Here is a 57,209-nt window from a genome sequence, read left to right as displayed (position 1 = left end):
TTCTCGATCATCACGATCGCGTCGTCGACGACGAAGCCGGTCGCGATGGTCAGCGCCATCAGCGATAAATTGTCCAGCGAGAAGCCGCACAGGTACATCACGGCGAGCGTGCCGATCAGCGACAGCGGCACCGACAGGCTCGGAATGATCGTCGCGTAGATGTTGGCGAGGAACAGGTACATCACCAGCACGACCAGTACGACCGACATCGCCAGTTCGAACTGCACGTCGCGCACCGACGCGCGGATCGTCGTGGTGCGGTCGGTGACGACCTCGACGTCGAGCGCGGCGGGCAGCGACTGCTGCAAGCGCGGCAGCAGCGCCTTGATGCTGTCGACCACCTGGATCACGTTCGCACCCGGCTGGCGCTGCACGTTCAGGATGATCGCGGGCGTGTCGTTAACCCATGCGCCGAGCTTCGTGTTCTCCGGACCCGGCACGATGCTCGCGACGTCGGTCAGCATCACCGGGCGGCCGCTCTTGTATGCGACGACCGCGCTCTTGTACTCGTCGGCGTCGGTCAGCTGGTCGTTCGAGTTGATCGTGTAGTTGCGGGTCGGGCCGTCGAAATTGCCCTTCGGCGTGTTGACGTTCAGGTTCGAGATGGTGGTGCGCAGGTCGTCGAGATTCAGCCCGTACGCGGCGAGCGCGCGCGGGTTCGCCTGAATGCGGATCGCCGGGCGCTGGCCGCCCGACAGGCTCACGAGACCCACCCCCGCGACCTGCGAGATCTTCTGCGCGAGACGCGTGTCGGCGAGGTCCTGCACCTGCGTGAGCGGCAGCGTTTTAGACGTGATCGCGAGTGTAATGATCGGCGCGTCGGCCGGGTTGACCTTCGCGTAGATCGGCGGCGCGGGCAGGTCGGACGGCAGCAGGTTGCCCGCCGCGTTGATCGCCGCCTGGACTTCCTGCTCGGCGATATCGAGCGGCAGGTCGAGGCTGAACTGCAGCGTGATGATCGATGAGCCGGCCGAGCTTTGCGACGACATCTGGTTCAGCGACGGCATCTGCCCGAACTGCCGCTCGAGCGGCGCCGTCACCGACGAGGTCATCACGTCCGGGCTCGCACCCGGATAGAAGGTCTGCACCTGGATCGTCGGATAGTCGACCTCGGGCAGCGCGGACAGCGGCAGAAAGCGCAGCGCGACGAGGCCGACCAGCATGATCGCCGCCATCAGCAGCGCGGTGCCGACGGGACGCAGAATAAAAGCGCGGGATGGATTCATGCGGTAAGTGCCGTGGCTTTACTTTATTGCGATGCTTGCGACGCGCGCCGGCCGCGACGCTCGTGCGCGCCCGAGGCGGCCGCGGCGCCCGGGGGAGCGCTCGCGCCGTGCGCGCCGGACGCGCCACGCGGCCGTTCGGCCGGAATCGTGATCTTCGCGCCTTCGCGCAGCCGGTCCGAACCGTCGGTCACGACGCGCTCGCCGACCGCGAGACCCGACTGGATGCTGGTGCGCTCGCCATCGACCGGGCCGACCTTGACCTGGCGCACGGTGACCGTGTTGTCGGGCTTCACGACGTACACGAAGGCACCCATCGAGCCGTTGAGCACCGCCGAGGTCGGCACGATCACCGCGTCCTTGATCGTATCGACGAGCAGGCGCGTATTGACGAACTGGTTCGGGAACAGGCCGTTGTCCTTGTTCTCGAAGATCGCGCGCAGCTTGATCGTGCCGGTGGTCGTGTCGATCTGGTTGTCCATCGTCTTCAGCGAGCCGACTTCGAGCGGATGCGTGTTGCTGCGGTCGTACGCGGTGGCCGACAGCGACTCGCCGTTGCGCGTGTGCTGGATGATCTGCTGCAGATTGTCTTCGGAGGTCGAGAACACTACGCTGATCGGATCGAGCTGCGTAATTACGACGATGCCGTTGGCGAGGCCCGAGGTCACGTAGTTGCCCGGGTCGACCTGACGCAGACCGACGCGCCCCGACACCGGCGCGGTGATGCGCGCGTACACGAGGTCGAGCTTGAAGCTGTCGACGTTCGCCTGGTCGGCCTTCACCGTGCCTTCGTATTGCCGCACCAGCGACGCCTGCGTGTCGACCTGCTGACTCGCGATCGAGTCTTGCGCGAGCAGCGTCTGATAGCGCTTCAGATCGAGACGCGCGGTGGCGAGCAGCGCCTGGTCGCGCACCAGCGTGCCCTCGGCGTTGCGCAGCGAAATCTCATACGGGCGCGGGTCGATCTGGGCCAGCACGTCGCCCTTCTTGACCATCTGGCCTTCCTTGAAATAGACGTCCTGCAGCACGCCGCTCAGTTGCGGCAGCACCGTGACGGTGGCGAGCGGCGTGACCGTGCCAAGCGCGGTCAGCACGACCGGCATCTCGCCGTGCGTCGCGGCAGCGACGTGCACCGGCTGCGGCATGTTGGCCATCGCGTTCGGACCGCCCCGGCCGAGGCGGCCGCTGCGCGCGCCGCTCTCGGCACCCGGCGCGCTCGCGCCGCTGCCGGGCCCGGCCCACGGATGCCAGCGCCACAGTACGACGCCGAGCACGACCAGCGCCGCGACGATCAGCGCGACGGTGCGGCCGCGGTGGCGTTTCACCGCGCCGGGCGCGCTCGATTGCGCGCCGCTCGCGGACGGCTGGGAAGCGGCAGGGCGTTGGGTTTCCGGGTGCTTTTGTTGTTCGTCCATCGGTTCGGTCAGGTGGCTGGCTTTGTGATGTGAGCCGCCGATACGGTCGCCGCCGTTAGAAAGACGGCGGGCCGGCATATGGGCGGCATGTCAGGCGGTCGTGGCGGCGCGCGCCGCGCAATATTTAGCGCGATGCTATCCGAGGCGCGGGACAGAGATGTTAACGCAATGCGGAATCATCACGGATCGGCGAGGCCTTTTTGACGGCGCTCACGGCTCGCGGCGCGGTCCCGCGACGGGATGCGTGATCGTACGTTGCGGCGTCTGCAACAGTCCAGCCGCGTATTTTTCGGTTAATTACGAAGGTTACAGGATGTTGGCGAATTGTAGGGCAAGGGTGGGCGGGATGCCTTCGTCACTTGACAGACCGCAGGCGGCCGGCGCCGCGTTCGGTCTGCGCGGGGCGCCGCGTTGGCGCCCGTTGCCGCCGCCGGGTCACTCGTCGAGGCGGCGCCCCGGCGTGCCGCCGATCTCCAGCACGATCTTGTCGATGCATTCGAGCAGCGCGGGTGCGGCGTCCGAGATTAGCCATTCGCGCGGACACTGGTCGGCCGCGCCGCCGCAATTGACCGCGTAGCGCTCGCCCGACGGCCCGACGAAGCCGAGCGCGATCGCGTTCAATCCGTTGTACCACTCGCCGGTGGCGATGGCGAAACCGCGTTCGAGCGTGTCCTGGATCGCACTGACGAGACGGCTGCCGATATAGCCCCAATCGTCGCCCTCGGCCGTCTGCAGGCCGATGAGCAGACGGTCGCGGTCCGCTTGCGTAAGCGCGGCGAGGTACGCCCGGCCGACGGCAGTCCGCGTCAGGCTCATGCGTGAGCCGATTTCGAGTCGCGATACAAGCACCGCCGAACGCGGCCGGATCGCGTCGATGACGACCATGTCGTAGCGGTCGCGCACCGCGAGATGCACCGACAACGCGGTGCGTTCCGCGAGTTCGATCAGGAACGGCCGCGCTCGGGAGCGGATGTCGAAGTTGCGCAGAAAGCCGTTGCTCAGTTCGAGCACCGACGAGGTCAGCACGAAGCGCTCGCTGTCGGGCAGTCGCACGAGAAAACCGGTGCCCACGAGCGTCGCGGTGATGCGCGACACGGTGGGCTTCGGGATGCCGGTCAACTCGGCAAGTTCGCGATTGCTGAGCGGCGCGTGCGCGGCGGCGACGGCGCGCAATACGGTCAAGCCGCGCGCGAGCGCGGTGACTTCGTCGCCCGGGCCGTCTCGGTCTTTGCTGACGGGGGCTTTAGCGGTGACGGTTTGATTCGGTGCGGATCGGTTCATGCGTTTTTGTGGAACAGTATTTCAGGCTGCTCGTTCGTTAACCAGTTGACGACGGCCCGCGCGGCGCGGGGGCCTTTCCAAACCGGAGCATCCGTTTCATATATTTTTGGGAAAATCATTGTATCGGAAGAAATTGCCGATCGATGAGCGACTATATCTTTTTGCTTGACTTAGTCAGCATAACCATAAAAAATGGAACCTCATTTCGAAAGTCGCCTTTGCCCGCTGCATATGATGCACGCGAGCGGAAAATCCCGGAGTCCAGGATCGATTGCCTGTCCAAAGCGCTTGCGCCTTTCGAAATACCTTCTCTCAGGTTCTAGCACGGCCCTCGGAATGGCTAGAACTTTTAAGGCGTCACGGCAACGTGACGCCTTTTTTTTGTGTCGCTATTGGGACACAACAAAGTCTGCAGCAACGGGAATAACCGAGTTCAGAGACAACAAACTCTGCAGCAACGGGAAAAGTCGTTGTGCGCCGCGCAATTTCATTGGCAATTTTGAGCGGTCTCGAGATACTTGGTTTGACAGCAGTTACATTTGTCGGGTGCGCAAGCTTTTGATCGCCCTATGCCAAGGCTCCCTCGCGTCACGCCGCTTGTCGCAATCTGAATCCGCGCCTCCTTGCTGACGAGCGCGGCACCTATTCTTATTCCAGTTGTCGTGCCGGTACTGGACCGTGCCCGGGCTCGCGGGCGCTGGTTCGCTCTCGATGCATACAAGAGTTCCGACAATCTCGGGTTGCTGGAAGCGCGCGCTTACGCCGGTCGTATCGAGCGCGCGATTAACGAGGAGCGGCAAAAGGGAGAGTTCTATGCGCTGCTCCCACCAGACATGTCCCGTGGCTTTCGTTACCCGAAGTGGGCCCCAGCCTGATTGTCCGAAGGCGGCGCTGCGTCCATTGGTCGACGCAAATCCGAGCCGCTGGGTCATTCGCTCACTCATGGTGAGCAAACGCGACGTCCTTCATGGTAAGGCAGCTCGAGAGATCATTCTCGACGTTATTGTTCCATTCATTCTGTTGGGTCGAGAGCAGCCTGCTATGCAGGCTTGCCTGCACGCGAACTGACCTTCCCGTGCGAGGCAGTTTTCTCCCTGGGTCGTATCGTTATTTGGATTTGCCCCTACGTCTCCGGACACCGCCTCACACCTGAGTTGATGAATCGGTCCTACGTCTGAGCTCGCGTTGCGAGCGGTACTTCAGCGCGCTAGAGGGTGCTGCTCGTTGCAATGCTCCAACGCGACGGCGAGATTGTGCTCTGCACCAGGTTCATGATTCGACGCTTTTATGCCGTGCTGCTGGAACGCCCGTCTGCCGTGGATGCTGCAGACTCTGTGGACGGGAAATTTGACGCTTAGCGTGACTCGCCAAGGATTCCAGCGGACTTTATTTATTCCGGAGCGCCGATTATGGCGGTGGGCGTTACCTCGCAGCCGTTATTTCCCGCAAACTTTGATGTTCGCCAATAGTCGCAAAAATCGGCACCAAATGCAGGCATTAAATCGCTCCAGCTAAAAAGGCGATACGCAATAATCGCCGATAATCACCGGTCTCATTTTACATTTCGTTTTTATTTGCAAACGCACTAGCTGCGAAAGCGCGCATACCGGTTACGCGATTCAATGAATCATGCTCCGCGAATTGAGCTATGTAAATACTTTCAATTTAAAAAGTAAATTATATTGCTCGCCTGCTTCTGGTCGTCTTTCATGCGCTCGTCATCAACACCGAGGCAAGGGTTGCGCCATGAGGGGCTCGGCCTCGAAGTTTTTTACCAACCGCTTTAGCATTATTTATCCGATCCAAGTTATTACGCTGATGCTGAGCGTTGCATTAATGTCTGTGAACTCCCATTGGTTATTGCAAATGGGGAATCCCTTTAACCCTGTCGTTCAACATTCCGTCGTGGTCACGAACTGAATTGCGCAGCGAGGCGTCGCCTGTCGCGGAGCACGGATAGCACGAGTGCCGACATGCCGCATATCGCGATCAGCGCGGTCAACGCGTTCTTCCCGGCGTGCACGAGCACCCAGCCGCCGACGGCCGGAAAGCCGAACGCACCGAGCGAGTAAGCGACGATGAACCATGTCAGCGCGGCGTGACGATGGATGGCATTGGAATCGTTGACGGCTTGTTCCTGGATCACGGGATAGGCGAGGCCATAGCCAGTTCCGAACAGCACGGCGCTGGTCGGGTGAAAGAGCGTGTGATACGGAACGGCGAACATTGCTGCAATGCCGAGCAGCATCAACATCAGCACGAGTTTCGTCGTGATTTCACGCCGCGAACTGATCACGAGCCGTCCGAGCAGCCAGCGCGCGAGAACGACCGTCACGGTATAGAAGCTGAAGAACGTGCCGGCGTGCGAGCCAGTGCCCTGAACGAGCGACATCTGGAACGTCAATAAGCCGGAGAAAACACAGGCGCACAAGCCAATCATCGCGATCGAATAAACCGCGCGCGTGCGGAGAATGGCGCCCGAATTCAGTGCCCATGGCTTTTGCGTGTGCGTTGCGGGATTCGGCGACAGCCGTGCGAATGCTTCCAGCATCAGCGATCCAGCCATGCACAGCCCCGCGACGACTAGCAGCACGCTTGCAACGCTCCAGTGCAGCGAGCGGATCGCGAACGCGGCTAGCGCCGGCCATGCGCCGATGCCCAGCATTTGTATCGTGCCGAACCGCATGAACCACGAGCCACGATCGGCATTCGTGGTTCGTTCGGCAAGCGCCATTGGAGCGGCGAGACTAAAAGAACCCCAGCCGAAACCGACAAGGAACCCGGGGACGAAACCGATCGCATTCTCTGGCGCGATGACCGTGAAAGCCGCAACGCCCGCGCCCAGGCATAGCGCCGCAATCGCGGTCAAGCGCGCCGCGCCGACGCGCGGCGCGAACCAGTCGACTAGCGGAAAGCTCACGAACGTGCCGATCACCGCTTGCGCCAACGCAATGCCGGTGTTCAGGTCGGTTCCGCCGGCGGTCCGGAAATGCATCGAGAGCAGAAACGTCGCGCCATAACCGCTGGCGGCGAGCAGCGTGCCGAGTAGAACGAAAAGAGCATGGAATGGTTGCATGCTTCGAACTCTGTTGATCGACAAGGGCAGACATATTAATCCGCCAGCCGGCGCTCAGAGGTTCCAGAACGATTAACCCATACCAAGGTATTAGCTCGCCATCCAGAAATCAGTAAGCCCTGGACATTCCGATTCAGGCCGCTCGACGCGAATTTCCAATACCAAAGTACTAGAGCCTCTTCATGACGCCCCATGTAAGCTTCAGGCTTGACGTGACAGGGATGACCGCATCGCGGCCGGCAATCCGGCGGCTATTCCCTGCAACGGTCGAGTCAGCTATTGAAGTCCAACTGATATCGAGGGTGTCTGCGATGGCCCATTCGCAGACCGTATCGTAGTAGAAGACTATCTTGATGCTAAACACTGAGACCGCGTGGTCCGCTACGACCGCAGCCAACAGAACCGCGGGCATCGTCTATGTCGTAGACGACGACGATTCGGTACGCGAAGCGCTAACGGGTCTGCTGCGCTCGATCGACCTGGAAGTCGACGCGTTCCGCTCCGCTGAAGAGTTCCTCGCGGCGCCCAAGGGCCCGGGACCAGCGTGCCTCGTGCTGGACGTGCGCTTGCGTGGCCAAAGCGGACTGGCGTTGCAGAAGTCGCTATTGACGCAGCAGCGCGCTCCGATGCCCGTTGTCTTCATGACGGGATATGGCGATATCGCCATGACGGTCGAGGCGATGAAAGCAGGGGCCCTGGACTTTCTCACCAAGCCGTTCCGCGATCAGGACATGATCGACGCGGTGGTCGCGGCATTGCAGCGCGACGCACGACGCCTCGAAGCGGATAGCTCGCTGTTCGAGGCTCGCGAACGGTGGGGCGCGCTGACGCCTCGCGAGCGGGAGGTGCTGGTCAACGTCGCGTCCGGTCTGATGAACAAGCAGATCGCTTCCAGAATGCGCATCGCGGAGGTGACGGTCAAGATTCATCGGGGCCAGGCAATGCGCAAAATGAATGTGCGCTCCGTTGCCGATCTCGTGCGTAAAACGGTTGCGCTCGGCGTAGGTCCATCCGGGCAGTAAAGGCGGGTGCGAACGAAGCCCGCAATGTGGCGATCAGCCAACTTCACCGTCTTCAATTCGACCTCAATGCGGCTTTAATCAGCCCGCCTTTCGCGCACCCATTGCATTGCGATGACTTTCGTCGCATGGGATAATCGCGCCACTTTCTGGTCGGCACCAAACTACGCACCTGAACGCAGGTTTCGGCGAACGTTTGAGAATCTCGCGCCTGCTCGCAAAATCAAAACAATGATGGGACTGGCAATTGATTCCGGCATCGTCCTCGATGCGCTGTCCGCGATGGCCTGGACCGCGCTGCCCGACGGTCGGGTCGACTTCGTGAACCGGAAGTGGTCCGAATACACAGGACGGGTGCTCGACACATCATCCGACTTGCAGTGGCGCGACGTGATTTGCGTCGACGACTTGCCGATGCTGCTCGACCGGCAAACCGCCATTCTGGCGTCCGGAGAGCCGGGTGAAATAGCGGCGCGTCTACGGCGCTTCGACGGCCAGTACCGTCGGTTCGTGCTTCAGATCAGTCCGCTGCGTGATGGCGAAGGGCGCATCGTTCGGTGGTGCGGAGTCTGCAATGACGTCGAGGACTTGCGGCGAGCGGAGGAGGCACTGAAGCGAAAGGAGCTCGACCTGCAGTTGATCGTCGAGAGCATTCCCGTGCCCGTCACGGTGATGTCGCCGACAGGCGAAGTCGAAGCCCAGAATCGGCTCACGCTGGAATACTTCGGAAAGTCGTTCGAGGAACTCAAAGCCTGGCGGAGCGGCGGATTCATTCATCCGGAAGACCTCGAGGCGGTGATCGCCGCGCAGGAAGCATCGCTCTCGAACGGCACCGCGCACAATGTAGAGAGCCGTTACCGGCGTGCCGACGGAACCTACCGCTGGTTCAACGTGCGCGGATTTCCTTTGCTCGGCCGGGACGGCAGCATTTTGCGCTGGTTCTTCCTGTCGATCGATATCGAGGACAGCAAGCGTGCGGAAATCACGCTCGCCGCGAGCGAGCGCCACCTCAACGAGACGATCAACGCACTGCCCGCGCTGATCTGGTCAGCGCGCCTGAACGGCACCGGCGAGTTTTACAACCAGCACTACCTCGATTATCTCGGCAGAACGCTGTCGCAGGTGCGAGATTACGGATGGATGGACTCGGTGCATCCGGACGACCGGGCTGGGCTGATGTCGGTGTGGAGCTCCGTGATGGCCAGTCAGTTGCCCGGCGCGGCGGAGGCGCGAATGCAGCGCTACGACGGCCAGTACCGATGGTTTCTGTTTCGCACCAGCCCATTGCGGGACCAGCACGGCAAGGTCGTCAAATGGTACGGCGTCAACATCGACATCGACGATCGCAAGCGCGCGGAGGAGGAGCTGCGGCGCAGCGAAGCATTTCTCGCCGAAGGTCAGGCGCTGGCGAGAATGGGCAACTTCTCGTGGCACGTCGATACGGGCGAGATTGCCTGGTCGGATCAGCTTTATCACATCTTCGAGTTCGAGCCGGGCACTACGGTGACGCTCGATCGTATCGTCGCGCGCTATCACCCGGAGGACGTCGGTCTCGCGTTTCAATTGATCGAACAGGTGCAACGCGGCGATAGCGATGTCGAGAGCCAGTATCGCCTGCTGATGCCGGATCAGTCGGTCAAGCATGTGCATTTGCTGGGGCATCGCGCGACTGACCGTCCGGGTGGTCGCGAATACATCGGCACGGCCCTCGACATCAGCCAGCGCCGCCGCTCGGAAGAGGCGCTCGACAAGGCGCGCTCGGAGCTTTTGAATGTCGCGAGGATCACGAGCCTCGGCGCGTTGACGGCTTCGATCGCCCACGAAGTCAACCAGCCGCTGTCGGGAATCGTGACCAACGCCAGCACCTGTCTTCGCATGCTGGCGGCAGTGCCCGCCAACATCGAAGGGGCGCAGGAGACCGCGCGGCGCACGATCCGCGACGGCAACCGCGCGGCCGATGTCATTGCGCGCTTGCGTGCGCTCTTCAGCAAGCGCAGCGTGACGCTGGAGGCGGTCGATCTCAACCATACGGCGCGCGAGGTCGTTGCCCTGATGCAGACCGATCTGGACCGGGCCCGGGTCATCGTGCGCGCGGAGTTCGCGGACGGGCTGCCGTTGGTCGGCTGTGATCGGGTGCAGGTCCAACAGGTGATCATGAATTTGCTGCGCAATGCCGCGGATGCGATGAGCAGCGTCGACGATCGGCCGCGGCGCATATCGGTCAAGACCGAGGCCGAGTCCGACGGGATGGTTCGTTTGACCGTGCTTGACTCGGGGGTCGGCTTCGATCCGCAACACGCGGAACGGCTTTTCGATGCCTTTTATACGACCAAGAATGACGGCATGGGCATTGGTCTCGCGATCAGCCGGTCGATCATCGAAAGCCAGAGCGGGCGTCTGTGGGCGGCTTTGCCGGATGACGGGCCCGGCGCGAGCTTCGCATTCTGTCTACCCATTTACGGCGGGTAAAGGCGGATAACGGGCATATACATACCTCTGTATGATGGAAGCGCATCGGGGAATCCGGCATTGTCCGGTGTTCGGACCAGTATTCATTCGGAGCCTTTATACGAATCGGCGACCGATATTAGCGAGGTATGCGATGAAGAGACCTGGTGAAACCCAGGGCCGCGTGTCCACGAGCACCCCGCAGGCGGTCCCTGTCGTGTTCGTCGTGGATGACGACGTCTCCGTGCGCGAATCTCTGGAATTGCTGATTCGCAGCGCGGGATGGCAGCCGCAGGTATTCGGATCAGCCCGGCAATTTCTCGCGCACCCGCGTGTTTGCGGACCAAGCTGCCTGCTGCTCGACGTTTCTCTGCCGGATCTGCATGGTCTGGATCTGCAGCGGCAAATCGTGGCCGACCGCGCCGACATGCCGATTATTTTCATCACCGGCTACCCCGATGTGCCCGTTACCGTGCGGGCCATGAAAGCCGGCGCGATCGAATTCTTCACCAAGCCGTTCAACGGTGAAGCCTTGCTCGAGGCCGTTCGCGACGGCATTGAACATAGCCGTCACGCGATCCAAGCGGAGAGCGAACATGCCTCGCTGCGGGCCCGCTATGCCGCGCTGACTCGCCGCGAGCGGGAAGTGATGGCGTTGGTGGTTGCCGGGTTGCTCAACAAGCAGGTGGCGGCCGAACTCGGTATCAGCGAGATCACGGTCAAGGGTCACCGTGGCCGCCTGATGGAGAAAATGGCGGCGAACTCGCTGCCGGAACTCGTGATCATGGCCGCCCAGGTGGGCGGGCAGTTCAGCTCGCGTGTCGGCTCGCCGAAGAGTTTTTCAATCGATTGATACCAAGGTATCGTGGATCGTCCGCCCGGCTTCATGCATGCTTCGAGCCGAGTAGCGGATTCAACGGGACTTGATTGCGGGTAATCATGCTGGTAACGGTGGTCGACGATGACGAAGCGGTGCGGGAATCGCTTCCAGATCTGGTGAGAATGTTCGGTTATGCGGTCAGCGAGTTCCCGTCCGCGGAAGCTTTCCTCGCATCCGAGGTGGTCGATCAGACCGACTGTCTGGTCCTCGACGTCAACATGGCGGGGAAGGGCGGGCTCGGGCTTTTCTGCGAGTTGAAAAGTCTCGGCAAGAAGATTCCCGTCGTCTTCATCACTGCCCACAAGGACGAAGCCATTCGCGAGCGTCTGCTCATGCAGGGCGCGTCTGATTGTCTGTTCAAGCCCTTTAGCGATACCGCACTTCTCGCGGCACTCCAGCTTGCGCTAGGTGAAAACTGAAAGTAGCCCGGTACTTCGGCGCAATACCGAGGCCGTAGCTCCGCGTGCGGATATACCTGCGTATAGCGCGCTAAACCGATCGCCGTATAGTCCGATCCGTTGATCGGATGGTGCCATGTCACGTGTGCCCATAAGCTTGATCGAGTCGACTTTAAACTACTCGAGAGGAGATGGAGCGTGGCAAAACTGATTGACGAACGTCGCCGGCAAATCCTGCGAACCGGCCTTGCAGGCGTTGCGATAGCGGGATCGGGAGTTGCCGGATTGGCTCGCGCGCAGCCGGTGTCCGCGAGCACGAAGGCCGCCTCCTTCGGTGAGATTCGCCGGGTTCACGGAAATGGCTTGAGCATCGGCTACGCCGATGTGGGCCCGAAAGAAGGTCCGGTCGTCATCCTGCTGCACGGCTGGCCCTACGATATCTACAGCTTCGCCGAGGTCACGCCGATACTCGTGGCGGCCGGACATCGGGTGCTCGTGCCGTATTTGCGCGGCTATGGTCCGACGCAATTTCTATCGGCGGACACCCCGCGCAATGGCCAGCAAGCCGTTGTCGCCGTCGATATCGTCGCGTTCATGGACGCGCTGAACGTCAGGCAGGCGGTGATCGGCGGATTCGATTGGGGCGCGCGCACCGCCAACATCGTCGCCGCGCTGTGGCCCGAGCGCTGCAAGGCGCTCGTCTCCGTCAGCGGTTATCTGATCGGCAGCCAGGCGGCCAACGAGAAGCCATTGCCGCCGCAGGCCGAGCTGGCCTGGTGGTATCAGTTCTATTTCTCCACGGCGCGCGGCCAGGCAGGCTATGCGCAGAACAGTCACGATTTCAACAAGCTGATCTGGCGTCTCGCGTCGCCGAAGTGGCGCTTCGATGACGCAACCTACGAACGCACGGCGGCCTCGTTCGACAACCCCGATCATGTGGCGGTGGTGATCGACAACTATCGCTGGCGTCTGGGGCTCGCGCATGGCGAGGCCAAGTACGACGACATCGAGAAGAAGCTTGCGCAATCGCCGGCGATCGCGGTGCCGACCATCACACTCGAAGGCGACGCCAACGGCGCGCCGCATCCGCAGCCGGCCGCGTACGCCGCGAAGTTCACCGGCAAGTACCAGCACCGCGACATCAGCGGTGGCATTGGCCACAATCTGCCGCAAGAGGCGCCCAAGGCGTTCGCGGACGCGCTGCTGCGAGTCCAGCGTCTTTAACGGAAGAGTGCGCGAAATGATGCTCGCTCACTTCAGGGCGCCGCTTGCCGCAGCGGTGCTCGTGCTTGCGGCAGCGGCGAATCAGGGCGCCGCGGCCGCGGATGCAACGGGCGCCGAGTCGCCCATCTACGGCGTGACGATTCCCAAGGGCTACCGGCAATGGCAGATGGTCGCTCCGGCGGAGGAAGCCGCGCCGCTAGACGAACTGCGCGTGGTGCTGGGCAATCCGCTTGCGATCAAGGCAATCGAGAGCGCCACGCAGCCGTTTCCGGACGGAACCGTTCTGGTCAAGCTGGCGTACAGAAAGAAGCAGTCGGACGACTTTGCGCCGGCGACCGTGCCGGGCGAACCGACCACGCTGCAGGTCATGGTGAAAGACTCGCGCCGCTATGCATCGACGGGCGGTTGGGGCTTTGGACGTTTCATCAACGGTGTGCCCGCGGATGCCGCGCAGCATCAGACGTGCTTTGCGTGCCATGCCGCGCTCGTCAAGGATCGCGACTACGTTTTCACGCGATACGCGCGTTGACCTGAACGCCTTTGCGGCAGCTCGCTCGTGATCGTTCGGCTTCGCATGGAGTCATGGGCGCGCCGTCGAGTCCGCCGTTCCCGCTCGGTGAGCCCATAGAAATGCGCCGGCATAGCCGGCGCGATCTCCCACGATGAAACCGGCAGGATCAGGGCGCTGCGTAGAGCGTCAGCTTGCTCGACACCGACTGCACGCCCGGCACTTTCGACGCGACATCCTGAGCGAGCTGGTCCTGCGATTCGTCGAGAATGGTGCCCGCCAGCGTGACCTTGCCCGTGCGCGTATTCGCGAATACGGCGATGTCCGTGTCGTTCAGTTGTTTGGAGCTGAACAGAGCCTCGCGGACCTTCTTCGCCAGTGCGTGATTGGCGGCGCGATCGGCGCGCATCTCCGCGCGAAGCTGCTCTTTGGTCGGAGCGGCGTTGTCGGCGGGGGGCGTCGCGGCTTGTACGAGTGCGGCCGACGACAGCAAAACGGCGAGAGCACCCGTGAGTGCCTTGTGGCGTAACGTCATGGAATCACCTGTTGACGAGGGATTGAGGAGGAGTCTTGAATGTGGGTCTTGCCCGCTCGAAAGCATAGTCTGCTGTCCGTCTCTTCTCTATCAGACATTCGGTGCCGAACCCTATACGGATGTCAACACAGCGTTATACCTTTGGATATGGCTGCGAGCCTGCGCACATGCAATTGCGCGTCAATCACCACTGCGTATTTATCGAACTGGAGAAACTCATAATGTCCCGTTACAAATAACGAAGTACCAGACAACATGCGGATACAAAGTGCGCGCTAAATGATGCCTGCGTGCATGACCGATCAATCCGACAAAGCGGCATAACCATCGTTCGGATTGGCGAAGACCAACGACGACTCCCGGGAGAATCCATGAAAGAACTTTGGCGCCTGAGTGCAAGCGAACTTGCGACGCGGATCAGGAACGGTGACGTATCGGCAAAAGAGGCCGCGCAATCCGCATTGGAGCGTCTCGAATCGGCGAATCCGGTGCTGAACGCGATCGTTGCATACCGGCCAGAAGCGGTGATTCAGCAGGCCGAGGCGGTGGACCGCGCGCGCTCTCGTGGCGACGAGCTGGGGCCGCTCGCCGGCGTTCCGGTGACGGTGAAGATCAACATCGACCAGCGCGGCTTTGCGACGACGAACGGAGCGCGCAGTCACGAGAACCTCGTCGCGCAAGTGAACAGCCCGCTCGTCGACAACCTGGAAAAGGCGGGCGCAGTGTTGCTGGGCCGCAGTAACTCGCCGACCTTTGCGTTGCGCTGGTTCACATCGAACCAGGTGCACGGCAAAACCTTCAATCCCCGAGACCGCTCGCGCACACCGGGTGGCTCGTCGGGCGGCGGCGCTGCCGCCGTTGCGGCGGGCATTGGACAACTCGCGATCGGCACCGATATCGGCGGTTCGATCCGCTATCCCGCGTATGCCTGCGGTGTTCATGGAATTCGCCCGAGCCTGGGACGCGTGCCAGCGTATAACGCGACGTGGCCGGAACGCCCGATCGGTCCTCAACTGATGTCGGCGGCGGGCCCGATGGGCCGAACGATCGCGGACCTGCAACTGGGTCTGCTGGCGCTGTCCGCACCGGACGTTCGCGACCCCTGGTATGTGCCGATGCCGCTGGTCGGCGCCGACGCGCCGAAGCGCGCGGCGTTGTGCCTGCGTCCCGGCGGTTTGCGGATCGCTCCGGAAGTCGAAACGGCGCTGCGCGAAGCCGCGCGCAAGCTCGTCGATGCCGGTTGGACGGTCGATGAAATCGACGACACGCCGCCGATTCGCGACGCGGCGCAGGTGCAGGAGCGGCTGTGGCTTGGAGATGGATTCGATGCGCTGGCAAATTCGGTCGAGAGCGATGGCGACCCGGGCGCGGCCGCGGTGGTCGCGGCGGCGCGGCTGAAGGTAGTCGACCTGCCGGTCGATGTCATCAAGGATTCGCTCGTCAAACGTACCACCTTGATGCGGCAGTGGCGGACGTTCTTCGATCGCTATCCGGTTCTGATCCTGCCCGTATCGGCGGAGCTGCCGTTTCCTGACGATCTGGATCGCGAGGGGATCGAAGGGTTCGAGCGCGTGTGGGAGTCGCAACTCACGATGCGAGCGCTACCCGCGATGGGCTTGCCGGGTCTCACGGTCACGACTGATCTGGTGAACGGAGTTCCGGTAGGCGTTCAGATCGTTGCCGCGCATTTCAGGGAGGACCTGTGCCTGCAGGCCGGTCTTGCAATCGAAGAGCGCAGTGCGCCGGTGTCGGTAGTCGATCCGGTAGCGGACTGACCATCCATACACGAAGCCGCGAAACAGAATCGAGCAATGAATGGAAGAAAGGACCATGCGTGAAATCAATGGAGGCTATATCAATGGCGAGTTCGCGCGCTTGCATGGCGCCGAGACCATCGAGTCTCTAAACCCCGCCACTGAGCAGCCGATTGCGACGGCCCGGCTCGCCGATCGCGACGACGCCCGAAATGCAATCGCCGCGGCATGTGCCGTTCAGCCATTCTTGCGCGATACGTCGAAAGCCGAGCGCATCGGCATGCTGCACAGCCTGCAGTCAGCGATCCTCGCTCGTAGCGACGACATTCGTGAGGCCACCATCGAGGAATACGGCGGCCCGTTGGCGCGGGCGCAGTGGGTCAGTCAATACGCGTCCGATTGCCTGTCGAGAACGGCCGACCTGTTGAAGGATTTTCCGTTCGAACGACAGATAGGCGACGCAAGCGTGCGTCTCGAACCAGTGGGCGTCTCCGCGCTGATCGTTCCATGGAACAGCATCGCGGGGACGATCTGCAGCAAGCTGGCGTCCGCGCTCGCGGCGGGCTGCGCAACCGTGATCAAGCCGAGCGAGCTGGCTCCTCTGCAGACGCAGGTGGTGACGGAAGCCTTGCACGCAGCGAAGCTCCCTGCCGGCGTCGTGAACGTTGTGCTGGGACGCGGCAGTGACGTCGGCGACGAACTGAGCATCAACCCGCGCGTCAGGAAAATCTCGTTCACGGGTTCGACTTCAACGGGCAAGCACATCGCCCGCGCCGCTGTCGATACGATGAAGCGGGTGAGCCTGTCATTGTCGGGAAAATCGGCGTCGATCGTGTTACCCGATGCCGATCTCGACAGTGCAATTCCTCTCGCGCTGAACGCGGCCTTCATGAACAACGGCCAGGCTTGCGTGAACGGTACGCGTCTGCTGGTTCCGCGGATCAGGTTGAAAGAGGTGCTGTCTCTGGTCGAACGTACGGTTTCGGCCATGCGGGTTGGCGATCCACGCGACCCGGCGACGGCAATTGGGCCGCTGTCGACGCGCAGTCAGTACGAGCGCATCCAGCGGTACATTCATGTCGGCCTTGCGCAAGGGGCTACGCTGGTAGCCGGCGGCGAAGGCCGCCCAGACGGTTTGACCCAAGGCTTCTTCGTCAAGCCGACGGTTTTCGCTGACGTGCATCCTGAGATGGATATCGCGAAAGAGGAAATCTTCGGCCCGGTACTTTGCGTTCTCGCGTACGACTCAGAAGAAGAAGCCATCAGCATAGCCAACGACTCGAGCTACGGCCTGCAGGCCTATGTCTTTTCCGGACGGCAAGAACATGGCGTCGCGATTGCGTCGGCGCTGGAGGCGGGCAGTGTGATGGTCAATCGTATCGTCCCGGAAACGATGGCGCCTTTTGGCGGCGTAAAGCAGTCCGGGATCGGCCGCGAATTCGGCGTGTATGGCCTCGAGGCATTCCTCGAGCCGAAGTCGATCGTGTCTCCGAAGCACTGATCACGCGCACGCAACAGCTATATCACCACAGAACCTGATCCATTGAGGAGGTCTTGATGAGTCGTATCGATATCTATGAAAAACTGAGCCAGCTCGGCATCAGTCTGCCGACTGCCGGCGCGCCGGCGGCCGCTTACGTAATGTGTCGTCAGGCGGGAAGCAGCGTCTATCTGTCCGGTCACATTGCGAAGCGCGATGGCAAGGTCTGGGTGGGGAAACTCGGCGAAACATTGGCGACGGAGGAAGGCAAACAGGCCGCCCGATTGACCGCGATCGATGTACTGGCCTCGCTGCACACCTTTCTGGGCGATCTGAATCGGGTACAGGGGATCATCAAGCTCATGTGCCTCGTCAATTCGGCGCCCGACTACACCGAGCAGCATCTGGTGACCAACGGCGCGTCCGAACTGCTGGCTGAAATCTTTGGAGAAGAGGGCAAGCATGCGCGTTCCGCTTTCGGCGTCGCTCAGATTCCGCTGGGTGCGTGCCTTGAACTGGAAATGACGGTACAAGTGGCCTAGGTTCGCGCGGCAGGCGCGCGCCTCAGCGCGCCAGCAGCGAAACCGTCGCGATGCCGAGAATCGTCATGATCAGCGACGTGCTCACGTGAATCGCCACTTCGCCAGCCGCCCAGCCGAGCCGGCCGTCCTGCAGGCGCTGCACGACTTCCGCGGAGAACGTCGAGAACGTCGACAGCCCGCCCATCAGACCGGTGATGACGAACAGCCGCCATTCCGGCGAGAGCTGGGGCACCCGCGCGAAGCCCGCGACCGCCACGCCGATGATGTAGCCGGCGATCACGTTGGCGGCGAGCGTGCCAAGCGGCAGGTCAGTAAAGAGTGGGTTCAGTCGAAAGCCGAGGAACCAGCGAAACAGCGAGCCGAGTGCGCCGCCAATCGCGACAGCGAGAAAAGACCAATACATGGAAGAGGATCGAACCGGGAATGTCGACAAACCGGTTGATGCGGGCGAGATGATGCCGCGTCCGCATAGCCGGGCGTAGCAGGCATCATCAGCCCCATGGGCGGTTAATGGAGAATGCCATCTCCAGCCGCGAAGTCTAACATCGGCGCGCGGATTTTGGGGACAGGCGTGTGGCCCGTGCCTTTCCCCGCGAGCGCCGCCTTTTCACTCCGGCGTCGCCGAAATCTTGTGAATCGACAGATCGGCGCCGTTGTATTCCTCTTCCTGATCGAGCCGCAGACCGACCGTCATGCGGATCGCGCCATACACGACCGTGCCGCCGATCCCCGACACGACGATCCCGCCGAGCGTGCCGATAATCTGCGAGGCGAACGACACACCGCCCAGCCCGCCGAGCGCGTGGGTGCCGAAGATGCCGGCCGCGATGCCGCCCCATGCGCCGCACAGGCCGTGCAGCGGCCACACGCCGAGCACGTCGTCGATGCGCCAGCGGTTCTGCACGCAGGTGAACATATAGACGAACAGCACGCCGGCGATGCCGCCCGTGATCAGCGCGCCGAGCGGATGCATGATGTCCGAGCCCGCGCACACCGCGACGAGCCCCGCGAGCGGGCCGTTGTACGTGAAGCCCGGGTCGTTGCGGCCCGCGAACCACGCGCTCAGCGTGCCGCCGACCATCGCCATCAGCGAGTTGACCGCGACGAGGCCGCTGATCTTGTCGAGCGTCTGCGAGCTCATCACGTTAAAGCCGAACCAGCCGACCGTCAGCACCCATGCGCCGAGCGCGAGAAACGGAATGTTCGACGGCGGATGCGCGGCGATGCCGCCGTCGCGGTGATAGCGGCCGTGGCGCGCGCCGAGCAGCAGCACGGCCGGCAGCGCGACCCAGCCGCCGAACGCGTGCACCACCACCGAACCCGCGAAGTCATGGAACGGCGCGCCGAACGCCTGCGTGAGCCAGTCCTGAATGCCGAAACGGTTGTTCCACGCGATGCCTTCGAAGAACGGATAGACGAAGCCGACCAGTACGAACGTCGCGAACAGCTGCGGATTGAACTTCGAGCGCTCGGCGATGCCGCCGGACACGATCGCGGGGATCGCGGCGGCGAACGTCAGCAGGAAGAAAAAGCGCACGAGCGCATAGCCGTTGTGCTGGGCGAGCGTCGCGGCGCCGTCGAAAAACTGCACGCCGTATGCGATCGTGTAGCCGATGAAGAAGTACGCGATCGTCGACACCGCGAAGTCCACCAGAATCTTGACCAGTGCATTGACCTGGTTCTTCTTGCGCACGGTGCCGAGCTCCAGGAACGCGAATCCTGCGTGCATCGCCAGCACGATGGCGGCGCCGATTAGAAGAAACTCGGTATCGGCGCCGTATTTCAGACTTTCCATCGATATGTCCCGCTTGTGCCAAAAAAGTGCGCTATGTGAGCAAGAAGCGGGCCAAAGTTGTGCCGGCCGCGTCGACCCGGTGCAATCGGACACCGGGATGGGAATCCGATGGTTTCGAACGATGCGCCGCCTGAACTCGTCATGCACCTCAAAAGAGAGGCGAAGCACAACAAAAGTGCATAAATCGCCGAGGCTGCGAAGGATGACCCACACAAGGGCGAAATATTCGATTTAAATTACATCTTTGTTCGGCATCCTGACGCAACAAGATGCTGGCGGGGCGCGCCGATGCCCAACCCTGGCGCGCAGCGGACCAACGGGGAACCGCGCCTATCGACGGGTTCGTGCCCCTCTTTCTTTTCCCGCGCAAACGCCCACATAATGTGCCGACTCCATAAAAGATCCGTCGGCCAACCCTCCCATGGGCACGCATGAGACTGACCACTAAAGGCCTGCTGCTGATCGCGATCCCGGCCGTCTTCGAACTCGCGCTGCTCACTGGCGTGGTGAAGGCGCAGGCCGATGCGACGATGGCCGAGCAGCGGGCGATGCATAGCGAGGAGGTGCTGCGCCAGAGCACGGCGATTCTCGATCCGGTGCTGTCCGAATCGGTCGCGCTGCGCGGCGCGGTACTTGCCAACGACGCGCGCTTCACGACCCCGGTCGCGGTATGGATGGACGTCGACCGGCGCATCGACGAGCTCGTCGATCTCGTCGGCGACAATCCCGCGCAGGTCGAGCGCGTGGTCGAGGTGCGCCAGGCGGTGCAGGCGTACCGCCAGTGGTCCGATCGCATCCAGGACATGCTGCACGCCGGGCGGCGCGCCGAGATTCTCGCGCGCTTCGACGATCTCGCCCAGGCCGACGTGCTCGATCGTTTCCGTTTGCAGGTGAGCGCGTTCCAGGCCGAGGAGCGCCGTCTCGATATGTCGCGCTCGAATGCCGTCGCCGCCGTGCGCGAGCGGGAGCAGACGCTGATCGTCGCGGCCGCGTTGGGCTCGCTGCTGTTCGTCGCGCTCGCCATCTGGATGTTCACGCGCGGCGTGCGCGGCCGGCTCGCGCTGCTGTCCGACAACGCGGGGCGGCTTGCCTGCAACGAGCCGCTCGCGCCGCTCGGCGCGGGTCGCGATGAGATCGCGCGGCTCGATCTGACCTTGCACGAGACGAGCCGCCGTCTGCTCGAAGCCGAGCGCATCGAGGCGCGTTTTCACGCGGACCTCGAGCGCCGCGCCGCCGAGCTCGCGCGCATCAACGAGACGCTGCGCCAGCAGACTCAGGAAAACGAAATGTTCATCTACAGCGTGTCGCACGATCTGCGCGCGCCGCTCGTGAACCTGCAGGGATTTTCGAAGGAGCTGATTCGCGCCTGCGACGAATTGCGCGACACGGTGCGCGGCTCGTCCCTCGCGCTCGGCACGCGCGAGCGGATCGAGCGGATCGTCGACGAGGACATCGGCGAGGCGCTGCACTATCTGCAGACCGCAGTGCTGCGCGCGTCGCACATCATCGACGCGCTGCTGCGGCTGTCGCGTGTCGGACGTGTCGAGTACCGCCGCCAGAAGGTCGATGTGGGCGACATCGTGCAACGCGTCGTCGATGCGATGCAGGGCTCGATCCGCGCGCGGCGCGCGCGTGTGACGGTCGGCGAATTGCCCGCGGTATGGGGCGATCCGACCGCGCTCGAACAGATCTTCGCGAACCTGATCGGCAACGCGGTCAATTATCTGGACCCGGCGCGCGAGGGCCGCGTCGAAATCGGCACGACGCCCGCACCGCCGGGCGTGCATTCGCTGCGAATCTTCTATGTGCGTGACAACGGCCTCGGCATTCCGTCGATCGCGCTGCCGCGGCTGTTCACCGCGTTCCAGCGCCTGCACGGCAACCCGACGGCCGGCGAGGGCGAGGGCATCGGCCTCGCGCTCGTGCGGCGGATGGTCGAGCGGCATGGCGGGCGAGTGTGGGCGGAATCGAAGGAGGGGGCGGGCACGACCTTCTATCTGTCGCTGCCAGAGGCGGCGGGTGCCGCGCGCGCGGAACCGGCCGCGGCTGGCGCGCCAGCACTCGCCGCGGCAAGTCTGGCGGCGGCTCCGGCTCCGGCTCCGGCTCCGGCGGCGCGCGGGGTGCGCGAGAGCATGCTGGGCGCCACTGGGTCGGGCTTCAGCGCCGGCAGCGGGTTGCCTGCGCCTTCGATCGACGCGGTGCGAGGCATCACTACGCGGTAGGGGCGCTCGATCGCGCGATGCGGATGGCGTCCCGCCGTCGCTTAACCGGCGAAAATCCGCCGCGGCTTCAGCAGTCTTCGGCCGCGCACCGACCAGTAGCAACTGCATGCCAGCAGCACGGCGATGCCGGCGGACGACTCGGCCGGCGTTGTCCGAACGCCGGCAATCCCCTCGACGGCAAACAGGCCGTTCGTCACAGCCAGCAGCGCCGCCCACAGCGCGCACGCGGCCTGCATCAGCAAACGCGTTCCCTTCATATGCCGGGCGCGGGTGTCGTGCGACCAGGTGGGCGGTCGGCGCCCGCAGAAGAAGACGATCATCATCAGCATGACGACGAGGGTGACGATCCAGTCGATTAGTTTCATCGAAACAGCACTCCCTAAAAGCAGCCGCGACTATAGGGAGGTGTTTCGTCTACAACCGTCGGAAGTTTCTGAAATGTGGGAGGCCGCTGAACGATATCGAGGCGAGCGCCGCTGCATGTCGACGCCCTTTGCGGGATGCATCAATCCTCGCGGGGTTCAGAATCGAATCCCGCCTTTGCCAAGCCTTCAGTGAAGACGGCAAGGTTTTCGTCGCGCTGGATCGGCATCCAGTCGGTCAAGTTGCCGAGGCGCAAGTCGGGAATCAGTTCGCGTAAGCGAACCGCGGCTTGTCGAGCTTCCGCTGGTTTCCCGAGCCAGGCCTGGCTCGCGGCGAGCGTTGCGTAGGCCATGCCGAAACCCGGCAAATCCCGGATGGCTTTCTCGGCCCACGCAGCGGCTTCGACGAAGTTGCCCATGAACAAATGCGCGGCCGACAAGCCGAACTGCATTCGGTAGCGTTCTGGATCCAGCGGGCTCAACTGCATCGCATGGGCAAATTGCCCGATCGCCTGTTCAGTCTCGCCATGCCATAAGCGGAGAAATGCGCTGAGAAACCACCCGGCGGCAAGATTGGGATTCAACTCGAGCGCCCGATCCAGCAAGGCGATACCTTCGGGCAGGTTGCCGGCCAGATGCGATAGCGCATGACCGCTGCGCGCGAGAGCTACGGCGTCGTACTTGCCCAACTCCACGGCACGACGCGCCCACCGGGCGCCTTCGGCCATTTCCGTTGGGCGATCGTGCATCCAGCCATTGATCTTGCGCCAGCAGTGACACCAGGCCGCCATCGCATACGCCGATGCAAGCTCAGGGTCGCACGCAAACGCGCGCTGAAATAACGGCAACGCTTCATCGATCGCTTCGCGGCTGCCTTGATGAAGCTGCGCCATGCCGCGCAGGTAGTAGTCGTAGGCACGCAGACTTTCGGTTGGTTTGAACCGCGCGCGAGCGATCTCCGCCTGTTCGACCTGCGGCGCAATCGCACCGACCACGCTGTCGGCGATCTGGTCCTGGAACTCGAAAATATTGTCGAGCACGCCCTCGAAGCGGCCAGCCCAATGGGTCGCGCCGGTGCCCGCGTCGACGAGCTGGCCGGTGATGCGAACGCGCCCCTGTGCCTGCCGCCAACTGCCTTCGAGCACGTAGCGCACGCCGAGCTCACGGCCGATCTGCTTCACGTCCACGTTGCGATGCTTGTAAGTGAAGCTCGAATTGCGCGCGACGACGAACAACCAGCGGTATCGCGACAGCGCGGTGATGACGTCCTCGATCACGCCGTCGGCCAGATAGTCCTGCTCCGGGTCGCCGCTGAGATTGACGAACGGCAGGATGGCGATGGAAGGCTTGCTGGCCTGCGCCGCATCCGGCGATGACGTTTCGGTCGCCGTCGCTGTCTTCTCGCTGGCCTGATCAGATGCCGGATGTTCGGTGACGTCGGCGACAAACCGGAATCCCTTGCGCGCCACGGTTTTGATCACGCGCTGCTGCTGACCGTCATCGCCGACCGCGCTGCGTGCGGCGTTGACGTGGCTGGCCATGGTGGATTCGGAAATCACGCGTCCGTCCCACACCGCATTGATCAACTCATCACGGCCCACGACCCGGTTGCGGTGGCTCGCCAGATAAACCAGCAGATCGAACACTTTCGGTGTCGTCGCAACCGCTTGTGAAGCGCGGCGCAAGTCGCGACGCTCCAGGTCCAGCGTGCAGTCAGCGAAAACCCATTGCATTGGGGACTCCAGAGCGAGAAAGCCGCCAGCTACGCGCTACCCGGCGCGCTGATGAAGCGGATCAAGGAATTTTGGACGGAAATACAAGGCGCAGGCAAAGCGGCGCCGGCGGCTGGAAATGATACTGCACCCATCGGATCAACCAGCAAGCGCTTCGTCAACCGAACCGGAGGAGTGGAACATGAAAGTGGTCGTCATGGGTGGCAGCGGACTGATCGGCTCGAACGTGGTGCGGCGGCTTCGCCGCGATGGTCACGACGTGGTGGCCGCATCCCCGTCGACCGGAGTGGACTTGATGACCGGCGAGGGCTTGGCGAAAGCGCTCGAAGGCGCGCAGGTCGTCGTCGATGTCGCCAACGCACCGTCCTTCGAGGACGAGGCCGTGATGACTTTCTTCCAGACGGCGGGCCGCAACCTGTTGGCCGCCGAACACGCGGCGGGCGTCGAGCACCATCTCGCTCTGTCGGTCGTAGGCACGGAACGCCTGCAGCAAAGCGGGTATTTTCGCGCCAAGGCCGCGCAGGAGACGCTGATCCAGGCGTCGACCGTTCCGTACACGCTGCTGCGTGCGACGCAGTTCTTCGAATTCGTCGGCGGCATCATCGAGGCCAGCTCCCAGCGAGGCGAGGTGCGTCTTTCGCCCGCTCTGATCCAGCCGGTCGCCGCCGACGACGTCTCCGCAGTCCTCGCCGATCTCGCAGCGGGGGTGCCGCTGAACGACACGACTGAAGTCGCCGGTCCGGACCGCTTCCCACTCGACGAGCTCGCCCGCAAGTTCCTCGCCGCGCACAAGGATCCACGCACGGTGATCGCCGATATCCACGCCCGCTATTTCGGCAGCGGACTGGACGACCGCACGTTGGTCGCCGGCAGCGGTCATCGCGTCGGCCCGACACGCTTCCACACTTGGCTCAGCCGCTCCGTCGCGAAAGACTGAACCGCATTCCCGCAACGATTTTTCCTTTCTTCAACCGCCCAAAGGACATGCCATGACCCAGCGCATCGACTACCAGCAGCAATCCCCGGAACTGTTCAAGAAGTTCGTCGAGTTCAGCCTCGTGCTCAAGAAGTCGGCCATCGAGGAAACCATCCGCCATCTCGTCGACATCCGCGCGTCGCAGCTCAACGGCTGCTCGTTCTGCGTCGACATGCACGTGAAGGAAGCGACGATCCATGACGAGCGTCCGTTGCGCCTTCATCACGTGGCCGTGTGGCGCGAGTCCAACCTGTTCACGCCGCGCGAGCGTGCCGCGCTCGCCTGGACCGAGGCGCTGACCCATATTTCGCCGCTCGGTGTGAGCGATGAAATCTACGATCGCGTGCGGACCCAGTTCTCGGAGAAGGAGTTGTCCGACCTGACCTTCCAGGTGATGTCGATCAACGCGTGGAATCGGGTCAACATCGGCTTCCGCATCCCGCCGGGCATCTACGACAAGGCTTTTGGCGTGGACAAGTCCGGTCTGGCCTGATCGATCAGCATAGGAGCACCGTCATGCATATTTCCAGATGGGTGATCGCATCGCTGCTGCTGGCAGCGGGCGCCGCACACGCGCACGAGCCGCCGCAGGCGCAAGTTTCGCCGCTGACGACCAAGGCGCTGGCAGACTATCCGGGCAAGGAAGTCACGGTGCTCTCGGTCGAGTATCCGCCCGGCAGTGCGGACCCGGTGCATCGGCATGATGCGCACGGCTTCATCTACGTGCTGGAAGGCTCGATCGTGATGGGCGTGCGCGGCGGCAAGACCGTCACGCTGAAGCCGGGCCAGACCTTTTACGAAGATCCGAACGACGTGCACACGGTCGGGCGCAATGCCAGCAAGACCAGGCCGGCTAAATTCCTGGTTTTTCTGCTGAAGGATGCCGGTGCGCCGATTCTGACGCCGGCGAATTGACTGGCCCGTTGATATTCGCGCAACCGCGATTCAGGCGAGCAGCGGCTCGGCGAATACCGAACCGCTGCTTTTCTTCGCCTACGCAGCGAAGTCGGTGGATGACGACAGGTCCTTCCAGGCTTCCGTTTCCTGCGTTACATAAGCGTTTTTCGCGGCGATCGCGGCCAGCGTGTCCGTCCCGAGCGGCAGGCGCAACGGCGGGGACGCCGCGTCGACCAGCGCGATCATCGCGGCGGCAAGCCTGGTCGGGTCGCCGGGCTGGTTGTGATTCAGTTGCATGGCCTTGCGGCGAACCGCACCCGAGGTTTCGTCGTAATCGTCGATCACATCCGGCGCAACGACCAGCGACGAAGCATCGAGAAAGTCCGTGCGGAAATACCCCGGCTCGACGACTGTCGCGTGAATGCCGAGCGGTTTCAACTCGGCATGCAGCGCTTCGGTGATGCCTTCGACGGCAAACTTCGTCGACGAATAGACGCCAAAGCCCGCCGCGGCACGATAGCCGCCGATCGACGAAATATTGATCACGTGGCCCGAGCGGTTCGCGCGCATCGCCGGCAATACGGCGCGGGTGACGTTGAGCAAGCCGAAGACGTTGGTGTCGTACATGCGACGCACGTCCTTGTCGGCGGATTCTTCCACCGCGCCGAGCAGACCGAACCCGGCGTTGTTGACCAGCACGTCGATGCGGCCGAATTTTTCGACTGCGGCCTGTACCGCCGCCTTTGCCTGCGCTTCGTTGGTCACGTCCAGCTCCACCGGCAGCAACGCAGCCGACTCGCCAAGCCGCTCGGTGATCGCCGCGACTTTGCGTCCGGCGGCCACCACCGCGTTGCCGTCTGCAAGCGCGGCTTCGGCAATCAATGCGCCGATGCCTCGCGACGCGCCGGTGATGAACCATATCCGCTTGAAACCGCCCTGTTGAATGTTTGCCATGATGTGTCTCCTACGTGTGAGTGATGAAGTGATGCCATCGTAGGCTCAGCGATTGACACAAACTAGCCGTACTTCGCTGGAGACATAATCAACTTATATTTGCGAATCGACGGCTCCGGCAGGATTGGCAGGCGGAACCACGGTCTGCCTCGCCGCGGTGACTCGAAGCGGCCGCGCGGCGCAACGGCGGTATCATGAGCACGTCTTAGCATCTGCGAGCCGCTCGGCGCGGCTTCTTTCTGATCATGATTTCATCTGTTTCCTCATCCTTATTGCGCCGCGCGGCGGTCGTCATCTTCGTGTTCGGCGCGCTGGCCGCGTGCCAGAAAAACGATGCGTCGGCCGGCCAGGTCGCGGGCAAGCTCAACGACGCCGCGCAGCTTGCCGGTCAGAAGCTCGATCAGGCAGCGAGCTACGTCGGCCAACAGGTCGCGGCGACCAAGGACGCCGCACAGCAGAACCTCGACTCGGCCTCTGCGCCGTCGATCAGGATCGACCCGGCCGCGCTCGCGTCGAGCGCGCAGGCCAACCTGCAGAACGCGGCGAGCGCGGCCAACGCTCAGCTCGGCAGGGCCGCGTCGATCACGGGCCAAGGCCTCGAAACGGCGGGGCGCAAGCTGCAGGCGTGGTCGGCGCAGAATGCGACCTCGTCGGCTTCGGCGAGCGCATCGACCGAGTCTGCCGACGCGCAGAAGCAGATGGACAAATGACCCGCGCTCGGTTCGATCCGGCTTTCGCCGTTTGACTTTAGAGGTATATGTAATTACGATGGTTACACATTGTCGTTGCGGGACGGATCTGCTGTGAACACGAGTAGCCGGTTTGCCTTTGCCGTGCATGTGCTCGCACTGCTGTCGTTACAGGGCGGCGTGCCGTTGTCGTCGGAGATAATTGCGGGCAGCGTGAACACGAATCCCGCGCTGATCCGCCGGCTGCTGGCCATGCTCTCGGAGGCCGGCCTCACCACGTCGCAGATGGGCGCCGGTGGCGGCGCGTTGCTCGCGCGGCAGCCGGAACAGATCACGCTGCTCGACGTCTATCGCGCCGTCGAGGACGCGCAGTTGTTCGCGTTGCATCGCGAGGAGCCGAATCCCGAGTGCATGGTGGGGCGCAATATCCAGAGCGTGCTGAGCGGAATCATCGACGAAGCGCAGCAGGCGATGGAAGCGGCGCTCGCCGCACGCACGCTCGCCGATGCGACCGCCGACGTGGTCCGCTCGGAGAAGCATCGCGAGCGCAAGCGCCGGACTTGACGGTGCCTAAGCAATGAACGGGGTGAGAGCCCCGCTTTTTTTCTCGCTATATGTAACTGTGACAGTTACATATACAACAACCTGAGGAGTACGCTGATATGAGCAAGCAATTGAAGATCGCCTTGTTTGGCGCGACCGGCACGATCGGATCGCGGATTGCCGCGGAAGCCGCGCGTCGGGGGCATCAGGTGACGGCGCTGGTGCGCGATCCGGCGCGCGTGCCGGCCGGCGTCGCGAATCTGCATGCGGCGCAGGCCGATCTGCTCGACCCCGCGAGCGTCGGCGCGGCGGTGCGCGGTCAGGACGTCGTGGCAAGCGCGTATGCGCCGCCGCAAGGCGATCTCGCCACGCTGACGCAGGCCACGCGCGCGCTGGTCGAAGGGGTGCGCGCGGCGGGGCTGAAACGCGTCGTCGTGGTAGGCGGCGCGGGCTCGCTCGAAGTCGCGCCGGGCAAGCAGCTGGTCGATACCGACAGTTTTCCGCCCGCGTACAAGGGCATCGCGCTCGCGCACCGCGACGCGTTCGACTACTACCGCGGCGTGACCGATCTCGACTGGACGTTCTTCGCGCCGGCCGCGCTGATCGCGCCGGGCGAGCGCACCGGCAAGTTCCGCACGGGCGCGAACACGCTGATCGCGGACGCGGACGGCAACAGCCGCATTTCGGCCGAAGACTACGCGATCGCGTTCGTCGACGAACTGGAGCAGGGCCGCTTCGTCCGCCAGATCGCGACGGTCGCGTACTGACGACCGGCGCATCGAATCCGCCCGCCGCGCAAGCGTACTAACATTCGGTTACGCATGTTCGGGCGCGCCGGGCGTAACTGCGGCTACACTGGCGTCTGCCGTTTTCTCACGGATTGCCATGCAGTCATGCCCGTCGCGGCGTGAGTCCGAGGCTGCGCCGTCTGGCGGCGGGCAGCAGCCGGCGATTCTCACCGCCACTCATCTCTCCTCCGATCACACCGCTCGCGACACTGCCAGCGGCGACGTCCGTCCGCGCGCGAGCGCATATGCGCTGCTGGGTTGGTTTACCGCGCTGCTGTGCGCCACGCTGATTCTGTGCCTCGGCGCGCTGCCGCGCATCGCGCAGGCCGCCGGCCCCGCGGTCGGCGGCGGCACGCCGGTGATCCCGGCACTACAGAGCCTGATCAACAGCGCGACGGTGAACGCGACGCCCGCGTCCGAGGCCTCGGGTGCGTCGGCGCCCGAGGCGGCGTCGGCGTCGGCCCCGTCGCCCGCGAGCCAGGCGGAGCTCGCGCGCTCGCTCGACAGTGTGATCGCCACGCTCGACAACGACCGCCAGCGCAGCGCGCTCGTCGCCCAGCTGAAAAAATTGCGCGACGTATCGGAAAGCGCCGCTCACACCGTCGGCCCGCCCGCGCCGGCGGCCGTGCAACCGAGCCCGGGCCTGCTCGGCGCGATCGCATCGGGTATCGCGTCGTTCGAATCCGACGTGCACCAGGGCCGCACGCCGGTGCGCTACTGGAGCGGGCGCGTGACCGCGGCCGGCAACGAGCTGTACACGATCGTCTCCGGCCAGGGACGGGAGGGTGTCGGCACGATCCTGCTGGCGATGCTGGGGATGCTGGCCGGCTGGGGTGCCTGTGCCGGCGCGCTGATCTATCTGCAGCATCGGGTGCACAGACGCTTCGGCATCGAACTGGTGCTGCGGCCCAATCCCACCACGCGCGAGTTGCTGATCTTCGCGTTGCGCCGCGTCGGTCCGTGGATCATCGCGTTCATCGCGGCGCTGCTGTTCATGCGCGCGATGCCCGATGCGCTCGGCCGCACGCTCGGCATGGTGGTCGCGTATGCGATCGTCGCGGGCGCGGTGTTTTCCGCGATCTGCCTGATCATGTTTTCGCTGTTCGGCTCGGGCCACCGGCGCGTCGCGGTGCGATTGCTGATCGATCACGCGCGCCGCGTGCTGTTCGTGATCGGCGTGTGCGGCGCGCTCGGCGACGCAGCCGTCAACTACGACGTCGAGCATCAGATCGGCACCAACCTGGCTGCGCTGATTTCGACCGCGGCCAACATGACGGCTGCCGTGCTGACCGGCTATTTCGCGCTCGCGTTTCGCCGGCCGATCGCGCACCTGATCCGCAACCGGCCGTACGAACAGCGCAGCGACCACCGGGCCGCGACCGATGCGTTCGAGGTGCTTGCCGCGATGTGGCACGTGCCGGTGCTGGTGCTGGCGGCCGCGTCGGTGGTCGCGACGCTGGGCGGCTCCGGCTCCAGCGAAAACGTGCTGCAGATTTCGATCGTCACCGCGCTGCTGCTGGTGCTGGCGTTTTTCCTGTCGGCGATCGTGCTGCGCATGACGCGCCCGCGCAGCGCCCGCGCGCGGCGCCGCTCGCCGTATCTGACGCGGCTGCTGCGCTTTTGCGGCACCTTGCTGACCTTGTTCATCTGGCTGTTTTTCTTCGAATTGGCGGCGCGGCTGTGGGACGTGTCGCTGGCCGAGGTGATCGAGAGGAACGTGGCGGCGCGCGGCATCGCGCATGCGATGACGGCGATCGTCGCCACCGTGTTCATCGCGTGGCTGCTGTGGATTCTGGTCGACACCGCGATCACCGAAACGCTCAATCCGGGCAGCCCGCGCAACAAGGCGCGCAGCCCGAGCACGCGCGCCCGCACGATGCTGCCGCTGGTGCGCAACGTGTTGCTCGTGTCGATCATGACGATCGGCGGCATCGTCACCGCGGCGAACCTCGGCATCAACGTGACGCCGCTGCTCGCCGGCGCGGGCGTGATCGGTCTGGCGATCGGCTTCGGCGCGCAGTCGCTGGTGACCGACCTGATCACCGGGCTTTTCATCATCATCGAGGACACGATCTCGGTCGGCGACTGGATCGACGTCGATGGCGGCCATGCGGGCACGGTCGAGCATCTGTCGATCCGCACCGTGCGGCTGCGCGACGGGCAGGGCGCGATTCACGCGATTCCGTTCTCGCAGATCAAGATCGTGAAGAACCTGTCGCGCGATTTCGCGTACGCGGTGTTCGAGGTGCGCATGTCGTTCTCGACCGATGTCGACGAGATCACGCAGCTGATCCGCGAAGTCGGCGCGGAGCTGATGGCCGACTTCCGCTACCGGCGCGAGATGCTCGGGCCGATCGAGGTGTGGGGTCTCGACCGCTTCGATCCGAACTGGATGGTCGTCAAAGGGCAGATCAAGACGCGGCCGCTGCAGCAATGGAGCGTCGCGCGGGCGTTCAATTTGCGGCTCAAGCGCAAGATGGACGAGGCGGGCATCGAGATTCCGGTCGCGCAGATGCGGGTGTACACGTCGTCGAAGGATAGCGAGGGCGAGCCGTTGCGCGACGACGAGATGACCGGGTTCGTCGCGCCTGTGGATGCCGGTGCCGACGCGCACCAGCGCGCGCGCGACGGCGCGCACGGCAAAGCGCATCAAAGGGCCCATGAACCCGCGCGCGAACGAACCCGCGAAGCGGCGCACGAGTATCCGCGCGAAGCGGAGTATGAAGTGGGCGCCGTGGGCCCGTCGGCGCGCGCATCGACACATGTGCCGCTTGCGCCCGCGCGTGACGTGTCGCACGATCCGCGTCCGGCACCGCCGCCGACCGGACAGACCGCGCCGATTCCGCCGCAGATTCCGACGGCGGGCGATGTCGGAGGAAAGAGTTGAGGCGGGGGTTTGTTGGGCAACGCGCGAAGACGGTCGCGTGCTTGTGTGCTCGCATGACTGCGTAGTCGCGCGAACGGGTTACGTCACATTCCGTCACACGTCAGGTCACGTCAGGTCACGTCACGTCCCGTCGTGACGTGCACCGTCGTCACACCATCTCCGCGGCATCGGCCGTGCGCACGATGTCGTTCACGTGCGTCCCGATCCGCGCGCCTTCGACACCATAGATATGCAGCGACACCGCCGGCGCGTCACTGCTGTTGCCGAGCCGATGAATCGCTGCGCGGCCGCCGCGCACGTACGACACCGCGCCGCGGTTGCGCGTCCGGGCGCGCAGCGCGCTCGCGCATTGCTGCGCGTCGTTCCATTCGAAGACCGTTTCGCTCAGCTGGCCCTCGACCACCGTGTAACCGCACCACGTGTGATGTGCATGCACGGGGCTCGCCTGGCCGGGCTGCCAGACCAGCGCGGCGATCGCATAGCGGCCTTGCGGATCGGCGACGAGCAGATGGCGCCGATAAGTGTCGGCGGAACCTTCGCGTTGCACCGGTGCGAGCAGCGCCGGGTCGGCGGCCGCCTCGGCGAGCGCGAGCCGCATGGTGCGCGCGAAGAACGTCGAATGCGACGGTTCCGGAAATTTCGCGCAGGCTTCGAACATCGCGTCGAGCGTGTCGCACAGGCGCTCGAGCGGTGTGCGCTTGATATCGCGCAGCGTGTGCATAGGTAACGCGGCCGCTTCGAGGCGGGCCGGGTCCGGCAGCGACTTCAGGTAGTCGGGAAGGTGCTTGAAAGCGGTGGCGCGAAGGTCGTCGCTCATGATGGTGATGCAGCGCGAACGCCGCTGGTCGGCAATTTTCGGTATCGATATTTATACCGGTTTGCCCGGAGAAAGAGTTTCCATATAATTCCCTCCGCCGTCAGAAAAGTAGAATAATTTCCTATGAGGGGTGGGGGTATGGGTATGGATATCATCGATCGGAAGCTGCTCGAATTGCTGCAGGCGGACGCGACGATGCCGATCGCCGAACTCGCGCAGCGCGTGAACCTGTCACAGACGCCATGCTGGAAGCGGCTGCAGCGCCTGAAGGACGCGGGCGTGATTCGCGCGCAGGTGGCGCTGTGCGACGCGCGCAAGCTGGGTGTCGGAACCACGGTGTTCGTTGCGGTGCGCACGAACCAGCACACGGACACATGGGCCGCCGCGTTCGCGCAGGCGGTGCGCGATATCCCCGAAGTGGTCGAGGTCTACCGCATGAGCGGCGAGACGGACTATCTGCTGCGCGTGGTGGTCTCCGATATCGATGACTACGACCGGATCTACAAGCAGTTGATCACGGCCGTGCCGCTGTACGACGTGAGTTCGAGCTTCGCGATGGAGCAGATCAAGTATTCGACGGCGTTGCCGGTGCGTTCGTCGGCGGTAACCTGATGCTCGTGGAGCATCCGTGAGCGCCAGGAGCGCCGCTTGCTATTTCGATAGCAAATGCGCTCCGGCGCATCCATGCCGACCCCATCGGCTGCAAGCCGCGTGCAAGCTCACTGGGCGTAGAATGCCGCCTTCTCCGACCCATCCGCGACTGCTACGCGAACCGAGCCCGCTTCATGACCAGACCGCCGCGCAAGAAGAACCCGACCTTTGGCATCGCCGTCTTTATCGTGGTGGCGATTCTGCTCGTGACCGCAACGCTGATCTACAACGCGATCCGTCAAAAGCACGAGTTCGAGAGCCAGCCCACGCAGGTGCCGCCGGTGGCCTCGGAGGCAGCAGCGGCGGTCAACGCGCTGAGACCGGCGAGCGGCGCCGCGCAATAACGCCCGCGCGCGTCGCAGCTCACTCTTCCGGCAACCGGATGATGCTCGCGTCCTTGCGAATCTGCGCGGACGCCGCGAGCATCTGCTTGCATTGATGCGCAAGCAGTTTCGTGTCGTGCACCGCATCGGCGGAATAGTCCGGCGATTTCTCCGTTTTGACGACCATCGCATCGAGCTCGCGACTCATCAATTTGATCTGCTCGCTCTGCTCTGCGGGCAACGCGGTGCCGGCTTCGGCGGCGCTCAGGTTGTCGCGCACGAGGCTCAATGCGCGCTGCAGCGGCTGTAGCGAGACATCCTCGACCTGTTGCTGCTGTTGCGCGGAGGTGCGCAGCAGCGGCGCGGCGGCCGTGATCTGCGACGCGAGCACGTGGCTGCGCACCAGCAGACCGTTCAACTCCGGCACGAACTTCTGCGCGGACTTCGGTTCGAGCATCATGCGCTGGAATGCCTGACCGAGATTCGCGAACGCAACGTGAACGTTCTTGCGCGCGAGCCGATAGCGGTAATCGCGGTCGAGCGCGGTCGCAGCCGCGGCGGCGGCAGCCGATGCGCCGCTTGCCGGGCGCGCGGTCGGATTGCGGATCGTGGTGGTGCCATGGGCGGCGTCGCCAGCGTTTGCCTCGGCACCAGCGTCGCCGAGCGGCTGTGCACGGCTTGCGCGCTCCGCGCGGCGCGCACCGGCGCCACTCTCCACGTCGGCTTCGGCTCCAGCGACAGCGAGCGCCGGCCCGCCAAAGCCGAGCGCCGGGTCCGCCATCGCGGCCGCCGGCGCACGCGCGCCCGCTTCGGTCACGGCCGCGACCACCGCAGCGGCCGGCTTGCCGCTCCACCACCAGCTCGCTTCGAGATACTGCCGCGTCGCGCTGATCATGTTGTTGACGAGCTTGCCCATCAAGCGGTACTCCCAGTACGGGAACAGGTGGCTCGCCGCAATCGCGATCGCGCAGCCGACCACGGTGTCGATCGCGCGCTCGCCGATGATGCGCAGGCTGCCCGGCGCAAGCAGATGGAACAGCAGCAGCACATACGACGACGTGAACACGACGCTCGCCGTGTAGTTGAACAGCAGCAGGCTGTAGCTCATCACCATCGACGCGAACATCACGACCATCAGGATGTGCGGCTCCTTCACGAAGATGATCAGCGCGATGCTCGCCGCGCAGCCGATCAGCGTGCCGATGATCCGCTGCCCGTTGCGCTGCTTGGTCAGCGAGTAGCCGGGCTTCAGAATGATGACGGTGGTCATCACGATCCAGTACGCGTTGGTCAGCGGCAGCAGGCGGCCGAGCCAGAAGCCCACGGCGACCGCGATCGTCACGCGCAACGCATGGCGAAAGCTCGGCGAGGCCATCGTCAGATTCGAGAAGATCTGCCCGAACGGCACGCGCCGGCTCGTCACGAAGCGGCTCAGCGCCTGGTCGATGCGCAGTTCGGTTTCGGTCGGGCTCGGCTCGGTGGTGAGGCTGCGGCGCATCTTGTCGATCAGCCGCGTGGCGCTCCAGATGCGGCGGAAATTCGACGACACCGCCGAATACGCCTCCGGGTTCTGCGTCGGCAGTTCCTGCTTGCGCATCAGCTCGATTTCATACTCGATCGCGCGCAACTCGGCCTTCACGTTCACGCGCTTGCGCGGCGCCTGATTCTGCAGCACCGCGAGGCCGATCTCCTCGAGATCTTCGGCCGCCTTGCGGATCAGATCGCGATAGAACACCAGCAGGTCGGAGCCGCCGAACGTGCTGCGCACGAGCGTGTAATCGGTTTGCGCGCCGACGAACAGCTCGTGCAGATCGACGGTATTGATGAACAGGTTGTACAGCATCGCGCGGCGTGGTTCGAGCTTGCCGCGTTTGAGCCTGGGCAGATTGCGCAGCACGATGTCGCGCGCGGCCTCCTGGCGATCGACCGCGGAGATCTGCTTGTCGACGAGGTTGCGATAGCACTCGTCGAGATCGTTGTCGAGATCGTAGAACGCGGCGCGCGCGAGCAGATAGTCCGCGCACGCGAACACGCTTTCGGCGAGCGCCTGCTGCTCGATCCGATGCACCATCCATTGGCTCACGAAGGTCGACCAGTATGTGTACCAGAGGCCGCCGAGCAGGATCCACGACGCGTTGACGAGCGCCTGCTGTGGCGTGAAATGCTCCTCCAGCGTCAGGATCATCATGAACAGCGTCGCGAAGCTGATCTGCGGCCAGCGGTTGCCGTACACGACGATCAGCGACAGCACGAACGTGAGCGGCACGACCGTGCACCACAGCGCGATCGGATTGACGGTGGCGAGGCCGGTGGCGAGCGCGGACAGAAAGCCGATCACCGAGCAGGCCAGCATCTCGTTGTGCTTGTACTTGAGCGGGCCCGGCATGTCGACGACGCAGGCGCCGAGCGCGCCGGTCGCAATCGTGAAGCCGAGTTCACGATTGTCAAACACGAGCAGGCACAGGATGGCCGGTAACGACACGCCGACCGCGATGCGCAGGCCGCCATAAAAGTACTGGCTATAGAGGAATTTTCTTATTTCGACCGAATAGCGCATCGACTAACTGAATCCATTCACCGAGAAAACCGCAGTTGGAAAGACAGCGCGAAACTGCCGTCGAGTCTAACTGATTTTGCGCGCGATCTGACCTCGTCCATTCGGCCAGGTTATGCCGTGGGGATCGGTTTGTTATGCTGTCGCTTCAATGTCCGCCGCGGTTCGCGAGCATCACTCGCGGGCCGTCGGCGTGCCAAATGTGATCTGGAATCCATGCTTCAGCTCTTCTACTCGAACCGCTACGAAACGCTGGTGGGCGCGCTGCTCGACGACCTCGCGCAGGCGCCGTCCGACCCATGGACCGCGCGTCCCGTGATCGTGCCGAGCGCGGCCGTGCGCCGGCGGCTCGAACTCGATATCGCCGCGCGCCAGGGCATCTGCGCGAACGTGAACTTTGGTTATCTCGCGCAATGGTTGTGGGCGCAGATCGGCGGCGTGATCGAGGTGCCGAAGCATTCGCCGTTCGCGCCGGACCGGCTCGTGTGGCGCTGCTACCGGCTGCTCGACGACACCGACGAAGCGCTGCCGTGGAATGCGTCGCCGCGTTTGCGCACCTATCTCGATGCGGCCGACGCGTCGATGCGCTACGAACTCGCGCGGCGCGTCGCGACCGTGCTCGATCACTATCTGACCTATCGCCCCGAATGGCTGCTGCAGTGGCAGAAGGGCGGCTCGATCTTCGCGAATGGCGCGGCAGACGACACCGGTCCGCGTCTGACCGGCGCGAGCGATGCGGCGCGCGAAGACGAGCGCTGGCAGGCGGCGCTGTGGCGCGCGGTGCTCGCCGAACTCGCGCAAGCCGGCGGCCATGCGCAAACATCCGCGGCCGCGTTGCCGCCCGCGTATCGGTTCCTCGATGAAATCGCCGGACTCGATCTCGAGGCGATCTCGAACGCGCAATGGCCCGAGGCGGTCAGCGTGTTCGCGCTGCCGACCATGCCGCCGCTTCACATTGCGTTGCTGCGCGCGCTGTCGCGCTGGATCGACGTGCGTCTCTATGTGATGAACCCATGCCGCGAGTTCTGGTTCGACGTGGTCAGCGAAGGGCGCGTGCAGGCGCTCGACGCGGCGGGGCAGCTCGACTATCAGGAAGTCGGTCATCCGCTGCTCGCCGAATGGGGACGGCAGACTCAGGCGCAGCTGCATATGCTGCACGAGCTGACCGAAAGCGCGGCATCGGCCGAGACCGGCGACTTCACCGAGAACCCCGAACCGAGCTGGCTTGCCGCCGTGCAGAACGGCATCCTCGATCTGCGCAAGGAAGCCGATGCCGACGAGTTGCCTGTCGAGCGCGGTATCGAGGTCCACGTTTGCCATAGCCTGTCCCGGCAGCTCGAAGTGCTGCACGATCGCCTGCTTGGCTGGTTCGACGAGTTCGACGATTTGCAGCCGTCCGACGTGCTGGTCGCGGTGTCCGATCTGGCGGCGGCCGGTCCGCTGATCGATGCGGTGTTCGGCACCACGCCCGCCGGCGACACCCGCCGCATTCCGTACCGGATCACCGGCTTGCCGCCGTCGCAGGCCAATCCGGTCGCGCGTCTGTTGCTCGACTGGCTCGCGCTGCCCGAGCGCAGTGTGGGTGCGCCGGATCTGATCGAATGGCTGCGCGTCGACGCGGTCGCGGTGCGTTACGGCATCGATGCGAATTCGCTCGAAGCCGCGCAGGAATGGCTCGCGGCCGCCGGCGCGCGGCGCGGGCTCGCGCCGCTCGAACCGGTCGGCGAGCACGTGCCGGTCGCGCGTCATACGTTCGCCGATGCGCTCACGCGCCTGTACCTCGGCTATGCGATGCCGGCCGGCGGCGAGCCGGTCGATGCATGGCTGCCGGTCGAAGGCGCGGGCGGTTCGGATGCCGAATTGCTCGGCCGTCTGTCGCGCTTCGTCGACGATATCGACAGCTTCGCGACGAGCTGTGCGATCGAGCGCACGCCCGCCGACTGGTCGCAGCTGCTGCTCGAAACGCTCGGGCAGTGCTTCGACGGCGGCGTCGAGTTCGCCGATTCGCTCGCGGCCGTGCGCGACGCGCTCGATGCGATGACTGCCGCGATGCAGGCCGGCGCGCACGACGTGTTGCTGCCGGCGTCGGTGGTGCGCACCGCGCTCACCGAAGCGCTCGACGACCCCGCGCGCGGCGGCGTGCCGTGGGGCAGCGTGACGTTTTCTTCGCTGACGAGCTTGCGCGGTTTGCCGTTCCGGGTGATCTGCCTGCTCGGCATGGACGACGGCGTGCTGCCGTCGCTCGCGCGTGCCGACGAGTTCGATCTGATGGCCGCGTTCGGCAAGGCCGGCGACCGTCAGCGCCGCGACGACGAGCGCAATCTGTTCCTCGATCTGCTGCTCGCCGCGCGCGAGCGGCTCTTCATCGCGTACACGGGCCGCAGCATTCGCGATAACGCGCCGCTGCCGCCGGCCGCGCTCGTCGACGAATTGCTCGATCATCTCGCGCAGGTGTCGGCGGGCGAGGACGCGAGTCCGGCCGACGTCGACCGCGCCCGGCGCGAGTTCATCGTCGAGCATCCGCTGCAGGCGTTCGCGTCGGACTATTTTGCGGCGAAGGCGGACCTGTTCACCTACGACGCCGATCGCGCCGAGCTGGCCACGCTGCTCGCCGAACCGCAGCATGCGGATGCCGCGCCGTTCTTCGATCAACAGCTGCCGCCGGAAGATTTGCGCGAGGTGCAGTTCGACGATTTCGTGCGCTTCTGGCGTCATCCGGCGCGCGCGTTGTTGCGCGACCGGCTCGGCATCGCGTTGTCGGACGCGCAAGGCGAACTGCTCGATACGGAGCCGTTCGATCTCGACTATGCGGGCCGCGACGCGCTCGCCGAGCGCCTGCTGCCGGTGCTGCTCGACGCTGACACCGCAGACGACGTGGTGTATAGCCGCGTGCAGCGCGTCGCCGAGGCGAGCCCCGAGTTGCCGGGCGGCGCGACCGGCGCGGTGTGGCGCGCTCGCGAACTTTCCGCGCTGCGGCAGTTGGCGCAAAGCGTGCGGCGCGAAGTCGCCGCCGGTGTCGAGCGCTTGCCGTTCGTGCTCGAGATCAGGCCGCGCTGGCCGCAGGGCGGCGATCGCACCGATAGCGCCGATTCCCTGTTCGGCGACTACGACGCGCTGCTGCGCGAGGCCGCCGAAATGCCGCTGCAATTGCGCGGCACGTTGAACCTGCTGACCGGAACGGGACAAGTGATCTTTCGTTATGCCAAAGCCAGCGCGCGCGATTATCTATCCGCGTGGCTCGCGCATCTGGTCTATTGCGCGGCGCAGCCGGACGGTCCGCGCCGCACCGTGTGGCACGGCAGCGGCGAGAGCTTCGAGCTCGCGCCCGTCGCGGCGCCGCTCGACGAACTCGCGCCGTTGGCGGCGCTCTTCAATGCCGGCCGTCGGCTGCCGCTGCGCTTCTTCCCTAAGAGCGCATGGGCGAGAGTCAGCGAAAGCGAATCGGCGGCACAGGGCGTATGGATCAACGACCGCGTGCGCGGCGAGTCCGACGACCCCGCGTTGCGCATCGCGCTGCGCGGCACGCCGCTCACGCTCGCGCAGCCGTTCGGCAGCCTCGCCGCGATCGTCTTCAAGCCACTGATCCAGCATGTGCGGAGCGCCTCATGAGCGAAGCGCTGCGCCATCAAAACCTCGTCGCCGACGAACTCGACGTGTTCGCGTGTCCGCTCGACGGCGTGAACCAGATCGAAGCGTCGGCGGGCACCGGCAAGACGTGGAACATCTGCGCGCTGTATGTGAGGCTGCTGCTCGAAAAGAACCTGAATGCGGATCAGATTCTCGTCGTCACGTTCACGAAGGCCGCGACCGCGGAGTTGCACGAGCGCATTCGCGGCCGTCTCGCGGAACTGCATCGCGCGATCGAGATGGACGACGACGGCGACGATCCGTTCATCCGCCGGCTGTTCGAAACGACGCTCGCGCCGGAGAACGGTATCGACCGCGAGGCGGCGTTGAAGGTCGTGCGCCGCGCGCTGCGCACCTTCGATCAGGCCGCGATCCACACGATCCACGCGTTCTGTCAGCGCGCGTTGCAGGAAGCGCCGTTCGCCGCCGCGATGCCGTTCGCATTCGAGATGGAAGCCGACGACGCGGCGCTGCGCTTCGAACTCGCCGCCGACTTCTGGCGCGAGCAGGTCGAGCCGGTCGCGCATGCGCATCCGGCGTTCGCTGCGTGGCTGGTGGCGAGGCGCGCCGGTCCGGCGTCGCTCGACGAGCAGTTGGCGCGACGCCTGAAAAAGCCGCTCGCGCAATTGCGCTGGGGCAGCGTCGACGCGCACGGCGCTAGCGCCGATCCGCAGGCCGGCTTCGATGTCGCGTGCGCGATCTGGCAGGCCGAGCGCGACACGATCGTCTCGCTGCTCGCCGAGGCCCAGGAGCGCCTGAGCAAGACCACGCACAAGCCCGATCACGTCAGCGCCGCGATCGCCGCGTGGACCGACTACTTCGCGCGGGGCGACTGCCATGCGCCGCCGCCGCGCGCGGCGTTGAAGCTGACGGCGTCGGCGTTGAAGAAGGCGACCAAGGCCAGCTTCGAGCCGCCCGCGCATCCTTTCTTCGAGCATGCCGACGCGCTGGCCGCGGCCGCGGTCGCCGCCGAGGCCGCGCAGCGCGCGCGCTGGCTCGGGCTCGTGCAGACCTGGCTCGACTTCGCGCCGGCCGAGCTGGTGACGCGCAAGCGCACGCGCCGCGTCGTATCGTTCGACGATCTGCTCGCGAATCTGTATCGCGCGCTGGCCGCGCATCCGTGGCTCGCCGATGCGTTGCGCAGCCGCTATCCGGCCGCGCTGATCGACGAGTTCCAAGACACCGATCCGCTGCAATTCGCGATCTTCAGCCGCATCTTCGCGCCGGCCGGGCCGCTGTTCCTCGTCGGCGATCCGAAGCAGGCGATCTACAGTTTCCGTGCGGCGGATCTGCATACGTATCTCGCGGCGCGCGAGTCGGCGTCCGCATGCTACACGCTCGCGGTCAACCAGCGCTCGACCGCACCGATCGTCGACGCGTGCAATCGGATCTTCGAAGCGAACCCTCGAGCTTTCGTGCTCGACGGGCTCGACTATCAGCCGGTGCGTGCGGGCGAGCGGCGGCGTGCACCGTTCGCCGATCCCGACGCGGGCGGCGGCGATTTCCGCATCTGGACGTTGCCGCGAGGCGAGAGCGCGCTGAGCAAACGCGACGCGCAGCGCGCGGCGAGCGAAGCGTGCGCGGCCGAGATCGTGCGGCTGCTGCGAGGGGCGCGTGAAGGCGTCGTGACGATCGGCGACAAGCCGCTCGCGCCCGGCGATATCGCCGTGCTCGTGCAGACGCACAAGCAGGGTAGCCTCGTCAAACGCGTGCTCGCGTCGTGGGGCGTCGGCAGCGTGGAGCTTGCGCAGGCGTCGGTGTTCGCGACGCTGGATGCCGAGCAGATCGAGCGCGTGCTGGCCGCCATCGACACGCCCGGCGATTTGCGGCGTCTGCGCGCCGCGCTCGCGACCGACTGGCTTGGGCTCGACGCCGCCGCGCTGTGGCGTCTTACGCAGGTCGCCGATGCACCCGCGGCCGAGGCCTTTGACGAACCCGCGCCAGCACTCGATCCCGCCGACGCAATGGGCTGGGTCGAGCGTTTTTCGCGCTACCGGATGCTGTGGCACGAACGCGGCTTCGCCGTGATGTGGCGCACGCTGATGCGCGAGCTGCGGGTTGCTCAGCGGCTCGTCGCGGGTGTCGACGGCGAGCGCCGGCTGACCAACGTGAACCATCTCGCCGAGCTCGTGCAGGCGCGCGCGGCCACCCAGCCCGGCATCGCGCCGACCTTGCGCTGGCTCGCCGCGCAGCGCCAGCAGGGCGGCGGGGAAGAGGCGCAACTGCGGCTCGAGTCGGATCGCAATCTCGTGCAGATCGTTACGGTCCATAAATCGAAGGGACTCGAATACGCGGTCGTGTTCTGTCCGTTCCTGAACGATGGCGGCTTGCGCGAGCCGCCGTCGTCGGGCTTGCCCGATGCGCGCGAGTACCACGACGACAGCGGCGACGCGGTGCTGCACTACGGTTGCGACGAACAGGAAGCCGAGCGCGCGTCGCGATATGCGGTGCGCGAGCAGGCGGCGGAACGCGCGCGGCTCGTCTATGTGGCGCTCACGCGCGCGGTGTATCGCTGCTACCTGGTCGCGGGCACCTATCTGTCGTCGCGCTCGACCAAAGAGTCGCGCCGCAGCGTGCTGAACTGGCTCGTCGGCGGCAGCGGCCACACTTTCGACGCATGGCTCGCCGAGCCGCCCAACGAAGCCGCGCTCGCGGCGAGCTGGCATGCGCTGGCGGGCGGACCGGTCACCTTGCGGGCGCTGCCCGAAGTGACGCGCCGCGTGCCGCTCGAAAGTCTGCAGGATCAGGGCGCGCATCTGCACGCGCGCGCGAATCGGCGGCCGTTGCGGGATCAGTGGCGCATGGCGAGTTTCAGCGGCCTGATCGCGGCCGGCGCGAGGAACGGGGATGCCAACGCGCACGCGCCGCAGGAAGACGTGCGGCCCGACCACGATGAGATCGCCGATGCGCTACAGTCCGCGCCGTTGCTCGCGCCGGTTGCCGCGCCCAACGCCCCGGCGCATGCCGACGACGACATCCTCGCGTTCCCGCGCGGTGCGGCGGCTGGCGATTGCCTGCATCGGATGTTCGAGCTCGCCGATTTCAGCGACGCGCGCAGCTGGCCCGACGCGATCCGCGGCGCGCTGCGCGAGCGTCCGGCGCCGGCCGCGCCCGAGCTCGCCGCGCGTTTGCCCGCGATGATGCATCGGCTGATCGCCGACGTCGTCTCGACCGAACTCGTGCCCGGCATGACGCTCGCGCAGCTCGACCCGCGTCGGCGCCTGAACGAACTCGAGTTTCTGTTCGCGGCGCCGTCGCTCGATTTTCCGGCGCTGCGCGAGCTGCTGATCGAATACGGCTATCCCGACGTCGCGCTGGAGCCCGGCGTGCTGCGTGGGTACATCAAAGGATTTATCGACATGATCGTCGAGCACGACGGCCGCTTCTGGATCGTCGACTGGAAATCGAACCATCTCGGCGACAGCGCGGCCGATTACGCGGCCGCGCCGCTCGAAGCGGCGATGGCGAGTCATGCGTATCACCTGCAGGCGCTGCTTTATACGGTCGCGTTGCATCGCTATCTGAAGACGCGCGTGCGCGATTACGCGTACGACACGCATATCGGCGGCTATCTGTATCTGTTCGTGCGCGGCGTGCGGCCGGACTGGCGCGATGTCGACGGCGCCGCCGGCGTGCACAGGCGGCGCGCGCCGTTCGAACTGGTGGCGCTGCTCGACGCGGCGATGATCGGAGGTGGCGCATGAGCACGTTCGGCACGCTTGACGAGCACGCGGCCGCGCCGCTCGGTCTGGAAGACATCGGCGTCAACCTGCCCGCGCCCGCCGATTTCAGCATCGCGCTGGCCGAAGGGTTCGCGCGTCGGATCGGCATGCTGGCGCGGCGCGGTGGTGCATCGACCGAGGTGGTGAAATGGGCCGCGCGCGGCGCGTTCGCGGCGAGCCGCGCGACCGCCGAAGGGCACGTGTGCGTGCCGCTCGCGGCGCTCGCGCGCCGCTTCGACGCATCGAGCGCCGAAGTGCGCGCGGCGCTGCTCGCGAGCGGCATGGCAAGCGATGGCGCCGCGGACGCAGCGAGTGCGGCGGCATTGCGGCCGCTCGTGATCGACGCGCAGGGGCGTCTCTATCTCGCGCGCTACTACGACTACGAGCGGCGCCTGGCCCACGCGCTGGTCGCACAGGCGACGGGCGACGCGAGCACTGCGAATGTCGACGCCGGCTCCACGCCCGCCGCTTTGCGCGAACGCCTGCTGCGCTACTTCGGCCCCCCGAAAGACGACGAAATCGACTGGCAGCGCGTCGCGGCCGTGATGGCGCTGTCGGGGCGGCTGACGATCGTCAGCGGCGGTCCGGGCACCGGCAAGACCACGACCGTGGTCGGGGTGCTCGCGTGTCTGCTCGATGCGCGCGCCGATTTGCGTATTGCGCTCGCGGCGCCGACCGGCAAGGCGGCGCAACGGATGCAGGAAGCGTTGCTCGCACGCGCGGGCGACCTGCCGCCGGAGCTCGCCGAGCGTTTGCCGCAGACGTCGTACACGCTGCATCGATTGCTGGGCTCGGGACCGGGCGGACGCTTCCGGCATCATCGCGATAATCCGTTGCCGTATGACGTGGTCGTGATCGACGAGGCGTCGATGATCGACGTCGCGATGGCCACGCATCTGCTCGACGCGATCGGACCGCAAACGCGGCTCGTGATGCTCGGTGACAAGGACCAGCTCGCCGCGGTCGAAGCCGGCGCGGTGTTCGCCGAACTCAGCGCGCGGCCGGCGTTGAGCGCAAGCGGATTGCGACGGGTCGCGCAGGCGCTCGATATCGACGAGGCGCGGCTTGCGCGGGCTTTGCCGCGTGCGTCGCGTCAGGACGATGCAGCGCCGTTGGATGATTTTTTTGTGCCGCCCGAGGCGCGGCGCACGTTCGCGCCGGACGCATCGGGCGATCTGTTCGCCGATGTCGCGACAGCGGCGACTGACGAGCAGTCCGGTCGCGATATGCAAATGGCGAACGAACGCAATCCGCTCGCGGACTGCGTCGTCTGGCTAGAGCGCAACTACCGGTTCGGCCTCGAGTCGCCGATCGGCCGTTTGTCGGTTGCGATTCGCAACGGTTCGGCGAGCGCGGCGCTCGACGTATTGCGGACCGACCCGACCGAGGACTGCACCGCGGCGCTGCACGAGGACGCGCACACGACGCTCGCCGAGCGCACCGTCACGCGACTTGCCGCCGGCTTCGGGCCTTACGCCGACGCACTTGCCGCGGCGCTCGCCAGCGATACGCCCGATCCATTGCCGCTGTTCGACGCGCTCAACCGCTTCCGCATCCTCTGTGCGACGCGGCTCGGACCTCGTGGCGTCGATCAGGTCAATGCGGCGATGGCGGCCCAGGTGCGCCGCGCCGCGGGCGTCACACTCGCGGTCGGCGCGCAATGGTTTGCGGGACGGCCGGTGATGGTGACGCGCAACGACTACGCGCTGGGGCTGTTCAATGGCGACATCGGCATTGCGCTGCCGGGCGCGGGCGGCGCGCTGCGCGTGTACTTCCGCACCGGCGACGGCGGCGTGCGCGCGGTGTCGCCGGCCGCGCTGCCGCCGCACGACACCGCGTTCGCGCTGACGGTCCACAAGTCGCAAGGTTCGGAGTTCGAGCACGCGGTGCTGGTGCTGCCGTCGGCGTTCAGCCGGGTGTTGTCGCGCGAGCTCGTATACACGGCGATTACTCGCGCACGCGAACGCGTCGAGGTGATCGGCGCGCGGGCCGTGCTCGCGCAGGCGATCGCGACGCCGACGCAGCGTGATTCGGGGCTGGCCGCGCGGATTGCGGAGGCGTCGCGTTGATTGCGCAAGCGCAGGCGGAACACGCGGAGTGGAGGGCGTAGAGTGCGAGCGGCGCTCAACCGGCCATGCCGCTCGCCCGCTCGATGGACTCGACGCGGCTGCGCATCGTCTTGCGATACCACAGGGTCCACAGCGCCAGTGCCGCGTAGATGCCGTAGCCAATAAAGGGCGACACGACGAGGAAGCGTTCGATCGGCCACGTCAGCGCCATCCACGCGCGTAGCGCGGTCTCGGCGGTCAGGCCGACGCCCCACACGAGCGTCATAGTTCGCAACGCGGGAGCGAGACCGGGGCGTTCGCGCCACAGCGCCTCGAAATGCGCGGCGCCGCCTTCCACTTCGCGCGCGAGAGTCGCGCGCGCGAGGTAGAAGATCAGCGGACGACGCATCGGCAGCGACAGCAGGAACACCACGCCGACCGCGCCGGACACCAGCGACTCGCGCAACAGCAGCATGCGCGGACTGCCGCCGAGCGCCATGGCCGCGACCGACAACACGATGCCCGCGACCACCATCACGCTGAGCGCATCGACGCGTCTGAAGCGTGCGAGCTCGATCGCGCTCCAGATGAGCGGCGGCACGGCGGACGCGATCAGCGCGCCGGTCTCGCCGACTCGCGGTATCGCGAGCCGGTAGGCAAGCCACGGCAGCAGAAAGTTGACCGCCAGTTCGAGCACGAAACCGGGACGGATTTTCATTTGAATTTACGCCGTAAGCGAAAGAGCCAGTATCGATGAACCGGTCGTGCCGACGCAAATGGTTTTTTTCGTAAAGCGATCGCGTGCCGGTGCCGCCGAGCACTGCACCCGGCGCTGCGGCGCGCTGCGGCGAGCTCGGGCATCTCGCGCCGAGCGCTTGTACACTGATGCATCTTTCTTCCCGACCGCCCATGACATCCCGCTATCCGATCCCGCCCAACGAAATCGAACTGACCGCCGTGCGCGCGCAAGGGGCGGGTGGGCAGAACGTCAACAAGGTATCGAGCGCGATCCATCTGCGTTTCGACGTGCGCGCCTCGTCGCTGCCGGAAGTGCTGAAGATGCGACTGCTCGCGCTGTCCGACCACCGGCTCACGCGCGACGGAGTCGTGGTCATCAAGGCGCAGGAACATCGGACCCAGGAGATGAACCGCGCGGCGGCGCTCGCGCGGCTCGATGAACTGATCGAAGGTGTCAGCGTCACCCGCAAGCATCGGGTCGCGACGCGGCCGACTCGCGCGTCGAACCTGCGACGGCTCGACAGCAAGGCAAAGCGCAGCGAGGTGAAGTCGGGGCGCGGCCGCGTGCACGAGTAGCGGCGCGGGTCGCTAACGCTTCGTGCCGCGTCGGCCGGTGCGCACATCCGGCGGCGATGCCTCCGGCACGAAGTCGACGCACAGCACGTTCGTGCCGTCGCGCTCGAACGCGATCGCCGCGGTGTAGCAGTCTTGACCATCGGCGAGCGAATAGTGCGGCCCCATCATCGCGACGCGGCCCGGCGCCGCGAGCGCGTGCCGGAAATACGCGCGACGCGACCAGTTGCTGCGCGTCTCCGTATAGAGCGGCGCGAGCCGCTTCGGAGGCGGTGGGACCGATGCCGCCGTCACCGAAGGCTGGGTCTGCTCGCCCTGGTCGTCGGTGAGGAATACGCGGCGTGCTTCGGGCAGATGCCAGACCCTTTGCGCAGCCTGTTCGAGGTCGCCGGTCGCCTTGTAAGTGTCGGCGGCGGCCAGCACCGCTTCCGCGAAGCCCTCGAAGCCGAGCCGCTGGTGGCCGGCGTGCGCGCGCTCGTAGTCGGCGAACTTGCTCCAGATCGATTCGACGAGCGCGGGCACCTTCGTGCAGGCGGCCCGCACGCTGCTCTTCGGCTGGCCGAACCAGAAGCCTTGCACGAAATCGACGTCGGCCTGCATCAGGATCATCAGCTCTTCATCGGTTTCGACGCCTTCGGCGAGCACCAGCGTGCCCGACTGATGCAACATTGCGATCAGATGGCTGATCATCGATTCGTCGCCCTCGCGCTTGCCCGCGCGCGCGACGAGCGAACGGTCGAGCTTGACGATGTCGGGGCGGAAGCGCCATACGCGGTCGAAGTTCGAGAAGCCGGTGCCGAAGTCGTCGATCGCGATCAGGAAATCTCGCGGCTGGGAGGCGGCGAGCATGCTGGCGACGGCGGATTCATCGTCGGCGGGCTGCTCGAGCACTTCGATCACGATGCGCTCCTGCGGCAGCCCGAAATGCGCGGACAACTCGTCGATGAACGCGCGCTGCGGCCAGCCGGTTTCGAACACCTGCGGGCGTGTGTTCAGAAACAGCCATCCGGTGCTGATGCCTTGCTCCATGAAGTTCGCCACGTGCAGGCAGCGCGCGATGCGGTCGAGTTCGCGCGCTTCGGCGGCCGAGCGCGTGCCGGAGAACAGCACTTCGGGCGAAACGGGCAGGCCGACCGGATCGAACGCGCGCAACAGCCCCTCGTAGCCAACCACGCACTGATGCGTGACCGACAGCACCGGCTGGAACACGCTGTGCAATGTCAACGCGCGCCAGGTCGCGGTCCAGCCCGACTCGCCGCGGACCAGGTGCGGGAGCACGCCGCTCACGGTCAATTCGCTGACAGATGGCATAGAAGCGGGCATCAGAGCTGACATGGGATTGTTGCGGCAAGGGGTAAAGGGGCTCGCAAACCCATTCGGCGCGCAGCGCCCGCACACCCGAAGCGTCGCCGGGACGACACGAACGCGTCCCGCGAACACGGAGGGCAGTACCAGCTACGCTGGACTCCGGCGAATTGGTCAAAATGAGTCTAGCAGTTTGCAGCGTGCATCAATGTGCGGGTTATCACAAAGGCATAAGCGCGAGAATTGTCCGCAAAACGGCTGCCAACGGCCGTGCGGCAACCCGTTGCGGTCATGCGCCGGAGCGTTTCGCGCGCTTGCCACGCGTGAAACCGATTCTCAATCGCAATGAGTTGCCGTACCACGCCGAGGGTAGCAGGGCGCCCAGTGGTCGCCCGCCAAACTCCAGGCGCCGACGGTGCACACATCTTAGTGCCGGTGCGGGGGCTGATGTTGCGGTTCGGGCGGCGGGCTTGGCACTGCCTTGCCGGGCGGATTCCGTGTTGACGCGACGGTGGTCTGGCATGGCGGGCGGAGGCGAGATTCATGCGTCGCCAGGCTGGTAGCGCCGTCGTCGGCAGGTTCAGCGACTGGCGGGTATGCTGCTGATTTTCGTAAAGAGGAGATCAGGCATGGCGGAAATCGCGGTGGTCGCAATTTCGGTGGCGAAACCGGGGCAAGAGGAGCTGTTGCGCGAGGCGCTCGAAGGCATCGTCGGGCCGACGCGCAAGGAAGCTGGTGTGCTGCAGTACGACTTGCACCGCGACGTGCAGGAGCCGCGCCGGTTCGTGTTCATCGAGCGATGGGAAAGCCAGGATGCGCTCGCGGCGCATGCGAAATCCGCGCATATCCAGGCTTATAAGAAAGCGGCCGCGGATTGGATCGAGCACGCGGAGATTCGCGTGGTGTCGAAGATCGCCTGAGCTCGGCGGGCGGGCGTCAGCGGCGCGCGGACGACGCGCCGGCCAGGTGCGGCGGGACCGAGGCCGCCGGCGCGCCGTCAGCGATCAGTGGGTCGCTTGCGGGACGTCGAGAATCAGGATGATGGTCCAGTCGGCGTCGCCGTCATGGTGATACTGACGCTCCGCGACGATGAACGGCTGCTGCTTGCCAGCCGGGCCGAGAAACAGCACGTCGCCTTCCATCGGCAGGCATTCGACGGGCGGCAGCGCGAGGTACGCTTCCTGACCGCCACGCGGCATCAGTTTTTCGATCTTGCGAGATGCTGCTTCGGTCCATTCGATATCAAGCTGGATGTTGCTCATGCTGTCCTCCGCACCAGGGTGCGCACGGGTTAGGGGATGCCGGCGGCTCGCCGGTCGGTGCGCGACTTTAGCATACAGAATGCTGTGCGCCGGAGGCTTTGCGAGACCGGTGCGCGTTCGAAGCGTGTCGTCGGCGGGGAGCGGATCGCGCAAATAAAAAAGCCGAAACCGGCGCTGCCGGCTTCGGCTTTTTCACCTTCACGACGAGGCCGCGAGGCGAGATCCGGGAAGTCGCTCAGGTGCCCGACGCGTCCGCACCCTTCTTCGGATGATGCGGAGTCATCTTGTGATGTTTGGCCGGGGCGGCGGGTGCGGTTCCCATCGACTGCTCGCGGTTTTGCAAATCTTGCGCACGCTGCTCGACGTCGGCGGCCTTGGCCGGATCGGTGCTCGTCGTGATGCCCTGGTCCTGCGCGTAAGCCGCGCCGGCCGCGGCACACAGGGAAACCAGGATCGCCATGGACACTTTCTTCATCGTTACCTCCATAGAGTGGTGGTGGACCCGAGTATTGCTGTCCAGGGGAAAGACAATTCATTCTATCGAGCAAACTCTGCTCCAACGGATGGCTTTGTAACTGCGCTCGACATTTGTTACGTTTTGTAATGACTCCGTCGGCCCACATCGTTCGTCAGAACCAGCCGATCGCGCGATACAGATGAAACTGCGCGAGGCCGATGAGCTCATGCAACGCTATCTCCGCGGCCACGAGATTACCGAAGCGCGGCAGCACGCCGAGCCGCACGCGCCGCGCGCTCGAAATCTGCGGCTGCGGCTCGACGCCGAAGCGGTGAAAGTCGAGCAGCGCACGCGGCATGTGATACGCGGAAGTGACGAGTATCAACGTGTCGTAATGTGATTGACCGACAATGGCCGAGACGTTGCGCGCGTTCTCGTAGGTCGTGCGGCTGCTTTTCTCGAGCACGATGTCCGAGCGCGGCACCTGCTGACGCAGCAGATAGGGCAGGTAGGTGTCGGCTTCCGTCGCGCTGTGCCGCTGAGGATTGCCACCACTCACGATCACCCGGCAGACGATCGCCGTGCGCTTGCAGGCCGCATAGTTCTGCGCGCTGACTTTGATGCGCGAAAGCACGTCGCGCGGTGGCACCAGCACGTGGTCGTGGTCGTAGATCGTGCCGCCGCCGAGCAGGATGATCCCGGTGCGTGGCGCGAAGGTGGCGGCCTCGGCGCTCTGTCGTTGCGGCTGCGCCAGATCGAGCAGTGGCGCGGTCAGCCAGCCGGCCGCCAGCAGCCAGAACAGCGCGATCAAGCAGACGATGAGCGGCCGTCGCGCACGTTTCCATAGCACGATTGCTGCAAAAAAAAGCGCTAATAAAGTGAATAGAATCAATTTAAATGGGGTAACGTATGTCTTTCGGGATAAATCCACGGGCCGGCCATCGCGCCGCGGCGGTTGCATCGTCGGTTCGGGGAGGGAACGCTAACATGCCGTTCTGACGGGGGTTCCGAAAACGAGACCAGGCAGCACCTGGCGGAAATCCGCCGTCAAACAGGCGGCGAGCTTCCGACCAGGAGCGGGTGCTACGCGCGTCGCCGGTGGCGCAGCGACGCGTGGGCATGAATGTGTCATAGCTGCACTTTAAGAAAGAAGTGAGATGACCACGTATTCCAACGAAGCGGTACTTGAAGCGCTGCGGCGAGCGCAATATCGCCAGGTGCCTTGGGCCAGAAGGCCGGGTGTCTTCCAATATCTTCGCGCGCTGGGACTGATGGACACCGTTCGTCAGCGAACCGTAGCCCCGGCGCCGGGCTTTCATGCCCCCGTCGACATCGCCGTGCTCACCGAACGCGGCAAAGCGGAGTTTGCGCGGCTCGAGCACGACGAGCGTCTGCTCACATGGACAGCGCAACGCATGAACGATTACGTTCTCGGCGCGGCTGAAACGCAGTCCGCAGCGACAGCCGAAGTCAGGCCTTAGTTCAAGGTTCATCGCTTATCTGAATCACTGTCCGCCCGGGCCTGTCACCCCCACGGCGGGCGGTCTCTACTGTCGGCCGGTCGCTATGCGCGTCCGCGGGCGACTCTCGGCTTCCCCATCGACCATGCGGCGACGCGTTCAGCGCCGGCCGTTGCCGTTGCGCGCCTTGCATGCCATCAACGCCACGGTGGCGAAAAAAAGCCCGTATCACGAAGATACGGGCATACCGGAATTACTACTGCCACGCTGTGCTAATGGCGTTGAGTCAGACCGGTGCCGCGTCCGGTGGTTCCCCGATCGTGCATACGCAATGCGAAAGACTCGTACCGCGTCGCACGACGCGCCACCCACGCGGCGACACACGACATCAACGCCGTCGCTGCTCCTCGCGCGGCGCATCAGGCCGTGCCCGGACATTGCTGGCGATATCGCCACGCAGATCGCCTCGCGGCGTCGGCGGCGTGAAGTCGCGATTGTGGGCCTCGCTTTGCTGCCACGCTTCCAGCGTAGCCTGACGGTCCGGGCGCCAGTTCCACCCTTGCGGGCGTTGTTGCGCAAATGCTGGCGCGGCCATCGATGAAATCACAATGCCGCACAACAGCAGTGACATTGGTTTCATTCCGAAATCCCCCTCAACCTCGAGCCCGTCGTCTCAAGGCCTGTTTGCATAGGTATTAAGTTATGCCGGGGGAAGAAAGGGTGCTGTAATTAATAGTAAATGGATGTTTCACCCGGAGCTATCGGACAGTTTGCGAGTCTTAGGCCGCGCACAAGATACGCTGTGGCGCTCGTGCGGATGGCGCGCCGAAAGCGGGCACGAAACCGAGGGCAGCGTCCCGCGGCGACCGTCAAATGCTCGCGGGTCGCGGCGTGCACGCAATCGTGAATAAGGCGGCTGGATAAAAAACCGGGCGCCCGCAGGCGCCCGGTGACAACGTGGTTTCGCGTCAGGCCATCTTGACCGGCGCGCGCCACGATTCCGGATTGGTCCAGAACGCGCCGCGCATACGGTCGCGGCTCGGCGGTGCCGGCGGTTTCGCGGCCGTTGCGCCGATCCTGCCGCGCAACGAGATTTCGCGGCCGCTGGTGCCAAGCCGCTTCACAATTTCAGCGAGCGTGCCATCGGCCTGCCACTCGTCGAAACGCCGGCGGCAAGTCGGCGGGGACGGATAGCGGCCCGGCAGCTTGGACCAGCCTTCGCCCGTCGACAACACCCAAAGTACGGCGTTGACCACCGCCCGAGCTTCCACGCGCGGTCGACCGCGCCGTTCGCTGCGCGTCGGCTCGGCACAGAACAAAGCCTCGACCAGCGCCCACTCGTTATCTCTCAAATCGTCGAACAGCATCATGTATCACCTCAGCGAAGCTAACTCCGGTGCGCTGCCCCGCGCCGCGCACTCTTCATACACTCGATAGGCGAGTGCCAAAGGGGACGGGCTTGCCACGGATTGCCGTTTCAGTCGGAAATCATGGCGCCGACCCTGCGCGTCTCACAACGCACGAAGTGTGCCAATTTGATATCGATTGCCTGAAAACCCCGTGGCGGCGGGCCAACGCGGGCGCCAACCAGGGCCGTATATGAATCCAAAAAACCCACCTCGCAAATCGGGACAATCACCAATCTTGTGCAGATGAGCCCGGCCAGCGGGCGTTCGCGCCTTTTTGCTGCATTGCGGCGGCCGGTGTGACGGGCGCTGTGCCGCATGGATTTAACCTACAATGCGCATTAAATTGCGTTATTGATGAGGTCAGCAAATGAATGTGACGCTGCGACAGCTCAGGGTTTTCATCGAGGTGGCGCGCTTGCAAAGCTTCAGCCGGGCCGGCGATGAAATCGGCCTCACACAGTCGGCGGTCAGTCGGTGCGTGCGCGAGCTCGAAGGCGAAATCGGCCTGAAGCTCATCGATCGGACGACGCGCGAAGTGCAACTAACCGACGTTGGCGGCAACCTTGTGTCGAGCGTGTCGCGGCTGCTGTCGGATCTCGACGACGCGTTGCGCGAGATCCGCGAAATCGGCGAGCAGCGCCGCGGACGCGTGGTGGTCGCGGCGAGCCCGACCGTCGCGTGCCGGCTGATGCCGCGCGTGGTCGCATCGTGCGGGCAGCAGTTTCCCTATGTGACGCTTGGTCTGCGCGACGACGTGCAAAGCGACGTGGTGCGCAAGGTGAAGTCGGGTGAAGTGGACTTCGGCGTGATCATCGGTCCGTTCTCCGACGACGATCTGCTCAGCGAGACGCTGATGACCGACTCGTTCTGCATTGTGTCGCGTGACGATCACCGGCTCGCCGCGCGCAAACAGGTGACGTGGAAGGACCTCGACGGCGAGCAACTCGTGATGCTCGACTATGCGTCCGGCAGCCGCCCGCTGATCGACGCCGTGATGCAGGCGCAGGGCGTGAACGCCACCGTGGTGCAGGAACTCGGCCATTCGGCGACAGTGTTCGGGCTCGTCGAGGCGGGCGTCGGGATCAGCGTGCTGCCGTGGCTCGCGCTGCCGCTGCCGGCGGGGGCGTCTCTGGTCGCGCGTCCGCTGGTGCCGCGCGCGGAGCGCCGCGTCGAGCTGGTGCGGCGGCGCGACCGGTCGCTGTCGCCCGCGGCCGAGGCGGTGTGGAATCTGATCAGGCAGTTGCCGGGGCGGGCCGAGGAGTTGAATTAACGGGCGGGATGGTGTGCGGTCTGTCCCACTAGGCGTGGCCCGCCGCCCACCCGGCACCTGCTTCGCCGCTGTCCGATTACCCGGCGCGCTAAACTACCGCCGTCATCGCGCACGCCTTCGCGTTGCGCCCAGAGCCTCTTATCTTTCACCGTCCCGGAACCCTCGATGAGCGAATTGGACTTGCCCGTGCCCTCCATCCCGAATGCGCGCGACGCCGTGCGCGCGCTGCGTCCATCACAAATCCGAGAGGTCGCGAACGCCGGTTTCGGCGTGGACGACGTGCTGCCGTTCTGGTTCGGCGAGTCCGACCGCGTCACTCCCGCATTCATCCGCGACGCCGCGAGTGCAGCGCTCGCCGCCGGCGCGACGTTTTACACGCACAACCTCGGCATCGCGCCGTTGCGCGCGGCGCTCGCGGGCTACGTCAGCGAGCTGCACGGCGCAACGTCGCCCGAGCACATCGCGATCACGAGCGCGGGCGTCAACGCGCTGATGCTCGCCGCGCAACTGGTGGTCGGCGCTGGTGACCGGGTCGTCGCGGTGACACCGCTATGGCCGAATCTGGTCGAGATTCCGAAGATTCTCGGCGCGCATGTCGAAACCGTCGCGCTTGGCTACGGCGGACACGGCTGGGAGCTCGACGTCGGGCAATTGCTTGCCGCGCTGACGCCTGCCACGAAGATGCTGATGATCAACTCGCCGAACAATCCGACCGGCTGGGTGATGAATCGCGACGACCAGCGTACCGTGCTCGAACACTGCCGGCGGCACGGTATCTGGATCGTCGCGGACGAGGTCTACGAGCGGCTCTACTATCCCGGCGACGACGCCGCGCAGGCGGCCGGCGCGCGCACCGCGCCTTCGTTTCTCGATCTCACGACGCGCGACGAACGCGTGATCTGCGTGAATTCGTTCTCGAAAGCCTGGCTGATGACCGGGTGGCGGCTCGGCTGGATCGTCGCGCCGACCGCGTTGATGGACGATCTCGCGAAGCTGGTCGAGTACAACACGTCATGCGCGCCGTCGTTCGTGCAACAGGCGGGCATCGCGGCGCTCGAGCAGGGCGAGCGCTTTACGCAGGAACTGGTGCGCGACCTGAGGACGTCGCGTGATCATCTGGTGCGCGCGCTGGCGGCAGTCCCCGGCGTCGATGTGAAGGCTCCGCTGGGCGCGATGTATCTGTTCTTCGCGATGCCGGGCTCGACGCGCAGTCTCGATTTGTGCAAGGCGATGGTGCGTGAGGTCGGGCTCGGCGTAGCGCCTGGCAGCGCGTTCGGTCCGCAAGGCGAGGGGTTCGTGCGCTGGTGCTATGCGTGCGATACGGCGCGGCTAGATGCGGGCGTAGAACGCTTGACGCGGTTTCTGGCGCGCCACGCCGGCGCGTGAGCGCGTGGCGTCGCGTGTCCGCCGCGCAGCGTCCTGGCGCGCCGCAAGCGGCGAAAGGCCGCGAATCGTGGATATCTTCTCAGTGGCGACTCGGTCCCCGCGAGCACGGGTACACCGGTCGGCGCCGAAGCAGAAGATGCACGGCAGATCGCGGCTTTACGCCCCGGTCGTTTTTGCGTAATATGGCGCTCAGTTCACGCGAATCCTTTCAGGAATATCGCCGCTCCGTCCGGCTGGGTCTGGCTCGATAAGTCTGTTCGCCACCCCCCGGTGCGTGCTCCCATCAATATGACCGATCAGAATCGGGCGAGCGCGTCTTCAGTTCCACATCGTCTGTTTGATCCGGTTCTTTGACCACAGGGTCTGACCTAGCTGCATGAATACCCAAGAGGCGAAGATCGTCCTCGAGACTGCCTTGATCTGCGCGCAGGAGCCGTTAAAGCTCGGCGAATTGCGCAAGCTCTTTGCCGACGGCGTGTCGGCAGACACTGTTCGGACTTTGCTCGAAGACCTGAAGCGGGACTGGTCTGGGCGCGGTGTGGAGTTGGTCGGGCTGGCGTCGGGCTGGCGGTTTCAAAGCAAGCCCGCGATGCGTTCGTATCTGGATCGACTGCATCCGGAAAAACCGCCGAAATATTCGCGCGCGGTGCTCGAAACGCTCGCGATCATTGCCTACCGGCAACCGGTGACGCGGGGCGACATCGAAGAAATTCGCGGTGTGACGGTGAATACGCAGGTCGTCAAGCAACTCGAGGATCGCGGCTGGATCGAGGTGATCGGTCATCGCGACGTGCCGGGGCGTCCGGCGCTGTATGCGACCACGCGTCAGTTCCTCGACGACCTTGGCCTAACGGCGCTCGACGAATTGCCGCCGCTGGCCGATCCGTCCGCGCAACTGAACGCGGATCTGCTAGGTCAGCACGCAATCGAATTTGCCGAGGGCGATGCGCAAAGCGTGCAGCAGCCAGATCAGGATGCGGAGCGCGACACGGAGAGTGACGCGGACGAACCGGAAGCGGCGGAGCAGTCGGCGTCCGGATTCGCAGCAGCACCGCCCGAGACCATAGCCGAGTCGACGTCCAAGCCGGAGCCCCATGCGGAAGCGACCGGGCAGTCCGGCACGACGAATGCGTCAAGTGCATCAGACGCGTCGAGCGCGCCGCACGACACGCAACAACAGCCGGAACCGGCACCTACGGCAACGCAGACCAGCGTCGCCGGTTCGGCGCAGAATCACGATCCGGTCACCCCGACCGATCCGGCAACACCCGCGCACGACTCGGGCGTAGCTCGCAATACGGAGCACGCCGCCGAGCCGAACCCGATCGAGGCGGCGCGCGACGATCCAGAGGATCGCCGCGATGCCGCGCAGGACGCAGGTTTTCTGACCGACGACGAAACCGAGTCGCGCAGCGCCTGACGTAACCGAACTTTTTTTGCCGCGCCCGCAACGGGCGCGCGCGACCTGACATTTTGAGGTTGTTTTGACACATACCCACGACACCGATTCGTCCGAATCCGAGCGCCCCGTGCCGTCGGCGCGGAGCGACGAACGCACTACGCAAGCGTCGGCAGGCGAGGGCGAGCGCCCGGCTCACGGCGCGGAAGCAGAGGGCGAAGAACGCCCCCGCCGCGGTCTGCGTCGCGGGCCGCGCAGCCTGATCGCGCGACGCCGCGCCGGCGCAAAGACTAAGGCGGCCGAGGGCGCGCCCGCGCAAGGCGCGCCGGTCGTCGCCGAAACGCCACCGGACGGCGAGGTCGTCGCCCAGGCGCGCGCACCGCGCAAGGACGCGGGCGCGAAACAGGGCGGGCGTCGCAATGCCGGCGGCGCGGCGAAGCGCGAGGGCGCGCCACGCGAAGGCCAGCGCGAACGTCAGCCGCGCGAAGGTCAACGTGAGGGCCAGCGCCAGAATCGACGCGGCGCCGATGCGGCCGTGGCCTCCGAATCGGCTCAGGACGATCTGTTCTCGTATGTGAC

48 protein-coding genes and 1 riboswitch (2 of these 49 only partly in view) are annotated in these 57,209 nt (G+C 64.9%); of the genes, 29 read left to right on the top strand and 19 right to left on the bottom strand.

Going from position 1 to position 57,209, the window contains the following annotated elements; translation table 11 throughout:
* The 4 genes from ACLFKU_RS10175 to ACLFKU_RS10160 all read right to left on the bottom strand — a co-directional run.
* A protein-coding gene (locus tag ACLFKU_RS10175) for an MdtB/MuxB family multidrug efflux RND transporter permease subunit (protein WP_410848983.1) crosses the window boundary here: on the bottom strand, positions 1 to 1,226 show its 5' portion. The gene continues 1,909 nt to the left of window position 1, outside the view; the window shows 1,226 of its 3,135 coding nt (coding positions 1-1,226); its start codon is at positions 1,224 to 1,226; its stop codon lies off the left edge, out of view.
* 23 nt (positions 1,227 to 1,249) lie between these two features.
* Entirely contained in the window at positions 1,250 to 2,638 is a 1,389-nt protein-coding gene (locus ACLFKU_RS10170) for an MdtA/MuxA family multidrug efflux RND transporter periplasmic adaptor subunit (RefSeq protein ID WP_368585580.1), read from the bottom strand.
* Positions 2,639 to 3,073: 435 nt separating this feature from the next.
* Positions 3,074 to 3,919 (bottom strand): IclR family transcriptional regulator, encoded by an 846-nt coding sequence (locus ACLFKU_RS10165; RefSeq protein WP_410848982.1) that lies wholly within the window; start codon positions 3,917 to 3,919, stop codon positions 3,074 to 3,076.
* 1,909 nt (positions 3,920 to 5,828) lie between these two features.
* Positions 5,829 to 6,995: an MFS transporter gene (locus ACLFKU_RS10160; protein WP_368585582.1), complete on the bottom strand. Its 1,167-nt coding sequence runs from the start codon at positions 6,993 to 6,995 to the stop codon at positions 5,829 to 5,831.
* A gap of 353 nt (positions 6,996 to 7,348) precedes the next feature.
* Here ACLFKU_RS10160 and ACLFKU_RS10155 point away from each other — a divergent pair, with 353 nt between their 5' ends.
* The 6 genes from ACLFKU_RS10155 (at position 7,349) to ACLFKU_RS10130 (ending at position 13,493) form a co-directional block, all read left to right on the top strand.
* Positions 7,349 to 8,017, top strand: coding sequence for a response regulator transcription factor (locus ACLFKU_RS10155; RefSeq protein ID WP_410848981.1), 669 nt, complete (start codon positions 7,349 to 7,351; stop codon positions 8,015 to 8,017).
* 231 nt (positions 8,018 to 8,248) lie between these two features.
* Positions 8,249 to 10,483, top strand: a complete 2,235-nt coding sequence (locus tag ACLFKU_RS10150; RefSeq protein ID WP_410848980.1) for a PAS domain-containing protein — start codon at positions 8,249 to 8,251, stop codon at positions 10,481 to 10,483.
* 133 nt (positions 10,484 to 10,616) lie between these two features.
* Positions 10,617 to 11,315, top strand: coding sequence for a response regulator transcription factor (locus ACLFKU_RS10145; protein WP_410848979.1), 699 nt, complete (start codon positions 10,617 to 10,619; stop codon positions 11,313 to 11,315).
* A gap of 86 nt (positions 11,316 to 11,401) precedes the next feature.
* Positions 11,402 to 11,761 carry a response regulator transcription factor gene (locus tag ACLFKU_RS10140; protein WP_368585586.1) on the top strand — a complete coding sequence of 120 codons (360 nt, stop codon included), beginning with the start codon at positions 11,402 to 11,404 and terminating at the stop codon, positions 11,759 to 11,761.
* 177 nt (positions 11,762 to 11,938) lie between these two features.
* A complete protein-coding gene (locus ACLFKU_RS10135) occupies positions 11,939 to 12,964 on the top strand; it encodes an alpha/beta fold hydrolase (RefSeq protein WP_410848978.1) in 1,026 nt (341 codons plus the stop codon).
* Between the two features lie 16 nt (positions 12,965 to 12,980).
* Positions 12,981 to 13,493, top strand: coding sequence for a cytochrome P460 family protein (locus tag ACLFKU_RS10130; protein ID WP_410848977.1), 513 nt, complete (start codon positions 12,981 to 12,983; stop codon positions 13,491 to 13,493).
* A 148-nt stretch (positions 13,494 to 13,641) separates the two neighbouring features.
* Here the strand turns inward: ACLFKU_RS10130 and ACLFKU_RS10125 are convergent, their stop codons facing one another.
* Complete coding sequence (locus tag ACLFKU_RS10125) at positions 13,642 to 14,007, bottom strand: BON domain-containing protein (protein WP_368585589.1); 366 nt, start codon at positions 14,005 to 14,007, stop codon at positions 13,642 to 13,644.
* Between the two features lie 371 nt (positions 14,008 to 14,378).
* Here ACLFKU_RS10125 and ACLFKU_RS10120 point away from each other — a divergent pair, with 371 nt between their 5' ends.
* Genes ACLFKU_RS10120 through ACLFKU_RS10110 form a run of 3 tightly spaced genes read left to right on the top strand, consistent with a single transcriptional unit; the run spans position 14,379 to position 17,783 of the window.
* Entirely contained in the window at positions 14,379 to 15,782 is a 1,404-nt protein-coding gene (locus ACLFKU_RS10120) for an amidase family protein (RefSeq protein ID WP_410848976.1), read from the top strand.
* 55 nt (positions 15,783 to 15,837) lie between these two features.
* Positions 15,838 to 17,262 carry an aldehyde dehydrogenase family protein gene (locus ACLFKU_RS10115; RefSeq protein WP_410848975.1) on the top strand — a complete coding sequence of 475 codons (1,425 nt, stop codon included), beginning with the start codon at positions 15,838 to 15,840 and terminating at the stop codon, positions 17,260 to 17,262.
* Between the two features lie 56 nt (positions 17,263 to 17,318).
* The gene (locus ACLFKU_RS10110) at positions 17,319 to 17,783 is read left to right on the top strand and encodes a RidA family protein (protein ID WP_410848974.1); all 465 of its coding nucleotides are present in this window, start codon (positions 17,319 to 17,321) and stop codon (positions 17,781 to 17,783) included.
* Positions 17,784 to 17,805: 22 nt separating this feature from the next.
* Here ACLFKU_RS10110 and crcB read toward each other — a convergent pair whose 3' ends face one another.
* Entirely contained in the window at positions 17,806 to 18,186 is a 381-nt protein-coding gene (gene crcB, locus ACLFKU_RS10105) for a fluoride efflux transporter CrcB (RefSeq protein ID WP_368585592.1), read from the bottom strand.
* 72 nt (positions 18,187 to 18,258) lie between these two features.
* A riboswitch (Fluoride riboswitch) is annotated at positions 18,259 to 18,320 on the bottom strand.
* Between the two features lie 70 nt (positions 18,321 to 18,390).
* Positions 18,391 to 19,578 (bottom strand): ammonium transporter, encoded by a 1,188-nt coding sequence (locus tag ACLFKU_RS10100; protein ID WP_410848973.1) that lies wholly within the window; start codon positions 19,576 to 19,578, stop codon positions 18,391 to 18,393.
* A 431-nt stretch (positions 19,579 to 20,009) separates the two neighbouring features.
* On the opposite strand from ACLFKU_RS10100, the gene ACLFKU_RS10095 reads away from it, so the two are divergent.
* A complete protein-coding gene (locus ACLFKU_RS10095; protein ID WP_410848972.1) occupies positions 20,010 to 21,800 on the top strand; it encodes a sensor histidine kinase in 1,791 nt (596 codons plus the stop codon).
* A gap of 41 nt (positions 21,801 to 21,841) precedes the next feature.
* Here the strand turns inward: ACLFKU_RS10095 and ACLFKU_RS10090 are convergent, their stop codons facing one another.
* Together ACLFKU_RS10090 and ACLFKU_RS10085 are read right to left on the bottom strand one after the other, a co-directional pair.
* On the bottom strand, positions 21,842 to 22,165 hold the full coding sequence (locus ACLFKU_RS10090) for a hypothetical protein (protein ID WP_410848971.1): 324 nt from the start codon (positions 22,163 to 22,165) through the stop codon (positions 21,842 to 21,844).
* 140 nt (positions 22,166 to 22,305) lie between these two features.
* Positions 22,306 to 23,895, bottom strand: coding sequence for a winged helix-turn-helix domain-containing tetratricopeptide repeat protein (locus tag ACLFKU_RS10085; protein ID WP_410848970.1), 1,590 nt, complete (start codon positions 23,893 to 23,895; stop codon positions 22,306 to 22,308).
* A 181-nt stretch (positions 23,896 to 24,076) separates the two neighbouring features.
* On the opposite strand from ACLFKU_RS10085, the gene ACLFKU_RS10080 reads away from it, so the two are divergent.
* From ACLFKU_RS10080 to ACLFKU_RS10070, 3 genes are read left to right on the top strand one after another with little or no spacing between them, the layout of a single operon-like run.
* Positions 24,077 to 24,832: an SDR family oxidoreductase gene (locus ACLFKU_RS10080; protein ID WP_410848969.1), complete on the top strand. Its 756-nt coding sequence runs from the start codon at positions 24,077 to 24,079 to the stop codon at positions 24,830 to 24,832.
* Positions 24,833 to 24,884: 52 nt separating this feature from the next.
* Positions 24,885 to 25,364, top strand: coding sequence for a carboxymuconolactone decarboxylase family protein (locus tag ACLFKU_RS10075; RefSeq protein WP_368585598.1), 480 nt, complete (start codon positions 24,885 to 24,887; stop codon positions 25,362 to 25,364).
* A 23-nt stretch (positions 25,365 to 25,387) separates the two neighbouring features.
* On the top strand, positions 25,388 to 25,786 hold the full coding sequence (locus tag ACLFKU_RS10070; RefSeq protein WP_410848968.1) for a cupin domain-containing protein: 399 nt from the start codon (positions 25,388 to 25,390) through the stop codon (positions 25,784 to 25,786).
* A 78-nt stretch (positions 25,787 to 25,864) separates the two neighbouring features.
* Here the strand turns inward: ACLFKU_RS10070 and ACLFKU_RS10065 are convergent, their stop codons facing one another.
* A complete protein-coding gene (locus ACLFKU_RS10065; protein ID WP_410848967.1) occupies positions 25,865 to 26,722 on the bottom strand; it encodes an oxidoreductase in 858 nt (285 codons plus the stop codon).
* 245 nt (positions 26,723 to 26,967) lie between these two features.
* On the opposite strand from ACLFKU_RS10065, the gene ACLFKU_RS10060 reads away from it, so the two are divergent.
* The 4 genes from ACLFKU_RS10060 (at position 26,968) to ACLFKU_RS10045 (ending at position 31,629) form a co-directional block, all read left to right on the top strand.
* Positions 26,968 to 27,432 (top strand): hypothetical protein, encoded by a 465-nt coding sequence (locus tag ACLFKU_RS10060; RefSeq protein ID WP_410848966.1) that lies wholly within the window; start codon positions 26,968 to 26,970, stop codon positions 27,430 to 27,432.
* A 93-nt stretch (positions 27,433 to 27,525) separates the two neighbouring features.
* On the top strand, positions 27,526 to 27,975 hold the full coding sequence (locus tag ACLFKU_RS10055) for an Rrf2 family transcriptional regulator (RefSeq protein ID WP_410848965.1): 450 nt from the start codon (positions 27,526 to 27,528) through the stop codon (positions 27,973 to 27,975).
* Positions 27,976 to 28,073: 98 nt separating this feature from the next.
* Positions 28,074 to 28,721 (top strand): NAD(P)-dependent oxidoreductase, encoded by a 648-nt coding sequence (locus tag ACLFKU_RS10050; protein ID WP_368585602.1) that lies wholly within the window; start codon positions 28,074 to 28,076, stop codon positions 28,719 to 28,721.
* A gap of 118 nt (positions 28,722 to 28,839) precedes the next feature.
* Positions 28,840 to 31,629 (top strand): mechanosensitive ion channel family protein, encoded by a 2,790-nt coding sequence (locus ACLFKU_RS10045; protein ID WP_410848964.1) that lies wholly within the window; start codon positions 28,840 to 28,842, stop codon positions 31,627 to 31,629.
* A 148-nt stretch (positions 31,630 to 31,777) separates the two neighbouring features.
* Here the strand turns inward: ACLFKU_RS10045 and ACLFKU_RS10040 are convergent, their stop codons facing one another.
* A complete protein-coding gene (locus ACLFKU_RS10040; RefSeq protein ID WP_410848963.1) occupies positions 31,778 to 32,446 on the bottom strand; it encodes a cysteine dioxygenase in 669 nt (222 codons plus the stop codon).
* A 138-nt stretch (positions 32,447 to 32,584) separates the two neighbouring features.
* On the opposite strand from ACLFKU_RS10040, the gene ACLFKU_RS10035 reads away from it, so the two are divergent.
* Together ACLFKU_RS10035 and ACLFKU_RS10030 are read left to right on the top strand one after the other, a co-directional pair.
* Complete coding sequence (locus ACLFKU_RS10035; RefSeq protein WP_368585605.1) at positions 32,585 to 33,058, top strand: Lrp/AsnC family transcriptional regulator; 474 nt, start codon at positions 32,585 to 32,587, stop codon at positions 33,056 to 33,058.
* Positions 33,059 to 33,231: 173 nt separating this feature from the next.
* Positions 33,232 to 33,441: a hypothetical protein gene (locus ACLFKU_RS10030; protein ID WP_410848962.1), complete on the top strand. Its 210-nt coding sequence runs from the start codon at positions 33,232 to 33,234 to the stop codon at positions 33,439 to 33,441.
* A gap of 19 nt (positions 33,442 to 33,460) precedes the next feature.
* On the opposite strand, the gene ACLFKU_RS10025 is transcribed toward ACLFKU_RS10030, so the two are convergent.
* Complete coding sequence (locus tag ACLFKU_RS10025) at positions 33,461 to 35,977, bottom strand: FUSC family protein (RefSeq protein WP_368585607.1); 2,517 nt, start codon at positions 35,975 to 35,977, stop codon at positions 33,461 to 33,463.
* 213 nt (positions 35,978 to 36,190) lie between these two features.
* On the opposite strand from ACLFKU_RS10025, the gene recC reads away from it, so the two are divergent.
* The 3 genes from recC to ACLFKU_RS10010 are packed head-to-tail and all read left to right on the top strand — an operon-like array spanning position 36,191 to position 45,392.
* Positions 36,191 to 39,583: an exodeoxyribonuclease V subunit gamma gene (gene recC, locus ACLFKU_RS10020; protein WP_410848961.1), complete on the top strand. Its 3,393-nt coding sequence runs from the start codon at positions 36,191 to 36,193 to the stop codon at positions 39,581 to 39,583.
* On the top strand, positions 39,580 to 43,305 hold the full coding sequence (gene recB / locus ACLFKU_RS10015; RefSeq protein WP_410848960.1) for an exodeoxyribonuclease V subunit beta: 3,726 nt from the start codon (positions 39,580 to 39,582) through the stop codon (positions 43,303 to 43,305). The genes recC and recB overlap by 4 nt, the downstream gene beginning before the upstream one ends.
* Positions 43,302 to 45,392: an AAA family ATPase gene (locus ACLFKU_RS10010; RefSeq protein ID WP_410848959.1), complete on the top strand. Its 2,091-nt coding sequence runs from the start codon at positions 43,302 to 43,304 to the stop codon at positions 45,390 to 45,392. Before recB ends, ACLFKU_RS10010 begins: the two co-directional genes overlap by 4 nt.
* A 55-nt stretch (positions 45,393 to 45,447) precedes the next feature.
* Here the strand turns inward: ACLFKU_RS10010 and ACLFKU_RS10005 are convergent, their stop codons facing one another.
* The gene (locus ACLFKU_RS10005; RefSeq protein ID WP_410848958.1) at positions 45,448 to 46,089 is read right to left on the bottom strand and encodes a VC0807 family protein; all 642 of its coding nucleotides are present in this window, start codon (positions 46,087 to 46,089) and stop codon (positions 45,448 to 45,450) included.
* Between the two features lie 191 nt (positions 46,090 to 46,280).
* Between ACLFKU_RS10005 and arfB the strand changes: the two genes are divergently transcribed.
* Complete coding sequence (arfB, locus tag ACLFKU_RS10000; RefSeq protein WP_410848957.1) at positions 46,281 to 46,685, top strand: alternative ribosome rescue aminoacyl-tRNA hydrolase ArfB; 405 nt, start codon at positions 46,281 to 46,283, stop codon at positions 46,683 to 46,685.
* 12 nt (positions 46,686 to 46,697) lie between these two features.
* Here the strand turns inward: arfB and ACLFKU_RS09995 are convergent, their stop codons facing one another.
* On the bottom strand, positions 46,698 to 47,993 hold the full coding sequence (locus ACLFKU_RS09995; RefSeq protein ID WP_368582905.1) for an EAL domain-containing protein: 1,296 nt from the start codon (positions 47,991 to 47,993) through the stop codon (positions 46,698 to 46,700).
* Positions 47,994 to 48,616: 623 nt separating this feature from the next.
* On the opposite strand from ACLFKU_RS09995, the gene ACLFKU_RS09990 reads away from it, so the two are divergent.
* The gene (locus ACLFKU_RS09990) at positions 48,617 to 48,907 is read left to right on the top strand and encodes a putative quinol monooxygenase (RefSeq protein WP_368582696.1); all 291 of its coding nucleotides are present in this window, start codon (positions 48,617 to 48,619) and stop codon (positions 48,905 to 48,907) included.
* 84 nt (positions 48,908 to 48,991) lie between these two features.
* On the opposite strand, the gene ACLFKU_RS09985 is transcribed toward ACLFKU_RS09990, so the two are convergent.
* The 3 genes from ACLFKU_RS09985 to ACLFKU_RS09975 all read right to left on the bottom strand — a co-directional run bounded on the left by ACLFKU_RS09985 (position 48,992) and on the right by ACLFKU_RS09975 (position 50,598).
* Entirely contained in the window at positions 48,992 to 49,249 is a 258-nt protein-coding gene (locus ACLFKU_RS09985) for a hypothetical protein (RefSeq protein WP_008923870.1), read from the bottom strand.
* A 235-nt stretch (positions 49,250 to 49,484) separates the two neighbouring features.
* A complete protein-coding gene (locus ACLFKU_RS09980) occupies positions 49,485 to 49,724 on the bottom strand; it encodes a hypothetical protein (RefSeq protein ID WP_410848956.1) in 240 nt (79 codons plus the stop codon).
* A gap of 154 nt (positions 49,725 to 49,878) precedes the next feature.
* Entirely contained in the window at positions 49,879 to 50,598 is a 720-nt protein-coding gene (locus ACLFKU_RS09975; protein ID WP_410842439.1) for a YdcF family protein, read from the bottom strand.
* A 265-nt stretch (positions 50,599 to 50,863) separates the two neighbouring features.
* Between ACLFKU_RS09975 and ACLFKU_RS09970 the strand changes: the two genes are divergently transcribed.
* Positions 50,864 to 51,187 (top strand): hypothetical protein, encoded by a 324-nt coding sequence (locus tag ACLFKU_RS09970; protein ID WP_176378009.1) that lies wholly within the window; start codon positions 50,864 to 50,866, stop codon positions 51,185 to 51,187.
* Between the two features lie 367 nt (positions 51,188 to 51,554).
* On the opposite strand, the gene ACLFKU_RS09965 is transcribed toward ACLFKU_RS09970, so the two are convergent.
* Positions 51,555 to 51,806, bottom strand: coding sequence for a hypothetical protein (locus ACLFKU_RS09965; protein ID WP_368582698.1), 252 nt, complete (start codon positions 51,804 to 51,806; stop codon positions 51,555 to 51,557).
* Between the two features lie 328 nt (positions 51,807 to 52,134).
* A complete protein-coding gene (locus ACLFKU_RS09960) occupies positions 52,135 to 52,536 on the bottom strand; it encodes a transposase (RefSeq protein WP_368582699.1) in 402 nt (133 codons plus the stop codon).
* A gap of 406 nt (positions 52,537 to 52,942) precedes the next feature.
* On the opposite strand from ACLFKU_RS09960, the gene ACLFKU_RS09955 reads away from it, so the two are divergent.
* The 4 genes from ACLFKU_RS09955 to rluB all read left to right on the top strand — a co-directional run.
* Entirely contained in the window at positions 52,943 to 53,845 is a 903-nt protein-coding gene (locus ACLFKU_RS09955; protein WP_013089149.1) for a LysR family transcriptional regulator, read from the top strand.
* 165 nt (positions 53,846 to 54,010) lie between these two features.
* Complete coding sequence (locus tag ACLFKU_RS09950) at positions 54,011 to 55,231, top strand: pyridoxal phosphate-dependent aminotransferase (RefSeq protein ID WP_410848955.1); 1,221 nt, start codon at positions 54,011 to 54,013, stop codon at positions 55,229 to 55,231.
* Between the two features lie 376 nt (positions 55,232 to 55,607).
* Entirely contained in the window at positions 55,608 to 56,651 is a 1,044-nt protein-coding gene (gene scpB, locus ACLFKU_RS09945) for an SMC-Scp complex subunit ScpB (protein ID WP_410848954.1), read from the top strand.
* A gap of 64 nt (positions 56,652 to 56,715) precedes the next feature.
* Positions 56,716 to 57,209, top strand: partial view of a 23S rRNA pseudouridine(2605) synthase RluB gene (gene rluB / locus ACLFKU_RS09940; RefSeq protein WP_410848953.1) — the start only. The gene runs 1,291 nt beyond the window's last position; only the first 494 of its 1,785 coding nucleotides appear in the window; it begins with the start codon at positions 56,716 to 56,718; its stop codon lies off the right edge, out of view.

The organism is Paraburkholderia sp. EG304 (genome assembly GCF_046543485.1).
GTDB lineage: Bacteria > Pseudomonadota > Gammaproteobacteria > Burkholderiales > Burkholderiaceae > Paraburkholderia > Paraburkholderia youngii.
Note: the sequence above shows the minus strand (reverse complement) of the source record. Positions and strands in the feature narration are given on the sequence as shown.

Bases quoted from the DNA above. Each gene is read 5' to 3' on its own strand.
- ACLFKU_RS10130 (WP_410848977.1), top strand. From the start codon at position 12,981: ATGATGCTCGCTCACTTCAGGGCGCCGCTTGCCGCAGCGGTGCTCGTG.
- ACLFKU_RS10165 (WP_410848982.1), bottom strand. From the start codon at position 3,919: ATGAACCGATCCGCACCGAATCAAACCGTCACCGCTAAAGCCCCCGTC.
- ACLFKU_RS10095 (WP_410848972.1), top strand. From the start codon at position 20,010: ATGAGACTGACCACTAAAGGCCTGCTGCTGATCGCGATCCCGGCCGTC.
- ACLFKU_RS09970 (WP_176378009.1), top strand. From the start codon at position 50,864: ATGACCACGTATTCCAACGAAGCGGTACTTGAAGCGCTGCGGCGAGCG.
- ACLFKU_RS10050 (WP_368585602.1), top strand. From the start codon at position 28,074: ATGAGCAAGCAATTGAAGATCGCCTTGTTTGGCGCGACCGGCACGATC.
- ACLFKU_RS10005 (WP_410848958.1), bottom strand. From the start codon at position 46,089: ATGAAAATCCGTCCCGGTTTCGTGCTCGAACTGGCGGTCAACTTTCTG.
- recB (WP_410848960.1), top strand. From the start codon at position 39,580: ATGAGCGAAGCGCTGCGCCATCAAAACCTCGTCGCCGACGAACTCGAC.
- ACLFKU_RS10065 (WP_410848967.1), bottom strand. From the start codon at position 26,722: ATGGCAAACATTCAACAGGGCGGTTTCAAGCGGATATGGTTCATCACC.
- ACLFKU_RS10150 (WP_410848980.1), top strand. From the start codon at position 8,249: ATGGGACTGGCAATTGATTCCGGCATCGTCCTCGATGCGCTGTCCGCG.
- ACLFKU_RS10160 (WP_368585582.1), bottom strand. From the start codon at position 6,995: ATGCAACCATTCCATGCTCTTTTCGTTCTACTCGGCACGCTGCTCGCC.
- ACLFKU_RS09965 (WP_368582698.1), bottom strand. From the start codon at position 51,806: ATGAAACCAATGTCACTGCTGTTGTGCGGCATTGTGATTTCATCGATG.
- ACLFKU_RS10170 (WP_368585580.1), bottom strand. From the start codon at position 2,638: ATGGACGAACAACAAAAGCACCCGGAAACCCAACGCCCTGCCGCTTCC.
- ACLFKU_RS10125 (WP_368585589.1), bottom strand. From the start codon at position 14,007: ATGACGTTACGCCACAAGGCACTCACGGGTGCTCTCGCCGTTTTGCTG.
- ACLFKU_RS10100 (WP_410848973.1), bottom strand. From the start codon at position 19,578: ATGGAAAGTCTGAAATACGGCGCCGATACCGAGTTTCTTCTAATCGGC.
- ACLFKU_RS10045 (WP_410848964.1), top strand. From the start codon at position 28,840: ATGCAGTCATGCCCGTCGCGGCGTGAGTCCGAGGCTGCGCCGTCTGGC.
- arfB (WP_410848957.1), top strand. From the start codon at position 46,281: ATGACATCCCGCTATCCGATCCCGCCCAACGAAATCGAACTGACCGCC.
- ACLFKU_RS09960 (WP_368582699.1), bottom strand. From the start codon at position 52,536: ATGATGCTGTTCGACGATTTGAGAGATAACGAGTGGGCGCTGGTCGAG.
- ACLFKU_RS10070 (WP_410848968.1), top strand. From the start codon at position 25,388: ATGCATATTTCCAGATGGGTGATCGCATCGCTGCTGCTGGCAGCGGGC.
- ACLFKU_RS10080 (WP_410848969.1), top strand. From the start codon at position 24,077: ATGAAAGTGGTCGTCATGGGTGGCAGCGGACTGATCGGCTCGAACGTG.
- ACLFKU_RS10115 (WP_410848975.1), top strand. From the start codon at position 15,838: ATGCGTGAAATCAATGGAGGCTATATCAATGGCGAGTTCGCGCGCTTG.
- ACLFKU_RS09950 (WP_410848955.1), top strand. From the start codon at position 54,011: ATGAGCGAATTGGACTTGCCCGTGCCCTCCATCCCGAATGCGCGCGAC.
- ACLFKU_RS09980 (WP_410848956.1), bottom strand. From the start codon at position 49,724: ATGAAGAAAGTGTCCATGGCGATCCTGGTTTCCCTGTGTGCCGCGGCC.
- scpB (WP_410848954.1), top strand. From the start codon at position 55,608: ATGAATACCCAAGAGGCGAAGATCGTCCTCGAGACTGCCTTGATCTGC.
- ACLFKU_RS10120 (WP_410848976.1), top strand. From the start codon at position 14,379: ATGAAAGAACTTTGGCGCCTGAGTGCAAGCGAACTTGCGACGCGGATC.
- ACLFKU_RS10010 (WP_410848959.1), top strand. From the start codon at position 43,302: ATGAGCACGTTCGGCACGCTTGACGAGCACGCGGCCGCGCCGCTCGGT.
- recC (WP_410848961.1), top strand. From the start codon at position 36,191: ATGCTTCAGCTCTTCTACTCGAACCGCTACGAAACGCTGGTGGGCGCG.
- ACLFKU_RS09955 (WP_013089149.1), top strand. From the start codon at position 52,943: ATGAATGTGACGCTGCGACAGCTCAGGGTTTTCATCGAGGTGGCGCGC.
- ACLFKU_RS10075 (WP_368585598.1), top strand. From the start codon at position 24,885: ATGACCCAGCGCATCGACTACCAGCAGCAATCCCCGGAACTGTTCAAG.
- ACLFKU_RS10085 (WP_410848970.1), bottom strand. From the start codon at position 23,895: ATGCAATGGGTTTTCGCTGACTGCACGCTGGACCTGGAGCGTCGCGAC.
- ACLFKU_RS10140 (WP_368585586.1), top strand. From the start codon at position 11,402: ATGCTGGTAACGGTGGTCGACGATGACGAAGCGGTGCGGGAATCGCTT.
- crcB (WP_368585592.1), bottom strand. From the start codon at position 18,186: ATGTATTGGTCTTTTCTCGCTGTCGCGATTGGCGGCGCACTCGGCTCG.
- ACLFKU_RS10025 (WP_368585607.1), bottom strand. From the start codon at position 35,977: ATGCGCTATTCGGTCGAAATAAGAAAATTCCTCTATAGCCAGTACTTT.
- ACLFKU_RS09985 (WP_008923870.1), bottom strand. From the start codon at position 49,249: ATGAGCAACATCCAGCTTGATATCGAATGGACCGAAGCAGCATCTCGC.
- ACLFKU_RS10090 (WP_410848971.1), bottom strand. From the start codon at position 22,165: ATGAAACTAATCGACTGGATCGTCACCCTCGTCGTCATGCTGATGATG.
- ACLFKU_RS09990 (WP_368582696.1), top strand. From the start codon at position 48,617: ATGGCGGAAATCGCGGTGGTCGCAATTTCGGTGGCGAAACCGGGGCAA.
- ACLFKU_RS10035 (WP_368585605.1), top strand. From the start codon at position 32,585: ATGGGTATGGATATCATCGATCGGAAGCTGCTCGAATTGCTGCAGGCG.
- ACLFKU_RS10110 (WP_410848974.1), top strand. From the start codon at position 17,319: ATGAGTCGTATCGATATCTATGAAAAACTGAGCCAGCTCGGCATCAGT.
- ACLFKU_RS10060 (WP_410848966.1), top strand. From the start codon at position 26,968: ATGATTTCATCTGTTTCCTCATCCTTATTGCGCCGCGCGGCGGTCGTC.
- ACLFKU_RS10155 (WP_410848981.1), top strand. From the start codon at position 7,349: ATGCTAAACACTGAGACCGCGTGGTCCGCTACGACCGCAGCCAACAGA.
- ACLFKU_RS09995 (WP_368582905.1), bottom strand. From the start codon at position 47,993: ATGCCATCTGTCAGCGAATTGACCGTGAGCGGCGTGCTCCCGCACCTG.
- ACLFKU_RS10040 (WP_410848963.1), bottom strand. From the start codon at position 32,446: ATGAGCGACGACCTTCGCGCCACCGCTTTCAAGCACCTTCCCGACTAC.
- ACLFKU_RS10145 (WP_410848979.1), top strand. From the start codon at position 10,617: ATGAAGAGACCTGGTGAAACCCAGGGCCGCGTGTCCACGAGCACCCCG.
- ACLFKU_RS10030 (WP_410848962.1), top strand. From the start codon at position 33,232: ATGACCAGACCGCCGCGCAAGAAGAACCCGACCTTTGGCATCGCCGTC.